Genomic DNA, 57,671 nt, shown 5'->3' with positions numbered 1-57,671 from the left:
CGTCGACAATCAGATGCGGGCCGATGACCACAGGCGTAAAAATCCCCGGCAACGAACAACTTCCCCGCACGACTCGTGCCACATCGTCAATTGGCTGGACTGCACGCACTCCCAACATAGTGGGTAATTCAGGCTCAGGACCCTCTTTTCGGTCAAATGGATGCGCATAGACAATTGGGAAACCTGTGAAAAGGTCTGTCGCAATTGCGTAGTAGGGAATCTGGTAGGCCCGCCCTTTCAACGCCTTGCGAAAATAACGCTCCAAGCGACGTCCCTGCAGAAGTCCAGATGGAAGGCTAAACGCTTTGCTCGGCCACTTAGGCCACAAGCGGTGGCGTGTCAACGTGATCATGGAAGACACGAGGGGAAAACCGTAATCCAGCAGGCGGGGTCCTGGAAAATCGTCAACCAATCTGACCATATCTTGCGGCTGGAACCCGTGTGCGTAAAGTGCGCCTACAAAGGAGCCGGCACTCGTTCCCGCCACACAGTCAAACTGAATGCCCATCTTATGCAAAGCATCGAGAACCCCCACATGTGCGGCTGCTTTTAATGTCCCTCCACTTAAAGCAAGACCCAGTTTGCATGGTTTAGGCGCGTCCATCAAGGCTTCCCTCCTCAGCTCTCTGACCTCACGTCAGTCCTAACCATCATCATATTCGAGGGAAGCGTGGAGTGTTTTTCATAGACAGCAAAAAGGCGCGCAGACATTGTCTGCAGCACCTTTTTCGCCTTCAAAACCAGGTTGCATTAGTACCCTGCGGCAGCACCGTAACCCGGAACCAACAGGAAGAACAGCACAAAGATAATCAGAAATACAACAGCCCAACGAGTATATCCACCGAATACGCCCATGATAGGACACCTCCAGATATTCAAAGAATGTTCAGCTGCACCACAAGAATGGAATTGCGGCCGCAATCTCAATCCTTGTTGCCGTCGGTGCGATGCGCCATCACTTGTTTTGCGTTTATCTGTTGACGCGGCGCACAGTTGTATCTCATGATCGAAGCAACGAAACTGTTTAGGGCAAATGTCACGACTGCCCCCAATGTTGGGCCGACGGGCGAAGGGTTGCCTCCTTCGTGGTTCTTGGTCCCAGGTGCCTTGCAGGTTTTTATTCTTCGAGACGACGGTGAGGTGTAGTGATGATTGCATTCCTTGGCCCGGCTGGAACCTTTACAGAAACTGCAGCCAAAAACGCGTTTGCCGATTTGAGCCCTGAGACCTTCCAACCGATGGCATCGATTCCAGCAGTGCTGGAAGCCGTCGCACAAGGACATGTTTCCGCGGGTGTCGTTCCAATGGAGAATTCGATTCAAGGAACCGTCCACGTAACGATTGACGGTTTGCTCAGCCATCCGCGATTAGAGATTGTGGAAGAAGTCCTGCTGCGCATCGAGCAACATCTCATGGTTACCGAACAAACTCGCACAGACCAAGTTACGGAAGTCTGGTCTCATCCACAGGCACTGGCTCAGTGCCGCGCTTTCATTCTCGACCGAGGCCTGTGTGAAGTGCAATTTGACAGTACTGCAGCGGCGGCAGCAGAGCTTGCCAAACAGCAGAGAACAGACGTAGCCGTGATTGGACCAAAGTCAGCAGCCACCGAGCACGGTTTAAGCGTGGTTCAATCCGATATCGCTGATGTATCGGAAAACTGGACTCGATTCGCTGTCGTACGCATCAACCGGACAGAAGCTGCTTTACCCGGTGTTGCACCTACCGAGAAAAATGCGACACACGAAGCGAGCCGTTTTGCTCAACAAGACAAAAAAACAATGCTTGTCGTCATCCCTTACGGAAACTTTCCAGGCGTCCTTGCAAGTATTCTGAACGTGTTTGCAACCCTGGGACTTAACCTGTGCTGGATTGAGTCGAGACCAACGCGGCTACGCCTCGGCACATATCAGTTTTTCGTTGAAATTCAAACGGGAACAGAAAACGATTCCTTGCAGACCGCGATTTCGGTGCTTGAAGCGTATGGACACGGGACACGAGTGCTTGGAAGCTATGAACGCTCGGTCGTTTCCTCATGAACCGAAGAACTAGACATCGAGCCGCGATGTGCACTTTGGGCAACGCACAGCTCGAACGGGAATCTGAGACGTACAATAGGGACATTCCTTCGTGGGCTCGGAGTACCACTTTGTCATCTGAGTCACCGTGATGTAGACCACAAAGGCCACTACGAGAAAGTCTACAATCGTAGACAAAAAGATTCCGTAGTTGATAGTTGGCGCACCAGCTTGCCGTGCTTGAGGAAGGGAAGCGTAGTGCGTGTGAGTGAGGTTGATAAACAGGTCGCGAAAATCAACCTTGCCGAGAAGTAAACCAATGGGCGGCATGACAATGTCGTTGATAAACGAATACACAATCTTCCCGAACGCCGTGCCGACGACGATACCGATGGCCCAATCGAGAACATTGCTGCTCACGATGAACTTTTTAAAGTTGTCCAGCATGGAAGATTCGCCTCACTTTGACATGCGGCTGCAGGATACACAAACAACCCATTCATAGGAGCATATGCAATCTGCCGTGGACGAGAGTACACCAATATGTGAGTTTGTCCGACAAATCCGAATTCCCGAGAGATTGAAGCAATAGGTGAAAGTACATATACTAGAAGTGGAAGGCAGGGGAGGGATACGTCGTGGCTGCACCCATTTACTTGTGGTTACCAACACTGATTTTACTCGTTGTCTTTGCGAGTTGGGGTCTGTGGATGTGGAAGGGGAACCACTAAAAGTATCTGCATGGCAATGATTTATTTCATAAACATCTTCGTACAACCCATCGGACGAAAAAGCCCAGGCTTGAACGCCCTGGGCTTTTTGCAATAAAATGAATGAGTGCAGTTTGACAGGTTTTTGAACCCATAAACAGTTTTGAACCCATGACAATAGAGATTCGAATCAGAAAAAAACTCAATTTGCCAAACTCAGTGATGCGTTGGCGCGGACGGCTTTTGCATGTCCGTGAACACTGCTGCGCCAATGCCAAGTACGATGACGATGATACCGAGAAACTGCACCAGTGCCTGCGCAAATAAGACAATCATCAGAAACCCTACAACGACAACGAGCGCAGAGAAAAGCAACTTTCCCAACTGCATCGCCAGGCAACCTCCATTCGCATTTTTGTATTTATGAGCGTCCCTAAAAAAGAACGCTACACCTCGAAATTGTACCATGTTTTAACGCATTAGGCATGCATCTCGAACAGCGGGTGTAAAAACTCCCGAAGAGGATGATCCTATCAACTTTATAGCAAACATGATAGAAAAGTGAGATAGTACAAGACGCCAGGCTGTGCCAAGTTTGACGACTTGAAAAAAATGTTTGACAGTCGAAAATGAACCAACAAACAAAACCCCGGTCAGAAGACCGGGGTTCTACAAACGATGGAGCGGATGACGGGGCTCGAACCCGCAACATTCAGCTTGGGAAGCTGACGCTCTGCCAATTGAACTACATCCGCGCGATGGTGTTCAAATTCGCCGCAAGGTGACAACGATACCTGACAACCTTTTATGACTTTGATAATACTGCATCTTCCGATGTATAGCAAGGTCCATCGCATGCCTTCTCTAACTGTCTTCTGTTATGATACGAGGATAGGAGGAGAGCAACTTGTCCAGTCACGATGCAGGGCGAACCATAGCTTATGAAATCCCCGTTGGTGCAGATTTGGAAGGGCGTACAGTCCGTTCGGTTGTCCAACAACATTTGCATCTGTCACGGCGAATGCTGCGACAACTGGTTGCCAACAACCAAATCCAGTCCAATGATCAGACTGCCTACTTGAGCTCACGCGTGCAACAAGGGGACATAATAAATGTTATGTTGCCTGTTGAAGAGACGAATCTCTCTCCAGAGCCAGTGCCGCTCGACGTCCGCTACGAGGATCGCGAGTCGATGATCGTAAATAAACCACCCGGCATGCTCACGCACCCGACGGCACGCGAGCGGGAAGGCTCTTTGTTGTCTGCTGCGTATGCTCACATTTTCCCCCAGGTGCCGCACTGCGTGCATCGGCTCGATCGCGAAACCTCGGGTCTTGTTCTGTTGGCCAAACACGGTCATTTTCATCACCTGTATGACGAATCGTTGCAAATGGGAGAGATCCACCGCGTCTATGCAGCACTGGTTTACACGTCAGAAGACGCCAGTGAGGATCAAGACTGGGAAACGATTGATTTACCCATAGCACAAGACCCAAACGCCCCGTCAAGGCGAATTATCTCTGCAAGCGGGCAGCGTGCCATTACACATTACCGGATGCTTGAAGTGCAGAACGGGGTGGGGCTTGCGATTATCGTCCTTGAAACCGGTCGAACACACCAGATTCGATTGCACTTTACATCGATTGGACAACCTTTGGTTGGCGATCCGGTCTACGGCCGACGAGCAGGCACAAGCGAGCAGGCTAAGACGACTTCAAGAGCAAATTTATTGGTGACAAATCCTTCGAAGGAAATCACAAGACAGGCATTGCACGCGCTTGGCATGTGGTTTGTACACCCTGTAACCCGGACGGAACACCGCATCTTTGCGGATTTACCGCAGGACTTTCAGAATGAATGGGCTCGACGGGGCGGGGACACAGAACGGATCAACGAGCGACTGCGAACTGCATTCCTCGAGACCGAAATCTTTGCTAACATAGATACGCGAGAGGAGTTGACATAGTGGAAAGGGAAAATCACAAAGAAACACTGCTTCATCTGCTGTCCGGACATGGTGGTCCAGGTTTCGAAGAAGCCGTGGCGAGTAAAGTCCGCACGGCGTTTTCGGAATATACAAGCGAAATACGCACGGACACGCTCGGGAATGTCATTGCAACAGTTCATGGCTTTGGTGGAAAATCAGCTCCAAGTATCATGCTCTCTGCCCACATGGATGAAATCGCACTCGTTGTCACGAAAATCGAAGCGGGTGGCTTTTTACGCGTTGCACAGTCCGGAGGGTTTGACCCGAGAACCCTGGTTGGCCAAGAGGTGGTTGTACATAGTCGGGAGACCCTGCGCGGGGTCATTGGTTCTAAACCGCCTCACCTCACCTCACCAGAAGAACGAAAAAAGGCTGCTCCGCTCGAAGACTTGTATATTGATGTCGCCATGGCCGAGGAACGGGTTCGCAGTCTGGTGCGGGTTGGCGACCGTGTGACCTTGCACCGGGAGACAATGGAGCTCTTAAATCATCGTGTCAGCGGCAAGGCTCTCGACAACCGTACAAGCATTGCTATCATTCTGGAAACCCTGAAATACCTGCAGGGACTCAAGCACCAGGCGGATGTCATCGCTGTTGCGTCTGTACAAGAAGAGGTTGGCATGCGTGGCGCGGCAACGGCTGCATACGGGGTCAACCCTGACATCGCCATTGCCATTGACGTGACCTTTGCTGACATGCCAGGGCAAGATCCGGACGAAAGCTTCAAACTTGGCGCTGGCCCAGCGGTTTCGTTCGGTCCAAACATTCACCCAAAAGTGTTTCGCGGCTTGCGGGATACGGCGGACAAGAACGGCATTCCATATCAACTCGAGCTGTCACAGGGGCCGACCGGCACGGACGGGGCCGCATTCCAGATTGCTCGCCGCGGACTGGCGACCGGTGTCATCGGGATCGCCATTCGATACATGCATTGTTCTGTGGAAACCGGTTCATACGATGATATCGTCTCCTGCGGACGCCTGCTCGCCCATTACATTGCGAGTATCACAACAGAAGATGTGGAGGGACTGTCATGCTATTAAAGACTTTGACGGAAGCGATGGGCCCCTCTGGGTTTGAAGATGAGATCCGTAATCTGATCCGTGAAGAAGTGTCACCTCACGTTGCCAAGATGTACACGGATGTGCTCGGTTCGCTCTATTGCGAGAACACGGTCCAGACCGGACCTCGCATCATGCTGGACGCACATATGGATGAAGTCGGACTCATGATTGTACATATTGAGGAGAATGGACTGCTTCGTTTCAAGCCGATTGGCGGTATTGACCCGCGCGTACTCGTGTCGAAGCCCGTACAAATTGGCACCGAAAAGCGCTTTGGGGTCATTGGGGCAAAGCCTATCCACCTGCAATCCCCAGACGAACGGACCAAACCACTCGGCATCAACCAGTTGTACATTGATATCGGCGCAAAAGACAAGAAGGATGCCGAACAGGTCGTCAAGCTTGGGGATGTGTGTGTGTTTGCAACCCGGTACGAAGAGTTGGGTGACAACTGCGCAAAAGCCAAATCGTTTGACGATAGAGTCGGTTGCGCCATCCTCATTGAAACATTGAAAAAACAGTTTCAGGTGCCGCTCGTCGGGGCGTTTACCGTGCAAGAGGAAGTGGGCCTTCGAGGAGCAACGGCAGCGGGCTACCGTGTTCAGCCGGACATTGCGATAGCGCTTGAGGGGACGGTTTGTTTTGACGTCGTCGGAGCTCCGTCACACGGCCAATCCACCGTTCTTGGCGGCGGACCAGCACTCACCGTACAAGATAGTCAGACCATCGCCGACCGCGCATTCCTCGAGTTTATGATCTCGGTAGCAGAGAAGCACAACATTCCCTATCAACTGCGACGAGTCAAAGGCGGCTCCAACGACTTCGGGGCCATTCACAAGACGAGAGACGGCGTCATCGGCGGGGGAATCTCCGTCCCGGTTCGCTATATTCACGCGCCTGCACAGATCATCTCGCTCGAAGACTATCAAAACGCCATTTTGTTGACAGAAGCTATTGTTCGGGCTATCTCGGAGGGAGGATTCACAATATGAAAGACCTGATTACCCAACTCGCACAAGCCGTTGCTCCGTCCGGTTCGGAACGGCAGTTCCAGGAAACCTTGCTAAGCTACGTTAAGGACCTGGCGGATGAAGTGAAGATTGACCGGCTCGGAAACGGGATCGCACGGAAACACGGCGATGGCCCGCACATTGTTCTCGCAGCACATGCGGACGAACAAGGTGTCATGGTGATTGATATCGATGACCATGGATTTCTGCGCATCATTGGAATTGGCGAGCAAACACCGAGTCTGCTCGTAGGTCGCAGTGTTCGCTTCACGAACGACGAGATTGGCGTCGTTGGTGCTGAAGACGATGTAAAAGTGCAAGACCTGACGCTTGATCACCTGTACATCGACATCGGGGCTGCCACGAAAGAGGAAGCACAAAAGCGGGTTCACATTGGACTGTCCGGGGTTGTTGTTGAGCCAGTTGTCTCATTGACAGACCATCTGCTCACGGGTCGAGCCCTTGATAACCGTGTCGGATGCGCAATCGCCATTGAAGCATTTCGCGAGGCAGCACAGAAGGGCTTGAACGTGTCCGTCGTCTTCACCGCGCAAAATGCAGTCGGGGCACGGGGGGCAAAAACCGCCGCGTACCAACTTGAACCCGACTTTGCCATTGTGATTGATGCAACACCAGCAGGTGACACGCCAGAAGCATCGCGAAACGATATTCAACTCGGTGCTGGTCCAGCCGTGAAAATCATGGACAGTTCCACGATTGTGCCCATCGCCGTGAAGGACCATTTGATAGAGAGTGCAGAGCGGGCGGGCGTGCAGATTCAATATGAAGTTTGGACGAAAGGTCGATCCGATGCAGGAAATATTCAGTTATCTGTTGACGGGATCCTCGTAGGCGGGGTATCGTATCCTGCAAGATACACAGGACGTACTTCAACCGTCGTTGACCTCCGCGATGCCAAAGCGGCGCTCGACTTGGTTTTGGAAGCAGTCCGCAGTTTTGGGCAGTAATCACGAAGGATCAATACAGGGGGAGGCATGGCCGTGTTGAGGTATCTGTCCAGCGGGGAATCTCATGGTCCACAGTTGACCATCGTTATCGAGGGATTTCCAAGCAATCTGAAGGTGTCTCGGTCAGCCATTGATGCGGCGTTGCGCCAAAGACAGATGGGGTATGGCCGAGGCTATCGACAAAAAATTGAAACCGATACGGTTGAAGTGACGAGTGGACTCCGATTCGGAAAAACACTCGGCTCTCCGATTACCATGCATGTCGTGAACCGGGATTTTGCGCACTGGACAGATCGGATGTCGGTGTGGGATGAAGAGCCGGAGAACAACAAGCATGTCGTGCGACCGCGACCCGGTCATGCCGATCTCGCTGGGGCGATTAAGTACGACCACGAAGATGTGCGCAACGTGCTTGAGCGGGCGAGTGCCCGGAACACAGCGACAATGGTTGCAGCGGGAGCCCTCGCAAAGCAGCTGCTTCTGCACTTTGGCATCCGGTTGCACGCCCATGTGGTGGAGATTGGCGGCGAAGCTGTGGCTGACGACCGCGTACCGCGAGACTGGGATGAGTGGGTGCAAGCGACTGAGACATCAGACGTACGCGCTGCTGACCCTGATGCCGCCGTCCGTATGAAGCAAAAAATTGACGAAGCCAAAGAGTGTGGAGACACCGTTGGGGGTGTCTTCGAAGTGGTGGTTGTCGGATGTCCCATCGGCCTCGGCAGTTATGTCCACCCAGACCGAAAACTTGACGGGCGGTTAGCTGGAGCCCTGATGAGCATTCAGGCCATCAAAGGTGTGGAGATTGGACTTGGTTTTGAAGCAGCTCGCAGGTTCGGGTCTGAGGTACACGATCCCATCCATTATGAGAACGGGCAATACACGCGTCCTTCCAACGGTGCAGGCGGGCTGGAAGGCGGTGTGACGAACGGACAGCCGATTGTCATTCGCGCCGCCATGAAGCCCATTTCAACACTTTATAAGCCACTTTCCAGTGTCAACATGGAAACAAAGGCCCTTGAACCGGCCAGTGTGGAGCGGTCTGACTACTGCGCAGTACCTGCAGCCTCGGTTGTCGGTGAGAATGTCGTCGCTTGGATCATTGCCGACGCACTCCTCGAAAAGTTCGGCGGAGATTCTGTGGAGCAGATTGAAGAGCGGATTTTGCTCTATCAAGACAGGGTGAACAAACGATGAGTGGAAGCACGGTCATTGAAGTCAAAACAGCCTCAAAGACCTATCCCTTTGTCATTGGTCCGGCAGCCCGCGAAGAGCTCACAGCATTTTTGGCCCAGTGCGGGGTAACGCCTGAGACGGCCATCTTTATAATCACGGATCAAAACGTCATCGAGACGGATTATCCACAGGAACTGAAAGCGCGCTTGGAGTCAGCCGGGTACACCGTCTACCTGGCTGTCGCAGCGGCGGGCGACGCCAGCAAGTCTCTTGCAACTGCAGAGCAGCTCTATCGGACTATGCTGCAGATGCACATCCGGCGATCCGACGTCGTGATGGCGGTTGGCGGTGGGATGGTGGGCGATCTTGCCGGTTTCGTAGCTGCGACCTACTTGCGTGGGATAAGGTTTATTCAGGTTCCCACGACGCTGCTCGCGCACGACAGCAGCATTGGTGGGAAGGTAGGTGTCAACCTGGCGGAGGGGAAGAACCTGGTCGGTGCATTTCATCAGCCGATCTTGGTCCTCTATGACACCTCAGTCCTTTCCACGTTGCCTTCGCGTGAGTGGACGGGTGGACTCTCCGAACTGATTAAACACGCAGTCATCGGGGATCCCGCGTTGTTCCACGACTTACTTTCACAACCAGCAAGCGATTACCCTGGGCCAGAGCGTACTGCAGAACTCGTCGCTAGAGCTGCCAGAGTCAAGATACAGATTGTTGAACAAGACGAGCAAGAGTCTGGTCTTCGTATGCTCCTCAATGTTGGCCACACTGTCGGGCACGCGATTGAGCAGAAGTCGGATTACTCTATTCACCACGGTGAAGCGGTCGCAATGGGGCTGATTGTGGAAGCTGAGTTGGCCGTGAACAAAGGATGGTTATCGAGTTCCGATAGAGATCTGATCATCCAAGCGTTATGTCTCCACGGACTGCCGACCGGTCGACCGGATCAGCCGATCTCACCAATCCTTGAAATCATGAATCTAGACAAGAAACATCAGAGGCAATCGTGGACGTTTGCGGTTCCCTTCGGGATTGGCGATGTTCGCGTCGTTCGTGACGTCTCCCGTGAAGACGTGATACGGGCATGGGAAGCGACGAACATTTGGAGAGAGGGTGGAGTCGAGTGATGAAAGTTCGGGGAATCAGAGGAGCCACAACTGTCAACGAGAACTCTGCCGAGGCCATTTTTGAAGCGACGCAAGAACTAATGAGAGAGATTGTGCGTCAAAACGACATCGATATCGATAACGTCGCGAGCGTGTTCCTCACGATGACCCAAGACCTGAATGCTGACTTTCCAGCCAAGGCGGTACGGAGTTTGCCAGGATGGCAATGGGTGCCTCTGATGTGTGCGCCGGAACTGAGTATCGAAAACGCCATGAAGCACTGTGTACGCGTGTTAATTCACGCCAATACCACTCGGTCACAAAAGGAACTCATCCACGTCTATCTGAGAGAAGCAGTGGCACTTCGACCTGACGTCGTGGAACGGCAAACACAAAGCACAGGCTCGGATAAGGGTTGACGAAATGATGCACAACCCTTATCATCGACCATAAGTTAGATTGTACAGTACGTGTTGCACTAGTACCGAAGTTGAGCCGAGTTTTAGAGCAGAAACACCGAGAATCGTCAGATGTTGAGCTGAGTTGAGCGGAGACGGGCCTGGTCCGTAATGTGTGTTACTGGATTGCCACCATCCGCACGTTGGATATTTTTCCAATGCTGTGGATATTTTTGTTTATCGGTGGTTGGCCGTCAACCCCTCGACTCAGAGTGAGCCGAGAGGAGAGATTGATGATGCAGAGTTTTGTTTCAGATGTATTGCACCAGGTATCTCGTGGAGAAACCCTCTCCGTCGAAACCGCAGAATCCTTTATGAACCGCCTGATGGCTGGCGAAATCTCCGCTGTACAGACTGCAGGTCTGTTAGCGGCAATGGCTGTACGCGGGGAGTCCGTTGAGGAAATTATCGGATTTGCGAGGGCCATGCGTGCCAACAGTCTCCGTGTGGACACGGGACTTGACGTGGTGGATACGTGCGGCACCGGCGGTGACGGAGCCAACACCTTTAATATTTCAACTGCAGCCGCTCTAGTGGCATCTGCTGTTTCAGTCCCCATTGCAAAACACGGCAACCGTGCAGTCTCGAGTAAGAGCGGCAGCGCTGACATTTTGTCAGCTCTTGGAGCCCGCATTGACCTTGATGACATGGAAGCGGTCGCTTGCCTCAATCAAACAAACCTGTGCTTCCTGTTCGCCCAGACCTTTCATCCCGCAATGAAACACGCCGCGGAGCCTCGCAAACAGCTTGGTTTCCGAACCATCTTCAATATCCTTGGACCGCTCACCAACCCCGCTGGTGCCACCAAACAGGTTCTCGGGGTTTATCGGCCCGAGCTCGTGGATAAAGTCGCGGAGGCCCTCGGCGCGCTCGGAACCAAACACGCCCTCGTCGTACATGGCAGCGGCGGTATCGATGAACTCTCGATTCAGGGTGCGACCAAAATTGCTGAAGTCAGAGACGGCCAGGTGCGCATCACTGAGATCACACCCGAAGATGTCGGTTTACGGCGGGCGCCCATCTCAGAAGTCGTGGGCGGAAATGCCGAACAGAACGCGCAAATCCTGCGTGAGGTATTTGCAGGTTCACCTGGTCCGAAGCGAGACATCGTACTCTTGAACGCGGGCGCAGTCTTGTACGTGGGCGGAAAGGCCGAAAGCATTCGAGAAGGCGTCGCGCTGTCCGGGCAGGCCATTGATTCGGGGCGTGTCCTTAGACAACTTGACTCCTTTGTTCGCACAACACACGCAGTCCACCATGAAGAAGCAGAGGTAGCCCAATGAGCTCAAACTTTCTGGAACGCATTCTGGCAACAAAACGAAACGAGATCGCCGTGTTAAAAGACCGGGTCCCGCAGATAACTGCCCAACGGGCGCTGCCGCCAAGCGGTTTCGCGACCCAGATACAATCCGCAAAAACGCTTGCAGTTGTGGCGGAGGTTAAGAAAGCAAGCCCGTCGAAGGGACTTATCCAGCCGAACTTTCAACCGGTGGAAACTGGACTTACGTACGAACGTGCAGGGGCCTCTTGCATCTCTGTGTTGACGGACGCACAGTACTTTATGGGTTCTACTGAGATTTTAGAGCGTGTTCGACAGTCTGTAACGATACCGGTGCTGCGCAAGGACTTCATTATTGACGAGGTTCAAGTGGACGAAGCGTATCACGCGGGAGCAGATGCACTCTTACTCATCTGTGCAGCTCTCTCACCATCGAGGCTGCGTGAGCTGTCGACGTACACTAGAGGTCTTGGCATGGATGTACTGATTGAGATCCACTCGGAAGCCGAGCTTGACGCAGCACTCGCTGCAGATGCGTCCGTGATTGGGGTAAACAACCGTGACCTGACCACCTTTGAAGTCCGACTTGAGACGTCAGAACACCTCATACCCCTAGTCCCGGCAGGGATTCCTACACTTGCAGAAAGCGGAATAGGCGGTGCGGCGGATGCAATGCGGATGGCCGCCTGCGGTGCTTCCGGAATCCTCGTCGGAGAATCGCTGATGAGGGCCGGCACAGGGAACTCGATTGCGGAGGCACTCCAAAGCCTTCAAGTTGCAAAGTCACATGTTGGTATTGGGGAAAGCTGATGGTACAGTTGAAGATTTGCGGGATGCGACCGGGTGATGACCTGTCATTCACCCGGCACCCTGAAATTACACATGTCGGATTCATTTTTGTCCCAGAGAGCAGGCGTTGTGTCACAGCGGCGGACGCCGCAGAGATGGGAAAACATATCGATGACAGTTGCAAAAAAGTCGGTGTATTCGTGAACGAACTGCTCGAGCGCGTGATCGATACCGCACGAACTGCTAGGCTCGACGTGATACAGTTACATGGAAATGAATCGATAGAAACTTGCGAGACCCTGAAAGACATGGGCTGGACTGTGTGGAAATCCCTATCTGTCCACAGAGAAGAAAACACAGACGGTCTTGTCCAGACCATAGAGACTTATGCACCTCACGTGGATGCCATTCTGCTCGATGCGGCGCCGCCGAAGGACGCTGGCAAGTCAGTCACAGGGGGACACGGCGTCTCATTTGATTGGTCCAAGCTTTCAGAGCTCAATGAACAGATGAAGTCTAATCTTGTAGTTCCCATCTGGGTTGCTGGTGGAATCCGCCCGGACAACGCAGCGACATTACTTGACACCTATCAGCCGTTCGGTCTCGACGTCTCTTCTGGCGTAGAGGAAAACGGGCGCAAATCCAACCAACAAATAGAAGCTATGCGTGAGGCGGTGAGGCACTATGAAAACAACCACACAGCTGCCCGATAAGAATGGGCGATTTGGAGATTTTGGAGGCCGTTATGTACCGGAGACTTTAATGTCTGCATTGGCCGAACTCGAACAGGCATATGAACGTTTCACCGCCAACAAGTCGTTTCAAGATGAACTGGCCTACTACCTGAAAAGCTACTCTGGACGACCAACGCCGCTCTACTTCGCCGAGCGGTTCACCGAGCATGTCGGCGGGGCCAAGGTGTATCTCAAACGGGAAGACCTGAATCACACAGGAGCACATAAAATCAACAACACCATCGGTCAAGCGCTGCTCGCGATGCGCATGGGCAAAAAACGTGTCATTGCGGAAACGGGAGCAGGCCAACACGGGGTTGCCACGGCTACGGTGGCGGCGAGGTTTGGGCTGGAGTGCACTGTCTTTATGGGCGAAGAGGATATGGAACGGCAAGCTTTGAACGTGTTTCGCATGCGTATGCTCGGCGCTGAGGTTGTGCCGGCTACGTCAGGGACGAAAACCTTGAAGGATGCAACAAACGAAGCCATCCGCCACTGGGTCGAGCACGTCGAAGACACCTACTACATCATCGGCTCTGTTGTTGGACCGCATCCGTATCCGCGGATTGTGCGCGATTTTCAAAGGATTATTGGAGATGAAACAAGACAGCAGATGCTGGATTTGGAAGGTCGATTGCCACACACTGTGATCGCGTGCGTTGGTGGTGGCAGCAATGCAATGGGAATGTTCTACCCGTTTGTGGCTGACGAATCCGTACGCCTGATTGGTGTAGAGGCAGCTGGTAAGGGGTTGGAATCTGGACTCCATGCAGCCAGTATCGGAAAGGGCACGCCTGGCGTCCTGCACGGATCCATGATGTACCTATTGCAAGATGAGTTCGGGCAAGTTACACCTGCGCACTCCATTTCTGCAGGCCTCGACTATCCGGGGATTGGACCTGAGCACAGTTATCTCCATGCAAGCGGACGGGCACAATACGTGCCAATTACGGACGATGAAGCACTTGAAGCGTTTTATCTCCTGTCGAAAACAGAAGGAATTATTCCGGCACTTGAAAGCGCACATGCCGTAGCACAGGCACAGAAGACAGCACGTGAGATGTCACCGGATGAATCTCTGGTCATCTGCCTATCGGGTCGCGGAGATAAAGATGTGGAGCAGATTGCGCGAATGACAGGAGGGGTCGTCGATGACGAGAATTAAATCTGCATTTGAGAGGCAAACCGCCAGAGCTGCTGCACTGATTCCGTTTCTCAATACGGGCGATCCCGATTTCGACACCTCTCTGGAGTTGTTTCGGACAGTCCTCAGGACAGGTGCCGACATCGTCGAGATAGGGGCCCCATACTCTGATCCATTAGCAGATGGGCCTGTGATTCAAGCCTCTGCAGTGCGCAGCCTGCGCGCTGGCTTTCAGTTTCCCCACGTTTTCGAGATGACAAGTCGCTTACGCCGAGACACCGATAAGGGACTCGTACTTTTCTCGTATTTCAATCCACTCCTGCAGTACGGCATCGACCGTTTCTTTGCCGACGCAGTGAGTTCTGGGGCGGACGGCGTGATTATACCGGACCTCCCGTTTGAAGAGAGTGCACTGGTGCGGCAAGTTGCTGACCGACAAGGCATTGAATTGATCCCGCTCGTTGCGCCAACGAGTTCAGAGGAGCGGATCGCCAAAATCTGTGAGGAAGCCAGAGGATTTGTGTACTGCGTCTCGTCACTCGGGGTCACAGGCGAGCGAGCGAAAATGTCCGAGCGGGTCCAGGATCTTGTGAGGCTCGCCCGGTCGTACACTCGTCTTCCCATTGCGGTAGGGTTCGGCGTCAGCGGTGCTCCTCAGGCTCGGTTCATCGCAGGGTTTGCAGATGGTGTCATTGTTGGAAGCGCCTATGTGCGGCGGATCGAAGAATCACTCGAAGCGCCAGACCAGACAGAGAGATACGCACTTGCCATAGATGGTGTGAGCCAGTTTACGAAGGAATTGACAGATGCAATTTCAGACGTAAGTGCTAAATCATGAGAGAAGGAGTGGGGAGACGTGATTGTAGTCATGAAAGAGGGAGCAACCGTGGAAGAGGTGCAGGGCGTCGTGGAACTACTGGAGAGTAAAGGCTTAAGCGCACACGTTTCAGAGGGTGCCGAAAAGACGATTGTTGGTGTCATTGGCCCAAAAGACCGTGTCCGCGAACTCCCGCTCGAAGCGCTTGCTGGTGTAGAAAAAGTGGTTGTGGTCAGTAATCCGTTCAAGCTCGCGAGCAGGGCATTCCACCCACAAGATACGCTCGTTCAAGTCGGAAACAGCATCATTGGCGGCGGTGCCCCTGTTGTTATTGCGGGTCCGTGCTCCGTCGAATCCCGTGAGCAGATCATCGAGGCTGCGCACATGGTGAAACGCGCCGGTGGACAATTGTTACGCGGCGGCGCTTTCAAGCCGCGGACATCGCCGTACTCCTTCCAAGGTCTCGGCGAGGAAGGGCTGAAATACCTCGCGATGGCCAGAGAGGAAACCGGTCTGCCTGTTGTGACCGAGATTATGGATGCCGAACTGTTGCCGATGATGGAATCGTATGTGGACGTTTTGCAGATTGGTGCCCGTAATATGCAGAACTACACATTGTTAAAAGCAGTTGGCCGCTCAACCAAACCGGTTCTTTTAAAACGTGGCCTGTCCGCTACCATTGAGGAATGGTTGATGGCTGCAGAGTACGTCCTTGCAGGCGGCAATCCGAATGTCATTCTGTGTGAGCGCGGAATCCGTACGTTTGAGACATATACCCGAAACACCCTTGACCTGAATGCAGTTCCCGTTGTGCAGTACTTGTCACATTTGCCCGTGCTTGTAGACCCCAGTCATGGTGTCGGCAACTGGCGGTATGTTACGGCGATGGCCAGGGCAGGAATCGCGGCAGGCGCCAACGGTCTCATTGTCGAAGTGCATCAAAACCCGAAAGAAGCACTCTCAGATGGCGACCAGTCGCTGACGATGGAGAACTTCGAGCAACTGATGTCTGAGATTCGCCGGATTTCAGCTGCCATGGAGCCGGAGACTGCTGGAGCGCTGTCGAGACACTCGTAAATGACAACACCTGTGCATCCGAGACGCGTACTGATCATTGGTTGTGGTCTGATTGGGACTTCGATGGCACTCGCTATCACAGATCACTATCCCGACACGGTGGTGGACGGCGTGGATACTTCACGCCGTCACCGCGACCTTGCAGTTGAAACCAAGACCTTTCACCAGGTGTTTGCAGAACTCCCGAACGAGCAATACGACTTGGCGGTTTTGGCCATTCCAGTCCAAGCAGCTTGCGCACTACTTGTACCCGCATCAGAGCATGCGGCATTGGTGATGGATGTATGCAGCGTGAAAGTCCCCATCTGCGACGAAGCCTTGCAAAGAGGATTAACAGATACGTTTGTGCCAACACATCCCATGGCGGGAACAGCGGGGCAGGGACCGATGGCTGGCATCCGTTCACTGTTTGAACAGCAACCCTGGATTCTGCTTCGGGACTGGGACACCTCTGGACTTCTGACAGAATGGCTGGCTGGTCTCAGTGCAAAAATCGAATGGGCAGACAACGCAGCAGAACATGACGCAGCGATGGCGGCGGTAAGTCATGGTAACCATCTGATGTCTGTCGCAGCTATGCTGGCGGCGGACGGGGGACTTCAGGAGACTGGCGGTCAAACGTGGCCCGGGTTCACAGGACCAGGGTTTCGCGATGTAACAAGACTCAGTGCGTCTGGCCACGCGTTTTGGGTGCCAACCCTGATGGCCAATCGAGAATCGGTGCTCTCCTACTTGGAGCGAGCACAAGAAACGCTCGAAGTCCTTCAAAAGGTACTCCACCAAAGAGACGAACAAGGACTCGCAAGCATACTGGAACAGGCAAAACAGGCGAAGGACCGATGGACAAAGCGTCAAGTGTAACGACGTGTTGCACTTGACATTTTGCGGTCTATAGAATCTGAAAATTTCGTCTTGACAGCGCTTCCATCAACGGTTATTCTTCATGTTGAAGGGTGTTATGTCTGATTTCTCTCCACTCCTAGCAAAACACTTCGGAATCTGTCTCTGACAGGTTCCCTTTTTTTTCCTCGACCAGATCCACAATTCGCCAATCTCTCTATTGCATAAGATGAATACCCCTTGCGAAATTAACTCATACTGAGAATTAATAGAGGCACCAACGACAGACCTGAATCTAGCGATGTGTGAGGGATCCAGCATGCTTTCAACACTGGTTGTTCAATCAGACGGCACGATTGTAGCTGACTCCCTTGCTCCTCATTATGAGCAAACGCGGGAACAGCTGCTTCACTTCTCAGATCTTGTATTCCGCGCCGATCCGCTTCACATGTACCGGATCACCAGTCTCACGCTGTGGCAAGCTGCAGCCCGAGGATGGTCTCCTCGTGCCGTTCTTGATGTCCTGCGCACACACTCGGACCACGGTATCCCATTTGATGTCCAGGAGCGAATTGTTTCCGACATGGGACGCTGGGGACGAATCCGTTTGGTAGCACATGATGAATCGCACTTTCGACTGCAGGCCGAACAGGAGGACCTGGATGCCATTGTTGCATCTTGCGATTTGCCAAAACCCGCCAAACGGACAAAAGCCTGGCGATGGGTTTTTCCCCATGCTGTTCGCGCCTCGCTCAAACAGACGCTTGCGCATAAAGGCTTCCCCTGTGTGGACGAGCTTGGTTACCAACAAGCTTCTGCGATATCACTTGCATGGAACGAAGGCGTCTCATTGCGCCCCTACCAGCAAGCAGCCGTAGAGAGCTTTCTGTCGGACGAGACAGGGCAGAGCGGGGTCGTCGTATTGCCATGCGGTGCTGGAAAAACACTGGTTGGAATTGCTGCGATGGTAGAACTTGCTGTAGACACACTCATCTTGACACCGTCGGATACTGCCGGGAGTCAGTGGCGGCAAGAACTACTTGGAAAAACAACCATTTGCACGGGAGACGTATCCGTGTACCGCGAGACGGGGCGCCTTGGGCCGGTGACCATTGCAACGTATCCGCGCGTTGCCTCATCCAGTCAGTCTGGAACGAGACGCCATCTCGAGGCACTCTCGAGCCATCCGTGGGGACTCGTGATTTACGATGAGGTCCACATGCTCCCAGCACCATTGTTTCGCCTTGCTGCGGATATGCAGAGCGCGCGGCGACTGGGGCTGACTGCAACGCTAGTGCGTGAAGATGGTGCCGAGACGGATGTTTTTAGTCTGATTGGACCAAAGTGCTATGAAGCAGAGTGGAAAGAGCTCGAACGTCAAGGGTATTTGGCACACGTTCGCTGTGTTGAGGTACGGGTTTCGATGTCGGAGAGTGAGCGCGGGGAATACGAGCAAGCAGACAAAAAAAGCAGGCATCGGGTTGCGGCACAAAGCCGTACCAAGTTGAGTGCACTTACTGATTTAGTGGACCTCCATCCCAAGGATCCGATACTCGTCATCGGACACTATCTCGAGCAACTGGATGAGGCCGCACAACTGCTAAACTGTCCGGTTATCACTGGAAAGACACCGTTGTCTGAACGCGAACGCTTATTTTCGGCGTTTCGAAGCGGCGCGATTCGGCGGCTCGTCCTGTCCCGCGTCGCGAACATGTCAGTCGACATACCCTGTGCCTCGGTGATTGTGCAGTTATCAGGACTGTACGGTTCGCGTCAGGAGGAAGCACAGCGGCTCGGACGACTGCTTCGTCCCGATTCGGGGCCGGGAGTTTTCTACAGTCTTGTCGCAAGCGATTCTGTTGAAACTGAAATGTCTCGCCACCGAAGTCTGTTTCTGGTTGAACAAGGCTATCACTACGAAGTTGTCGATGGTCCGTCCATCTCTGAAAACCACACCGCCTGAGAGGATGATTTCCCATGAACCTAGCCGAATGCCTCAGCAACGCAGATATTGCGACACTGAGGTCCATAGCCGACACGTATGAACTAACCTGCTCGAGACACTCCAAGCTTGCATTGATGCAGGAACTCCTGTACCTGTTTCGGTCGAAGAAATTCCTTCGGGATGAACTGAAACGATGGAAAGAAGGCAATCCGGAAGGATTCCTGCGTCTTGGGCTGGAAACGCGCGGATTATACTCCGCAGAAGAGCTCACAGGGATGTTTCGACGGAGTTCGAGTGATGGTCGGCCTGGGGTAGACGATGGGGTCATTCGCGGCTTTATCTTCCCGACGACACGGGAGTCTGGCAGACTACAATACTGCCTGCCGAAGGAAATACATGAGGTCATGCAAGAAGAAACCGTTCAGGTGTTCTATGCTGTCATGGAGCAGTCCGACTCGGGACCGCTCACGTATCAAGAGGCTGACTATGCCTTGCAACGCGATCTCGATCTGTTCCTGCAGTACCTCTCACGCCACGATGTCCAGTTGACGACGGGGGGGAGCATGTACAAGCGACACCTGGAGAGAATCCTCCAGATCTTTGAGGTTTCCGAAACTCCACTTGAAGGTGGATGGAGATTTGGCTATGGTCGGCGCTTTTACGACTATCCAGACCGGTTTGCGCTCATCTACGATTACGCCTACGCAAACCATCTCATCGAAGAAGGCCGGGATGGGCTCTTGCGCACGACGGACAGAGCGGAAGAGTGGCAGATGCAAACCCAAGCGGCGCGGCAGAAATCGTTGGTCCAGTTTTACATTAGTTCCTATCGCCGTCCAATCCCTCGGCTCCCGCAGATTGTTCGCATGATGTTACTCGCGCCCCAAAACCGGTGGCTGGCTTCCGACAGTTTTCTTGATACCTGTGGTGAACTTGTGTGCGAATACTACTACGACACAAGAGAGAGCGTATGGAGACTGAGAATCCTGAATATGCTCTGTTACCTGGGTATCATTCGACTCGGAGAAGATGAAAACCAAAAGCTATGGTTTCAAACGACAAAACTTGGTCAACAATTGCTAACAAAAGGAGCTGTTGCAGCAGCATCCGAGTCACAACCCGACCCGCGGAGAGTCGTCATTGTACAGCCGAACTTCGAAATCTTCGCCGCAAGTGCCGAGCCTGCCATTATCGCAGAAATCGCTGCGCTGTCAGAACTCAAACAAGGTGGACCTTTACAAGTCTATCGTTTGACAAGGGACAGTGTCATACATGCACTCGGCGTTGGGAAATCGGTGACGAAGTGGTTGCAGTACATGCAGTCCTGCAGTCAAACACCCATCCCAGGCAACGTCGAACGGACACTGATGGAATGGGAGTCCCAGTTCCATGACACAAGTGGTACCGCAACAGACACCATGTCAAGCTGAGGATGCAAGAGGGGTGAGATGAAAAGAAACAAAATACCGAATTTTCCTAATGATTATGGCAGGAAAACTTCCCAGGTCGCTCGAATATGATCAATCACAATTGGTTTCAGTATTTTTTGACTTTGGCGCGAGGGGAAATACATTCGATTTGGCGACAGCCAGTCAGGGAGGAGACGGCTATGAGCGGTACGATTAATGTTGCCGAGAAGCGACACTTTCTGCGATGGTTCCTGGCCAATTACCAACTGCAAAGCCGCGAAGCCGAGATGCTCATGCGCTACATCATGACTCGTGAAAACGTCTTGCGCCGAGTGCATTTTGTAGAGAATTTCAGGCATCTGCCGCGCGTCATCGTCGTATCATCCAACTGTGTTCAGGTGGCTCCGTTCCGCTACTACCGCCGGAACAAGCCGGTTTCCACAGACGTGGAGCAAGCCTTTCTGGATCTGTACCAACATCCTGACGACGATGTCTACATTGGACTCTACTTTAAAGACCGGGCGAGCAGTTCGGCATACACGGCCGTTCTTGAAGAGACAACCTCATCAGAGCTTGAGCCTGCCGTTCGTGAAATGGTTTCGATGCAGGCAGAATGGCTGATTGATCAACTCACTCATTCCTATGAACGGTCACGGTTGATGAAGGATGTCGATGATGCACTCGACAGCCGCGATGAAGGAGCGTTCTTCGCAGCGAGCAGGAGACTGATTGAATTCGATAATCTAAACATATAGTACCTCGATGCATTTCGTTCCAACGAACTTCTCATTTGGGCCCTAATCCAGTCATGGGGCCCCTTTCTGTGCGTTTGAATTGCGCTTCTTTTTCCAGCCGTCCCGAGTCAACAACCGTCGAAAACCATCCACTAAGCGCATTGACCAGTGATTTCGCCTGTGCTAACTTTGCCTAGATTCCGCACATGTTGCTGTTGATAGGGGGTCTGCGCTATCGATCCGATGCTGCTCTCAGAACATCAGTTTGCGTCCATATCCAGATACATTGACACTGTTCTAGTGCACCTGTTTGATCCGACGCCGCTCGATATTGCAACACCGCTCTCTGCAAGTGAGTTGATTGGAGAGGAACTCTTGCAACACATCCGGCAACGGTTTCAAGGTCGCTGTACAGCCCGAGGCGGGATGGAAACGACATTTGTAAACCCCATCCGCCCGGAACATCTCGATCTTTTACAATCCGGATTACCGTATCAAGTGCACTACGGGTTGATTGTTACAGACAGGTTATTGACGGACCAATCCGTGAATATTTTGAACCATGGGGTCCAGTGGTTGGCGTTCGATTGGTGGCAGTGGCTCCGACGCCATGTCCCTGAAAGTCGATATGTGGATGCACTGATGTATCTATCCGTGTCATGCCCGCGCTATCGGACCAGCGAGGCGTTTCTGCAGGTAGGGTTTCCAGATGACGTGATGAAGCCCATGGAGCATGAAGGCGAACGATTGTTTGACGCGATGGAGGCCGCCATTACGAGCCGTCTACTCGATTTATGGACCGAGGGAGCTTTACAAGAAGAAGAACCTGCGTCAAAACCATGACATGCGTTCCGTGAAAGCTACTACGGATTCTTAAGTTGCTTGACACAGAAAATAAGGCAGGTCTAAGATGAAAGCGTGTCAATGACTAGGCCTTGTAACTCTCTTAAATCCGTTGCAAAACCCGCTTTATGCAGAGGCGGTGTGGTTTCGCAGAGTTACTTCTCGCCGTTTCTTTTTTGGCACAAAACGTCAGCGCTGAGGGCAGGTGATACAACAAGAATGTTAAAAAAAGCTTATGACTGGATCGATGAACGCTTGAATGTGACGCCATTATGGCGCGACGTGGCCGATCACGATGTTCCGGCCCACGTCAATCCGGCGGTGAAGATGTCTGCTTTCGTGTACTGTTTTGGCGGATTAACCTTCCTGGTCATTACGACACAGATTCTATCTGGTATGTTTCTCGCCATGTACTACACCCCGGATATCACGAACGCTTGGTACAGTGTCAAGTACATCACGGATGAAGTATTGCTCGGCAATGTCGTACGCGGCATGCACTTTTGGGGAGCCAGTCTAGTCATTATCATGATGTTTTTACACATGCTGCGGGTATTCTTTACCGGTGCATACAAGGCACCCCGAGAAATGAACTGGGTAGTAGGCGTACTTATCTTTTTCGTCGTTCTCGCATTTGGTTTCACTGGCTACCTGTTGCCATGGGATCAGAAGGCATATTGGGCTACCGCGGTTGGCAGTCAGATTGCTGGATCGATTCCACTGCTCGGACCGTACATCCAAACATTGTTGCTCGGCAGCCACACAGTTGGGGCTTTAACGTTGGCGCGATTCTTCGCCATTCACGTCTTTTTCTTACCTGCTGCGCTGTTGGTACTGCTTGCGCTGCACTTTATTATGATTCGCTCGCAGCACATTGCCGGGCCGCTATAAAGCTGACGGCGAGCGCGCGGTCACAAACTCTGCATATTTTCATCCGCAGCGACACTCCAGCCGTACGGAGCAAGGAGGTAAGTTATGTCTGGTGGCGAACGAATTCCCGGGACGCCTAGATATCGGCATCATCTCTTAAAGAACCCGGGCACTGAACCGTTTTTTCCAAACTTTCTCCTGAAAGAATGGATTGCTGGCGCCGTATTTTTAACCGGCTTTATGCTGTGGGTCGTTTTTAATCCGGTCGTGCTTGGAGACAAAGCGAACCCAGATGACACATCATTTATTCCAGTGCCGGATTGGTATTTTCTTTTCCTATATCAGATTTTGAAATACTACCCTGGATCCGATATCGTTTTTGGTACGGTTTTGGTCCCAATGATTGGGGCACTGTTGCTTATCTTCACTCCGTGGTTGGACACCAGCAAAGAGCGTCACCCATACAAGCGGCCGCTTGCGACGCTCTCGATGGTACTGATGACCTTCCTCACGATTTGGCTTACGAATGAAGCTGCTGTTCAGCACAAAGCAGAGGTTGCTGCGGCAAGCGGGCAGGCTTCAAGCGGTCTGCCGCAGGTACCTAAGAAGGCCCCGTCGCAGATCACGTTGGTGGATACCAACATGCCTGGGTACACGTTGTTCGAACAGACGTGTGCAACATGTCACGGCAAGAAGGGCGAAGGTGGATTCGGTCCTCCGATTTACGCCATCAGCAAGTACTGGAACGCAACCCAACTCAAACACTTTGTTGAGAACCCGCAGGGTGGCATGCCGAAGAACGGAACATTGACTTCGGACGCTCAGGTTCAACAGGTTGTAGATTGGCTGGAAAAACAGACAGGCTGATTGATGTGACCACGTTTCGTTGCCAGGAAGGTAACCCATGGTCAAACATAAAGGAGCACATCCTCGTTCAAGAGGGTGTGCTCCTTCTATTATGACTGATGATAGGAATCGATGGCTCGGACCTGATGACGGAGATGGCCGAGAGTTGGGTGAGCATGATTGTCCAGAGATTGTTACAGGGTAGACGGGGAGTCGTAGGTAAAGCCTTCTCCCAGTACTTCGTGGACAGAGCTGACAACAACAAATGCTCGTGGATCTATCCGGGCGACAATAGACTGCACCCTTGGCACCTCTGTTCGAGGCACAACACAGTAGATGACGCGTTTTTCGGAACCGGTGTAACCACCGCTTGCCTTGAGTAAGGTTGTTCCTCGCTCCAATTGGTCGTGGATGGCTGCAACGATTTTTTCGTGCTCGTCCGAGATAATCGTCAGTGCCCGGCCTGACTGAACGCCTTCAAGTACGAAATCCACAACGCGACTGGCAACGAACAATGCAACCAAGGAGTACATCGCTGTCTCACGGCCGACAATCACTGCCACGAGCGTGATGACGCACAAATCTATGGCAAACAGCGTCCGACCCATGCTGAATTTAAAGAAGTGACGAAGCAGGCGAGCGATGATGTCTGAACCGCCTGTCGTGGCTCCAGAGCGGAAGATAATGCCGAGTCCAAAACCAGTCACAACGCCGGCGTAGAGGGCAGCCAGCAACGGATCGTGCGTTGGAACCCGGAAGTGACTGGTCACCGAACTGAACACAGAAACTGCAATCACTCCAACTGCTGTTTTGAGGATAAACCTGTACCCGAAAACCAACCACCCCGGAATCAATACAGGGATGTTGAGCACCAAAAAAGTAATCCCAAGCGGCCACCCAGCTTTGTATAAAAGAAGCAGAGAGATACCCACAAATCCGCCTTCAGCCAAATGGTTGGCGACTAAAAACCCATTCAGCCCAATCGAGTAGATGAACGCACCGACGACAATTGCCATCCAATTCCATACTTTTACCCACATTTAGAGGCCCCATTTCCGCACAATTCGTCCATGTCGCCTCATTATACGGAAGGGACTATTTCTGGAGCAAGTTTTGCCTCGGCCACAAGAGTCCCATGAGCAACAGCATGCAAACCCAACCAAAAATGGTGTAGGCGTAAGTGACAATGTTTGTGAACCCGACTTGACTGACCGCATAGGCAAGCAACAGGATGACCAGAAAGACGAGTGCCCGGCGCCTCATCAGCCCATCTTCAAACTGCGTTCCGATGGCAAAGACATTCCCAACCAATGTCGAGTAGATTTCGCCCCATAAAACAATCACAAACAGCCATTGAACAGATGGTCCAAGTCGTGATGCAACGTATCCCATCGGCACCGCGAAGGACAAAACATTCGGATAGTGGGCGAGCAGAGTAAACATCACCGCTACTAACATCAGCCCGAGGCCAAATGCACCGATTTCTGCCCCTCTGCGGAGGTTTGCCCGCTCTTCGACGCTTGCACCCAGCGGAATCAGGACACCTGCTGCGAGGCCAATGTTAAGTGCGGAGTAGACAATCGCTGAGATACCCGCCACTATCGGGTGGCTGTGCTGACCCGCACGACCAATCTCCCATACGGCCACAACCCCATGTGTATACAGTGCATGGGATGCAGCAAACACGACGAAGCTCACCATAATTGGGACGATGATGGTGTTGGCTCTCATGATACCGTTAATCCCCCGCAAAATGGTAACAAACGTAACAGCCATGGTGATAAGCGCACCCAGTTGAAACGGAAGGTGAGCACGCTCGCGAAACAGCTCACCGGCCCCCGCAATCATCGCCACCGTCACGCCAAACAGCATGACCATCATCACAACATCAATTACAGCCCCAACCCGCCGCCCAAACAGATACTCGTTGACTTGCCGGTATGTATTGGCCTTCAGGTCGTGTCCGAGCTGCATCAAGCGGTATCCGAGCCATGCAAAGAGAAAGGTGGTAAACAAAATGGCGCAGTATCCCCAGTTCCCGAACCGTCCGAAAAATTGAAACACTTCTTGTCCAGATGCAAATCCGGCACCGACTACGGTACCGATATACGTACAGCCGATTTGAAACGAAACCCAGTATCGGTGTTTGCCTGCAGTCACAGAACATCCCTCCATTTAGAACATATGGCCAAGTCCATCAAATCATGAAACAAGTCTTCCTCTGAGGTGGACATGTTTGGTGCGAAAGGCCCGTATATATACACAGAAAGCCTGTCCTTGTCCTTTGTGACAACGGACGGGTGACACCGCACAGGGGCGGGGCAGAGAGGAGGTTGTAATGACTACATTACAGGCGTTGGTGCTCGGTATTGTTCAGGGCATCACCGAGTTTTTGCCTATCAGCAGCTCAGGCCATCTAGTTCTGCTTGAGCGGATCTGGCACATCCAGGGAAGCGGACTCTTATTTGTCACTCTCTTGCACGTTGGTACGCTTGCCGCTGTACTGTTTGCAATGAAAGACGACGTGATGACGCTCTTGCGAAATCCGTTTTCATGGACCGGTCGTATGATTCTCGTTGCGCTCATTCCAACGGCGATTGTTGGGGCTGTGTTCGAAGAGTTCTTTGAACACCTGTTTCAAAACCCAGTTACGGTCGGCTTTGAGTTCGTCATCACTGGGGTTGTCCTTTGGTGGATTGACACCATCACGACAGGGCACAAAGAACTCGAAGACGTGAAACCGACGGACGCGCTCTGGATTGGCACTCTGCAAGGCGCAGCCATCATCCCAGCCCTGTCGAGATCGGGCTTGACGATTGCCGCAGGCCTCTGGCGAGGACTCGACCGGGACACTGCAGGCCGCTTTTCGTTTCTGCTGTCGATCCCGGCGATTATCGGCGCAACGCTGGTTCAGTTGGATGACGTGTTTGAGGCTCCGCGTCAGGCGCTGGGCGGTCTCACTGCAACCACTGCCATTGTCGGAACGCTTGCTGCACTAGTCGCAGGATATATTGCCGTGAAATGGACCTTGTGGCTCATTAAACGAGCAAAAATGCGATACTTTGCGATCTACGTATGGGCTCTTGCGTTATTCGTCTTTTTCGACCAGCTGTTCTACCATCACTGGTTTCCGCCCCTTTGGTAACCCCCCGTCGACAGACCGGGGGGTTTCCCCTGTCTGGAGACCATTCTCAGACTCTACGTGACCGAAGCAGCAAAACAGGATTGCTCCAAGCAGTCCATGCTCGGATGCAATCCCGCTGTCTAACGTCAAGTCAATTTCCATTTTAGGCAGCTACCCTGAATAAGCAGGCACTTAAAGGCATTCCAATCAGAAGGCATGTTGATGAGAAGCAACCTCAGTGAATAGGCACCTTGGGAAAAGGGTACCTCAGACGCGCCAAGCAATCACTCGGGTCTGACGGAGTACCCCGACTACAATACCGATGACAAGGAGTGCGCCGAGAACCCAAAACCAGGTCGAAAATCCACTCCACATGACATGCCACCACGGCGCGCCGCTTGCGGCCTCCTGGAAGCTCTTGAATGCTGGCACAGCCGCCATGGCCTTTGCTGCAACGCGTCCTACGCCAAGCATGTATAGAAAGACCGTAATGGCAGCAGCTAGCGCAGCGTGCAAGAACCGAGCAAGGAAATAGGGAGCCATGCGAATGTCGGTGCTGGTGATAACTGCGGCAACCTGTGCATGGACTGCCAGACCGCTCCAGGCAATGATGGCGCTGACCAAAGCGAGCTTTTGAATCATCGGGGCAGCATGGATAGCAGCAACCTGCGCTGTGCCAATGTCCAGCTCAAGCACACCCGCGAGAGTGGGGTTGACCAAACCTGTGTGGATCCCAAAGACTTTGTACACAACTAACAGCGGGTACCCAAGGACTTTCATAATCCCTGAGATGTCGAGAATCTGAATCAATACGGCAAAGAACACGATGAATCCGCAGATCATCAAAAGCGTCATCATCGATTCCGTGACCGCTTCGCGCAACAGCGTTCCAAACGGACGTCCATCTTCGTTTCTTGCTTTGACGATTTCGCGGACAGCCCGAACCAGGATGTTGCCGCGGGTCTCACTGAGATTCGACGGGGTAATCTGACCGTTCTTCCGTCCCCAGAACTTAAACGAGACGCCGACAAGAAATGCAGAGATGTAATGCGCAATGGCAATCAGGCCGCCGACGGCAGGAGACTTAAACATGCCAACCGCTACTGCGCCAATCATAAACAACGGATCGGCCGTATTCGTGAATGCCAGCAAACGCTCTCCTTCTACTCTTGAACAGAGACCCTGCTCCCGAAATCGCGAGGTGATGACCGCGTCCATTGGATAACCTGCAGCGAGTCCCATCGAGAGAGCGAATGCTCCGATGCCAGGTACGCCAAAGAGCGGACGCATCAAGGGTTCGAGCAGGACGCCGAGTCCCCGCACCACACCTAAACCGAGCATCAACTCTGCCAAAATGAAAAATGGCAGAAGAGACGGAAATACGATGTCCCAAAACACTTTTAATCCCTCTATACCGGCCTTAAACCCTTGTTGCGGGTAGACCACCAGAGCAATCGTAAAGACCACGACCATTAAGCCGAGCAGAAATGTTGACCATTTACTTTTACGCTGCTGCGTCACCGAAACTTCCACCCCTTCACACTTAGTCCTGTTGGGCAAACTCAGAAAAGTTGTCCGATTCCGTCCATACATCCTATGTACGAGCCTCGCGTTTATGTTTGCAACCAATCGTTGCTTGATCTACCTTAGAGAGTAATAAGAGGCCAAATCGTGCTTTGTAAGGAGGGGCATTCCTTGTCCTTGACCATTCCCCTTATGCAACAACGCGTGGACGAATATATCTCTCAGTTTCAGGAAGGGTACTTTACGCCGATGACGCTTGTTGTGCGGCTTACGGAAGAACTCGGTGAACTTGCACGGGAAGTGAACCATCACTACGGGGAAAAGCCGAAAAAGGCAACCGAAGCAGAGGGGAGTATTGCACTGGAACTGGGCGATCTCATGTTCGTCATTACCTGTCTTGCCAATCGCCTCGACATCGATCTGGAAGACTCCTTCCTGGCCGTCATGCGAAAATTCGAAACCCGCGATGCCAACCGCTGGACGAGGAAAGAGCCGCCGCTTTGAGTCTCGCGTAAGGGGAATTGCTTGTTTACTCTGTCACAATGTATGCGGTCTCTGCTGTATAGGCTGACACCAATAGGCTCTGGTACAAACCATCTGGACTCCATCCCCATAGCATGCACTAAGGGGGAAATCGCCGATGCCGAGAGAACGCTGGTTAAAAACCGCCTACGCCTACCTGTACATCCGTGACTTTGACGCAGCACGTCGTGCGTTTGAACAGGCGATTGCGGAGGACCCAGACAATCCTGAAACGTATTTTCATGCGTCCGTGACCGCTTTGCGCAACGGAGAAATCGCTTATGCTGAAGAAGCTGCAGCGAAAGCTGCAGAGCTTGCCCCTGATAATTCGCTGTACGTTGCTCATCTCGGTGCAGTGAGGGCAGAAGTCCTCGTGCTAAAAGCAGAGAAGGCACTCGGTGAAGGACTCATTTTGGAGAGCAAGCAATTGCTTGAGGATGCTTTGACTGCTGATCCGCTCTGTGAACGGGCATACGAGTTGCAGCAGGCACTCGAGCAGAGCGGTTAATCCGTTGCGTCTGCGGACGCAACCCTGTCGTATTGAAAAATCGTCTGCTGTAGAAACGGAGGACCGCTTGTTGATGAATTCATCTAAAATCCGCGTGGCCATTGCCGGTGCAGCTGGCAAAATGGGCCGCGAAGCAGTAACGACGTTCACCGGAAACGATCAATTTGAAGTCGTTGGTTTGCTCGTCCGCGAGAATGGACAAGCCGACGCTCTGCTGTTGTCTGCAGGTTGTCCTATCTTTACGAACAGTGACCAGTTGCTGACCGAAGTCCATCCTGACATCTGGATTGACTTTACCGATGCAGAAAGTGTTCAGAGACACGTTGACGCGTGTATCACGTTTGGCGTGCGCCCTGTCATTGGTGCGACGGGTTATGGAGAAGACGATCTCAAGCGCTGGGATGAGGCGTGCAGAACACAGGAAATCGGCGCGATTGCCGCACCAAACTTTGCTCTTGGGGCTCTGCTCATGATTCGATTCGCGAAAGAAGCGGCTCGACTCTTTGACAGTGTGGAGATTATTGAACTTCATCACGATGGAAAGAAAGACGCTCCGTCCGGAACAGCAAAGCGAACAGCTGCGGCTATCATGCAGGAACGTGTCGAAGCAGCGGCAGAACTTGGTTCACGGCAACAACTCGCATCTTTTGCCACGGGACAAGCCCATGAAGAGGATGGAGCGCGCGGCTACCAACTGAGCGGAGTTCCGATACATAGCATTCGTTTGCCAGGCCTCGTTGCTCATCAAGAGGTGATTTTTGGCGGCAGCGGAGAAACATTGACAATTCGACACGATTCTGTCTCGCGAACAAGCTTCATGCAGGGACTGCAAATCGCCTGCCAGCGCGTGATGGAAATCAAGGGCCTCGTATACGGCTTAGAGAACCTGCTCTGGTAGGATAAAGGTGCAGGATAAGGGAGGATAATCGAATGCACATCGCGCTGATTGCCCATGACAACAAGAAAGACGCGCTCGTGAATTTTGTGGTGGCTTACCAAGCCATCTTTAAGCAGCATACACTCTACGCTACGGGGACGACGGGTTCTCGCATCATCTCCGCTACCGGCCTTAAAGTGGAGCGTGTACAATCAGGTCCGCTCGGCGGAGACCAGCAGATTGGTGCCCGTATTGCCGAGGACAAAATGGATCTCGTGATTTTCCTGCGCGATCCGTTGACCGCCCAACCTCACGACCCGGACATCAACGCATTGTTGCGGCTGTGCGACGTGCACAATGTCCCAGTCGCAACCAACCTCGCGACAGCTGAAGCCATCATCCGAGCCATGGATAACGGAGATCTGAACTGGCGCAGTGTCGTTCACCCAGACAGTGGACAAAAGGAAGAAGGGACGTCGTTGTGAGAATCGGTATCAGCTGCTATCCAACCATCGGAGGCTCAGGAGCAGTCGCGACCGAACTCGGGAAAGCACTGGCCCACCGCGGACACGAGGTACATTTCATCGTCACAGACGTACCTTTCCGCCTTGGAGGGTTCCATCCGAACATCTACGTTCATGAACTCGATACCACGACGTATCCGGTTCTTCGTACGCCTCCCTACGACTTGTCTTTGGCAGCCTTGATGGCAAAGACGGTGGAACGTTATGACCTTGACATTCTCCATGTGCACTACGCACTCCCGTTTGCGGTCTGTGCCTTCCTGGCGAAGGAGATGGTCAACGACCATCGGGTAAAAGTGGTCACGACACTGCACGGGACAGATATCACTGTTCTGGCCCAGGAGGACACCCTCGTCGATGTAATTCGGCTCGGAATCACAAAGAGCGATGCTGTCACAGCAGTCAGTCAGAGTCTGAGCAGACAAACTCATGAACTGTTCCATGTTGAGAAGCAGATCGAATGCATCTACAACTTTGTCGATCCGGACGTATTTCGGCCTAAAGCAGTCCAGGAAGTGAAACGGTGTCTCGCAAAGCCTGGGGAAAAAGTGCTCTTACACACGTCGAATTTCCGAAAGGTGAAACGGGTTCCTGACGTCATCCGAATCTTTGCAAACGTGCAAGCTGTAGTTCCTTCACGATTGGCCTTGGTCGGGGAGGGGCCGGAATTAAACGAAGCACGGAATCTTGTCCGCCAACTTGGTCTCACTGAGAAAGTGGAGTTCCTTGGCAAGCAGGACGAGGTTGCAGAACTGTTTGCGGCTGCAGACCTCTTTCTGCTCCCTTCGGAAAAAGAGAGTTTTGGCCTCGTTGCGCTGGAGGCGATGGCCGCAGGCGTACCCGTAGTGGGCACCGTTGCAGGCGGTATTCCTGAGGTCGTGTTGCACGGCAAGACCGGGTTCTTGGCAGAAGTCGGTGACATTACCTCAATGTCTGAGTACGCCATCCGGCTTCTGACAGATGATGGACTGTATCAGTCGTTTTCAGAAGCAGGCAGAATGCGTGCGGAAAACGAGTTCTCCTTGGACGTTCAGGTTGCGGAGTACGAGCGGCTCTATCAACGACTGGTGGAGAGTGAAGCGGTTGCACTCTGAGAAGTACAGCTTTGCGGCGGCAAACCCAGCTCTCACCGCTGATCTGCCGACCTACGTTCATCACGTCTTGTCGACACTCGAAGAACATGGGTTCGAAGCGTTTCTTGTCGGCGGGTGTGTGCGCGACGCCTTGCTTGGCACGCCCGTTCACGATTACGACGTTGCGACAAATGCGCGTCCAGAACAGGTCATTCGCCTGTTTCCCCATTCGGTGCCATCTGGTCTCGCTCATGGGACGGTGACTGTTCTCCTCGAGCATCAACCAGTTGAGGTGACGACCTATCGAACCGAGGCTGCATACTCCGATGGACGACATCCTGATTGCGTGATGTACGCCGATTCGCTCTACGAAGACCTCGAGCGCAGGGACTTCACCGTCAACGCGGTGGCAATGGACCGCTTGGGGCGAGTTGTCGATCCGATGGGCGGCAGGTTCGACTTAACGCGCCGAAATCTGCGTGCAGTCGGTCAACCACGGCTTCGCTTCGCAGAAGATGGACTGCGCATTGTACGTGCCTTACGGTTCAGTGCGCAGCTTGGCTTCACCCTGGATGATGAGACACACGGTGCCATGCTCGAACAGGCAGGACTTCTTCGCGCTGTTTCGATGGAACGGGTGGGGCAGGAGTTGAAACGGATCGCCGAAAAGAATTGGTTTTTGGTCCTCGAGAACTTGGCAGACGGTCCATACCTGGAATCGATGCGAACAGACTTGACACCGGTCAAGCGAGCCCTGCAAAAACTGTCTCGGCTGGTCAGATTGTTTCCCGAGCTCGGATGGAAACGGTGGCAAACGCACTTTGGTCCCAGAGCTTGCGGATCGGACACTTTGGATCCCTGGTTGGCAGCGACGGCACTTTGGGTGTCTTATATCCCGGATCATACCGACGTACGCACAGTTTTACGTAGCTTGGCGTGGAATAAGTCTCTGCTCAAGGGAAGCGTATCAACGGCAGCCATAGTACGAAGCCGCCCGTGGACTTGGTCGATGGAGCGGTGGTTTTATGCGATTTACGAACAGGACATGCTGGCGATTCGGACAGCCTGTGCGTTGTGCGACTTTCTCAACGCCGAGAACACCCGACTCTCCTGCCAGAGTCTCTTTCAAACTGCCCTGACAAGGACGCCGTTGCGACGAGCAAAGGATTTGGCCGTTGATGGACGAGACTTAACGGCCCTCGGTTTACGGGGCTCTGAAGTCGGGGCGGCCATACGCACGTTGGTTCATGCAGTGCTGAGCGGCAAATCCACCAACAATAAAGATGAGCTGATTCCAATTGCACTCAAAACCGAGAGGATTATTGACAATGAAAACTGATACACAGACGCTCCGCGATCAGATTCTTTATCAGTTCCTGCAGGCAGGCGGTGAACCGATTTCAGGAACCAAGTTAAGTGAACAAACAGGGGTTACGCGGACAGCCATCTGGAAACACATACATCAGCTCGAGGAAATCGGCTTTACGTTTGACTCCGCACCGAAAGTGGGCCATCGCCTGACGCACGCCCCGGACGTGCTGATGGAGCCCCTGTTACCCGATGTGTTTCAGCATACCGGACTTGGACACCCCGTGGTCTTTTCTCCTGAAGTAGACTCCACCAACCGCCTGGCATCGGAATTAGCGAGCCAGGGAGCCCCTCACGGAACACTAGTTACAGCCCAAGAGCAGACGAGCGGTCGGGGCAGGCGCGGGCGCGTTTGGTTCTCACACCCTGGTGGAGCTTGGTTCTCCCTCATCTTACGCCGTCCTTTTGCTCTATCGAGAGCCTTCGAACTGACCCTCCTTGCGAGCGTTGCCTTACAAAGGGTCATCTCACAACTCACAAAGCTCGACGTCCAAATCAAATGGCCCAACGACCTGTTCGTAAATGACCGTAAGGTCGGCGGTATTCTTGCCGAGATCCGCAGCGATGGGGAACAGGTGCACCAAGCTGTCGTTGGAATCGGCATCAACTGTAATATCCCAATCGAGGCATTCCCAGCAGAGGTCTCGCAGGTTGCAACGTCATTATTGGCCGAGTCAGGTCAGAGGATCGATCGGACGCAACTCGTCGGCCGATTCCTCGCTCTGTACGGAGAAATGTTAGACTTCCTGTTTCGAGGAGAGCCAGCCTTTGAGAGGGTCCATGAAGAGTGGTGTGCTCACAGCCATACACTCGGCAGACAAGTACGCGTGCAAACGAACCGTGATGTCATTGAAGGTCGCGCCGTACAGCTCGACAAAGATGGGACCCTCATGATTCGAACTCAGAACGGCGAGGATATCGCTGTTCACAGCGGCGAAGTGCTATTCTAAAGCTCGTCTCGAACCGTCTGTCCGATTTCAGTCTCTTATCCGGCTCCCCCGCATAAAAGGTGTCACTCCTGGCTCATCATAAGGAGAAATGGGGGGATGGGCGTGTTTGAACCAGCTTTTGCACAACTTTTTCGAGCTGTAGACAGGGTACGTGTCCAATTGGAGAACGCCTCTCCAGAGTTGCGTCCGTATCTTGCCCAGGAACTCCGAAGTCTGCGTCAACTCAGTGAACAGTACATCGACTATTGGATGGAACTCGAAGAACAGATCATTGAATTGACCGAGACGTTCGAGTTGCAAGTACCAGTCGAAGACCCTGCACCGTTCAAGCCAGAGAGTTCAATAGAACCAATGTGGGGACGCGCACAGAACGCGGAATCTCTGTCGCTCGAGTACGATCCAATTGCAGACGAGCAGGACACCTCCGAATTTGACCTCGCCCAAGCTGTGTTCTCGTGGCCGGAAGAGGCCACAACACAATTTCGCCGTGGTCTCGCCTATTACGACTTATTGATGTTTGAACCGGCAAGAAAGGCGCTCGAGGAAGCACTGAAAAGTGTTGACTCTGTGATTGTGCATCTCTACCTTGGCGCCGTTCTGGCTGTTGAAGGACAGGCAGTCACAGCACGGGGCCATCTCGAAAAGGTGTTTGAGGGCACAGAGGATGAGTCACTCGTCACGGCTGCACTTGAAGTCGACGCACAACTCTTACTCCAACATGGTGATCTAGGGCAAGCCTGCCGGTCTTATCAGGTCATCACGGAGCGCATGCCCGAGTACTTGGACGCATGGTTCAACCTTGGGTTGTGTCAGGCAAGGCTTGGCAATTACAAAGCCGCAGAGCAGGCGTTCTCGCAGATCCTTGTGACTGACCCGAGAGATATTGAGGCCTGCCTCCTCCTGTCATCTGTCCAGCAGTACAGTCAATGTCCAGAAGCGGCGTATCAAACTTGCCGCTTTGCCCTCGATCAGAATCCGAGTCATCCAGGACTGCGGCTTCAACAGTCTCGACTTCTGTATCAGTTGGGCGAACACGAGGCAAGCCTTGAGGTTGCCCTGAGGCTGTCTGATGAAGACCTTCACGACCAACGCGTCCTCTCGTGGGCCGTGTGGCTGCAATTAAAAGCCGGTGACAGCGACGCTGCCATCGGTCGGTTAAAGCGCTTCCTCTCCTTACACAAAAACGAGCCAACCGTACTGTTGCAACTCGGAGTAGCCCACCTGCTGGCAGGTAATCCAGACATGGCAGAACCCATTCTTTGGTGCGCTCTGCCGCATTCTCGGGATAAGTCCATTTTATGGCTTGCCCTCGGTGCAGTGAGTGCCGCTCGGCACCAACATTTAGAGGCGCAAAAGCGGTTTTTGCGAGCGGTTCGCGACACGCGTGCGCCAGTGCGACGTCTTGCGCTCTATCAGTACGCCATGTCTTTGCAGGCACTTGAACAGTTTGAAGAGGCTGATAAATACCTGCATGCAGCCCATATCCTCGGCTCCCCGAACGCCGCTATTCTCGGCGCTTTAGCGGACAACGCCTTGCAACTCGGCCGTACCGAAGAGGCGCAAAAGCGACGAATACAGGCACAAAATCTCACTGCAGTAACAAGCTTTTCCGAACTGACAGACGCCGGGCGTGACCGCTAGGCTATTTGTTTCTGGTAGAATAGGCTTACTATCGGCGCAGACACTGTGTCCGTTTCAGGAGGCCTTGGCACGTGCCCTTCTTCTTGATGAACGTTACCTACACAGGACAAAAAGAACTCCCAGAGGGGAGTCAGCGTCCTTCAACTCTGACCGAGATTGACAGCATCAAAGCTGCTCGATGGCAGCGCGGCATTCTCGGCACCACCATCGAGCTGACAAACCTCTATCAAAAATCGACGGACGAACTGACTGCGCTCATATTGCCGTTGCTTGAACTCGCGGATAGCTGCACCCTCGTGGCTGAAGCGGGAGCAACGGACGTCGACGTCGTCAATGACGTCTGCGAGGCTCTCGGCTACCACTTGCCTCTCGCAGAAACGGCACTCGAACTTTCGCAGCTTACCGACATCCTGAACGTAAGTGATACGCCTGTTTCGCTCGTCGACGTGACGTCAGCAGACGAGGATGGCTCGTCAGCGGGTGCGAGCGGTCCATCTGCAGCAACCACAATCACAGACCTGACTGACTGGCTCAACACGTTGTTTTCACATACATCAGCACTTCCATACGTGACCCTGCAGCACCTGGCGAGTCTCGCTCATTTGTTTAACCACGCGATGGGTACGTGGTTTGACGAGTCAGCCGAATATAAAATGTTGACGTCTCTTCAAATGGTTCCGGATGGCTGTGACGTTATCGATCAGCTTGCCTTTTCGAAACCCGCGTCAAAAGAAAAGAATGCGCTGAAGGCAGAAGACGAGGTTGTGGCATCTACTGGGGCGGCAAAAGACACGCACAGCGAATTGGAAGCGAACACAACCGCCCTGCTGGGAGCTGACAGCCCGTTCGCGCACGTGTTGCCAGGCTTTCAGGTGCGCCCCGGTCAGTTGCAGATGCTTGATGCTGTGGCAGACGCTCTGACTGACGGGCACCATCTCCTCGTGGAGGCTGGTACCGGGACAGGGAAGTCGTTAGCTTACCTGATTCCGGCAGCCTTACACGCAAAAGGAAATCAAGACAAGGTCATTGTTTCAACGCATACCATCGCGCTTCAGGACCAAGTCAGTCACCGTGACTTTCCACTCTTACAGCGGTCTCTGGGCACGCCAGTCTCACTCTCCGTGTTCAAAGGACGGACGCACTATCTTTGTATGCGTAAGCTGCACCAGGAATTAAGGTCCGTGACACTCGTCACACCACCAGAAGAGGTAGTGACCTACATGCAGCTCTTAGTCTGGTTAACACAAACTCCGGAAGGAAACCGGGAAGAATTGGCCGGCAAGCCTGCATTGTCATCGGTTTGGCCACGCATCCAGAGTGAGACTGAAACCTGCATTAACAAGCGCTGCCCTTTCTTCAAACCGTGCTACTATTTTCGGGCCCGTGCACGAGCACAGGAAGCGGATGTCGTTGTGACGAACCATTCACTCATCTTCACGGACCTGAAAGCCAACCACAGGGTTCTGCCGCACTACAACCGATTGATCTTTGACGAAGCACATCACATTGAACAAGAGGCTACGCGTCATCTTGGTACGGAAGTGCAGCGGTTTCAGTGTCTGTCACTCACGTCACGTCTGACGCGTGATAATGGCAAACACGGCGTTCTGGCAGACTTGATGTCACGGCTTGCGGGCAGTGACGCTGCCAGCGTTAAGGCGCTGCCGACCCTTGAACAGCTCTCAGACGAAGTGCTTGGACTCAGAACGCTCATCGAGCATACCTTTGCGGGGCTCGCCATGCTTGTCGCACAAGGTCAGAGTGACTTTCGAATTACAGACAAAACGACACAGTCTCCTGCTTTCTCAGGAATTGCGAAGAACGGAGAGGTCCTGCTCGAACGTACAGCCGTTGTGGAAGACCTTGCCGGCCAGCTGAGTGAAACTGCTGAATCAGAAGCGGATGAGGACTTAAGCGGCCGTCTGTTTGACGCCGTCGGGTTCCTCTCTGAGTTGGTCGGTCAGGCCCAACTGTTGGCTAGTGCCGGGAGCGCATCCGCAGACTGGGTTGAGTGGGTTGAGGTATCCGGAAACCACGACCGCCGGCAAATCGTCTATCACCGTGCACCGATTGACGTTTCTAAAATTTTGCGTGAGAGGTTATTCGAGGCAAAAGACTCTGTTGTCCTGACTTCTGCGACGCTTTCAGTCGCAGGGGACTTTTCCTTCCTGAAGCAAAAACTCGGGCTCACTGCGATATCCAAGCAAAGCGAGCCTACGTTTGAAGTTACCAGTCTGACTGTACCATCTCCATTCGATTACTCGCGCCAAGCGCTCTTGTGTGTTCCAACAGACGTCCCAGACCTCTCTAAAATGAGCGCCGAAGATGCCTCCGTTTGGCTGAGCGATTCTATTTATCAACTGGCACGGATTTCTCAAGGCCGGCTGTTGACGCTGTTTACGAGCCACGCGATGTTGCGTGCTACGGCGGAGTACCTTCGCCGGCCGCTTGCCGACCGGGGCCTTCGCTTGCTCGCACAAGGCATGGACGGAAACCGGACGCAGTTGTTGCGGCTGTTTCAGGAGGAACCGCGGTCCGTCTTACTTGGCGCACAGTCGTTCTGGGAAGGGATCGACCTGCCGGGAGACCAATTGACAACCCTGTGCATCGTTCGATTGCCCTTTTCACCTCCGACACACCCGGTAACAGAAGCCCGCAACGAGCGGCTCGAAGCCCAGGGAAAGAGCGCCTTTTGGCATAACAGCCTGCCCGAGGCCGTTGTGCGCTTTCGTCAGGGATTCGGCCGACTGATTCGAACCGTAGACGACAAAGGGGTGGTCGTCGTATTTGACAAACGTGTCGTGACAGCCCGCTACGGCCAGCAATTCATTCAATCAGTTCCGAACCTGCGAACCTTTGTGGGTAGCGAACTTGACGTGTTGCGTACCGTCAAAAGCTTCTTGGCATGAACTTTCACCCAGGTGCAAGACTAATGCCAAAGCCGGCGTACCAGATGACGGTATGTCCGGAGGAGGTGACGTACTTGCAAACGATGTGGAAGGGGTCTCTCAGCTTTGGACTTGTAAACGTGCCTGTCAAGATGTTTGCGGCGACTGAGAATAAAGACGTTTCTTTTAAATACCTGCACAAGGCTTGCCAAACACCTATCAAGTACACCCGAACATGTCCGCATTGCGATGTGACAGTTGGGTGGGAAGACATCGTGCGAGGGTACGAATATGAACCAGACCGCTTCGTGGTGTTTTCAGATGAAGAGATGAAAGAACTCCAGAAACAACGTGCTCAAACCATCGATATCCTGGAGTTTGTCGAACTCGCTGAGGTCGACCCGATATACTACGACAAGACTTACTACCTGGCCCCAGAAACATCTGGGGTAAAAGCCTATCGACTGCTCCAGGAAGCGATGGACAAGACAGGCAAAGTAGCTGTAGCGAAGACTGTGATTCGCACCAAGGAGGTACTCGCCTGCGTTCGGGTTGGAAAAGGTGCCATTATCCTCGAAACCTTGTTTTGGCCGGACGAAGTGAGAGCGACGGCGGAGCTGCCGAACATCCATGCTGCGTCCGAGCCAAGTGAAAAGGAACTCGACATGGCCATGACTTTGATCAACCAACTGCATACGACGTTTGACGCCGAAAAATACACCGATACGCACCGCGAGGAAACGCTTGCGGCGATTCAACAGAAGATTGAACATGACGAAATCACGACTGCACCTGCTGCTGCCAAACCGGCCGGCAACATTGTCGACCTCATGGCGGCACTTCAAGAAAGCATCCGACAGACTACACCGTCTGCGGCAGACAAGCCAAAACGAGCGAAGCGAGCGCCAACAACACGACGTTCTACTGCAAAGAAAACCTCTTAAAGACCCCGCGACGACCGCGGGGTCTTCGCCTGTTTTCGTCTCTGTAGTGAGCAATACTGTAATGAGCCATATGGCTGAAATTATTTAAAATCCAGGGACTCAATCACTGGTGCTCGGAGCTGTCCTTGATGCGTCCACTCGAGGAAGCGCACGGTAACCTGAATTCCTGGCCGGAGTGGGACCAACTCATTGTTGTGATCTGCCGCTGCACTGTCAACATAGGCCAAAATGTCCGGCCAACTCGCCTGTGAGAGTCCGCTTGCGACGCGCCCAATTACCGTCGGTGCGACACTTTGTGGTTCTGATGTTGAAACAATTTCGGTGAGAACCAGGGAGGCTGGACGGCCGTCTTTGACTTTGATAGCTGCAGCACTTGCTTCAACGTAACGCCAGCATTTGACTTTTTGCCAGGAGGTGTGTTTTTGTCCGGGGTAATAGAACCCGTCCTTTCGTTTCGCTACGATGCCCTCAAGCTCGAGCTGCTGCATCCGGGAAAGCAGTGCGGTTCCGGACTCGTAATCCTCAGTCACCTGTACATGCGCGCTCGTCGAAACCTCTTCCCGCAGAGTTGCCAGCCTCTCTTGCAGCGGAATTCGAAAGACGGCTGGTGGTTTCTTGTCAGGGTCCGGCAGGTGAAGATAATCAAAGATGACAAAGCACACTTCAACAGCGGGATTTGGGGCAGAGGCGAGGTCACGGCGGAGAACGCGTCGAAACTCAGGACGACCATGGCTCCCAAAGCTCACCATTTCACCGTCGAGCACGGTCCCCACAGGCAAGTTCAGAAGGGCGATCTCAGCGCACACTTCTGGATATAACCGAGTCCTCAGACGCAGTTTCCGATTCCAGAGGACGACCCCTTCTGGCGATTGAACCGCCAGTATGCGCACACCGTCCCACTTCACTTGATATAGGAACTCCGGATCATCAAATGGCTCAGATACCAGTGCAGGCTCCATCGGCGCCAATAATTCGCGCATCATCGCATGTCCTCCCTTGCAAATGTCTACCCTAGCCGTAGGCGTCCAAAGGGGGAAAGACCGTGGAGCTTGCGGCGGAACATGTAGTAAAGATCTCCAGACCAGAGAAGGTCTTGTGGCCTGAATCCGGCTTGCGAAAAATTGACCTCATTCAGTATTACGTCAAAGCAGCGCCATATTTGCTGCGGTATGTGAAAGACCGGCCACTTACGGTCATCAGGTGCCCGGATGGGGTGGACAAGCATCATTTTTACCAGAAGAACGCACCGCTACCCACACCAAATTGGGTCAAAACCGTCGACTTGCCGTCAGACGGTAAAACAGACATGCTCCACTGTGTCCTAATTGATTCTGTTGCCACCCTAATCTGGCTTGGTAATCTCGGGTGTGTTGAACTCCACGTTGGGTTTCATTCATACCTCGCCGAAGACACACCTGAGTGGCTTGCTTTTGACCTCGATCCGAGCGTACCCGGGTTTGACCGGGTCGTTCGCGTGGCGATGGCCCTCCACGGCCTTCTGGAACAACTCTCGGTTCCACATATAGCCAAAACCTCCGGGGCAACTGGGTTACAGGTGTTTGTCCCGCTTACTCCAGGGCAAACCTATGCTGAAACACGCGTGTTCAGTGAAGCAGTTGCAATGTATATGGCAACCATCATCCCTGAGGACGTGACACTCGAGCGTCTCACCCGGAACCGTGGACACAAAGTGTACTTTGATTACATGCAGCATGGTCAGGGCCGAACGCTGATTGCCCCCTACAGTCCGCGAGCCACACGTAAGGCGACCGTGTCTGTGCCCGTCACGTGGGATGAACTTGCAAAGGGAGCTGTGCCAGAGGACTTCACGCTCCACAATGTCAAATCAAGACTCGACCACATGGGCGACTTATTCAACTTTTCACAGCGTATTGACCTGCGACCGACGATCCGCTTTCTTCGCCGCCACGGTGGATTTTAGTCCAAGTTTGACGGCAAAAACGACGCATCGTGAATCTCCGGCACAAACATATCGCGCAGAATTGCTCATTTGATAGATTCAGAGAACCATTTCTCGTATAATCTTTCCAAAGCGGGGGTGCAGTTTGTTTTCGCCGCGTGGAATGGGAAGGGAAGGTGACCGCTTGTGAGTCAAATTAGAGCTGACTACGCCATTATTGGCGGGACAGGTGTCTATGACCCAGCAATGCTTGAATCATCGATTGAACAAACGCTATCAACGCCATTTGGATTGGCGAAGGCCACCATTGGCACCTATAAAGGAAAACGGATCGCATTTATGCCTCGTCACGGTGTCGGCCACAGCATCCCGCCTCACCTGATTAACTACCGGGCGAACATCTGGGCACTGAAAGAACTTGGCGTTCAACAGGTGCTCGCAACAGCCGCGGTGGGATCGCTGCAACTTCCATACAAGCCAGGCTCTCTGGTGTTGATTGACTCCTTCCTGGATTACACGAAGGCTCGTCCATCCACCTTCTTCGAAGAAGGCCGGGTAGTTCATGTCGATATGACGGATCCGTATTGCGGCCGGTTGCGTTCCATTGTCAAGGGAGCGGCTGATGAACTGGACATCCCGATTTTTGACGGGGGTACATATGTCTGTGCAGAAGGTCCCAGATTTGAATCCACGGCAGAGATTCGGTTGTATCAGTCATTCGGAGCTGCCGTCGTTGGAATGACAACGATTCCGGAGGTCGTACTCGCCAAAGAGGCAGAACTTTGCTACGCGACTGTCTGCATGGTGACCAACTATGGAGCAGGTATCAGCCCACATCCCCTGACGCATGAGGAAGTGGTGGAATCGATGCAAGAAAACGTGCACCGGATCCGAAACCTGTTTTTCCATACCATTGAACGCCTTGATACAACGCGCGACTGTCGCTGCCCACATGCGGTCGGCGGTCAACAGCCACTGGTTGGCAACCGTGATGAGGCACAAGAGATGGACGCCAATGGAAACGCCTTGGCGCAGGTTCCAAGCAGCGAGGGGAGTGACCGGGTTTGACGGGTCTTCAGTGGAACGGCGATGAGCTCTTGGTGCTCGACCAAACCCTGCTGCCTGGAAAGTCTGAATGGGTCCGCTGTACTACAGCTGATGCAGTGGCTGACTGCATCGTGTCCATGAAAGTCCGCGGCGCGCCGGCGATTGGCGCGGCTGCAGCGTTTGGCGTCGCAGTCGAAGCCAGACGCCTGATTACGGAACATGCGGATCTGAAGCCCTCGGAACTGACCGCCAAACTGAAAGACACCGTTGAGCGTCTCGGCAAAACACGGCCAACCGCGGTGAATCTGTTCTGGGCACTCGATAGAATGGCGAAATCTCTGCAGGAATGTACGGCAACAGGGTGTACGAACGCACAGATTGCAGCTGCCCTGCGCGAGATTGCCGAAGCCATTGCTAGAGACGATGTCGCTGTCAACCGCGCGATAGGAAGGTACGGTATGTCACTTTTTCACGGTCCGGTGTCGCTGCTGACGCACTGTAACACCGGATCACTCGCAACAGTGGAGTACGGGACAGCCCTTGGTGTTATTCGTGCACTGCACGAACAAGGGTGGGTCAAACAGGTATGGGTGGATGAGACCCGGCCGTTTCTGCAGGGAGCCCGATTGACCGCATACGAACTCGGCGAGGAAGGGATTACGCATACCCTGATTACAGACAGCATGGCGGGGCACTTCATGAAGATGGGTGAGGTCGATGCAGTCATTGTTGGAGCGGATCGCATTGCGGCAAACGGAGACACCGCGAACAAGATTGGTACCTATTCGCTCGCAGTGCTCTGTCAGCACCACGGCATTCCCTTCTATGTAGCCGCACCGCTCAGTACGTTTGACCTCCAGACCCGTTTTGGAGGAGACATTCCCATCGAATATCGAAACGAGCGAGAAGTTCTTGAGTGGATGGGGCAGCGCACAGCACCGGAAGGAACCGCGGGCATGAACCCTGCCTTTGATGTCACCCCTGCGGAACTCATTTCGGCCATCATCACTGAACAAGGCGTCATTCACGTGCCAGACCGGGAGCGCATTGAACGGTTTTGGGCGGAGCAGGGGGGTACGAAATAAATGGCAAACGAGCATCGAGTCTTGTTGGAAGTGGGCGGACTCATTCGATCCGCTGCAGATGTCATCGACGGACCGTCTTACGTTCTCTGGAACGGATCGACCATCGAAGCATCCGGTGGGGGAGTGTATGATGGTGATCGAACCGGTCTTCACGTGGTCCGAAAAATGAGCTCAGTCGCCATGCCCGGTTTGGTGAATACGCACGGCCACGCGGCCATGACACTGTTTCGCAGCGCCGGGGACGATGTACCCCTGCAAACCTGGCTGACGGAGAAGATGTTTCCACTCGAACAACAGCTGACAGCCGAAGCTGTGTATTGGGGCACACAACTGGCGTGTTGGGAGATGGCGGTGAGCGGTACCACTTGCTTTACGGACATGTATTTCTACATGGAAGAATCCGCTCGGGCAACACTCGACAGTGGACTTCGAGGCATCCTTTCCGTTGGGCTCTTGGGATTCACGGAAGAGATGCAAAAACAGGGGATCGCAGATTCAAGGTCCTTCAAAGCAGGTTGGCATCAACGAGGGGACGGACGGATTCAGGTCACTCTCGGCCCGCACGCCCCCTACACCTGTCCACCTGCGTTTTTGGAGCAAGTCACTGACTTGTCAGCTGAGCTTGACCTGCCAATACAGATTCACCTCTCTGAAACCGCGTATGAAGTGGAAGAGTCACATCGACAGCACGGTAAGTCACCGATTGCCCACGTGCGAGACTGTGGACTTTTCACGCGCCCAGTGCTTGCCGCGCACTGCGTGCATGTGAACGCAGAGGACATCAAAATTATGGCAGAGCATGATGTACGCGCGGCACATAACCCGCAGAGCAACTTGAAATTGGGGTCTGGTATCGCACCCGCCGTTGCGCTCCGAAATGCAGGGATCACTGTCGGTCTTGGCACAGACGGCGCAGCGAGCAACAACAACCTGGACATGTTCGAAGAACTGCGGCTCGCCGCGCTGCTTCATAAAGGTGTATTACAGGACGCCACGGCTGTGACCGCGTCCGAAGCATTTCAGATGGCAACCGCCGACGGGGCCCGAGCCGTGTTTCAACCCGCGGGAACGGGGACTTTAACCCCTGGAGCCAATGCGGACGTCGTCTTGCTGAACCTCGATAACCCAAGCTTTATTCCGACCTACAATTTATTGTCAAACGTGGTTTATGCTGCATCTGCATCAGACGTGACGGATGTCTACGTTGCAGGGCAACCGATTGTCGTGAACGGCGAGCCTGTCACGATGGATACCGAACAGATAAGGTGGCAAGTCAGACGCATTGTCGGTAAGTTCTCGCGCTGAAGAAATTGTAAGCTGAAAAAGCCTTTGACGACGTTTAGGTCAACCGCGCAAAAGTGAATTGCGATAGCGACCCGGTTCGCGCCAGGGTGGCTTGGCCACTGCAGAGCGCAGGGCAGACATCCATAAATCCCGTTCAGTAGGCACCCGGTGATGAGACGCTTCGACAGGCCTTGGCGGTTCTTTTGAGCGTGGCATATGACGTGCACCTCCCCGCGTAATACTCGTAGTATGGGCGCACGGGAGACCGGTATGACAAGTGTTTGATGGTACGAGAGGAGACAATCCATGCGCATACTCGTCAGCAACGACGACGGCATTTTTGCAGAAGGCATTCTGGCACTGATTCGAGCCGTGGCGGACCTCGGTGAAATCGTTGTGGTCGCACCGGACCAACAGGGTAGTGCTTCGAGTCACGGCATCTCTCTCCACCGACGCTTGGTTCCCAAGCCAGTTGACCTTCAGATCCAAAACGTAGAAGCCTGGAGTTTCAGTGGAACACCTGTAGATTGTGTCAAATTTGGTGTAACGCAGTTCGGCGAGCAGCATCCGTTTGATCTCATGCTGTCCGGTATTAATGAAGGCCGTAACTTGGCGACGGATGTTCTGTATTCCGGCACGATTGCGGCGGCGGGGGAGGCAGCCTTGCAGGGGATTCCGGCACTGGCTGTATCCCTCGACGGCCCGCCGTTTCCTTTCGACGAGGCTGCCCAAGTCGTCCGAAAGATGGTTGACCGCCTCCAGTTCAAGACGCTTGACGCGGATACGTTTCTGAGCGTCAATATCCCTGCTGAGTCCGTGGACGGTCCCTGGGTTGTTACCCGAATCGGTGCTGAAGGGTACCGCGACCGGTTCATCCGCCATACCGATGATGACGGACAGGCTTATTACCGGTACGTGGGAGACGTTGTTCGGAACATTGAAGATGATGACTCCGACATCACAGTGGTCAACAAAGGGTGTATCAGCATTACACCACTTCGGTACAGATTTACAAATGAGCCCGCAATGGATACGCTAAAGACATGGTTCTGATGTCTGTGTACGAAGTTGCACAACGGCTATTTCAAGTCGGCGCAACCCTGATTACAACATTGACTAGGTACGTTGATTACGACATTGATTACGACATGATGAACAGGTGGATCAAACAAACATGGATGACAAACTGACTGTACTCGCAACACACCTCTTAACAGCAACTGATGATCTGTACCAACTCGTTGACTTCCTGAACCGCAATCTGAAAGACAAGGACGTGATTTTTGGTCTCTCTAAGTCCCAGGACGAAGAAGGCAAGATGGTCCTGACGTTGTATCGGGCGTAAAATGAAAGCATGGCAGATTTGGACATTTACAACCGTTCTGATTCTCATCGCAGTCGTCAGCGTTGGCTGGGCGGCATTGTGGAAAAACCTTGCAAGCGAATGGTCGGTGGAAGCCAGTGCCGCACAGTACGCTTTGAATCACAGTCCACTGCAAAGCATCACAAAGCATGATGTCTTCACAGGTGACGGAGCAGAAGAGGTGTTTGAAGGCAAAGATGCCTTCGGACGAGGGTGGTATGTGATGGTCTCTGGCACTCCGCCGCAGGCACATTCCGTACAAGTGCAGGCGCTGAAGGCCAGTAACGTGATTCGTGCTGAAGCAAGTCACAGCGGCCTGCAGGTGATATCCACACACCTTGGTTACCTCGACAGCCAAGGGCAGTCACAACTCGGAACCAACGCCAGTTTTATCTGGGAAGTGTACGGCAAGACCAAGACAGGGACGTACCAATATGCATATTACAACGCAGAAAATGGAAAATTGGTACAGGTGTATTGACAAAATGGCCCATGGATGGACTTTCGACGCGAGGAAATATGTACTGTGACGTTTTCACCCAGCAAGTGTTATACTAGATTTACAGAATCACCAACCTAGAGCCGCAAAGGAGGCGTACGTCGTTGTCCCGGATTCGCCTCGTTCCAATGCTTTTAATTTTGCTCGTGAGTCTCGCAGTGTTTTTTGCAGGCTGGCAGGTTTACAAGAGATACAATTTGGTCGATCCCGTGAAAACAGACCTGCAGTCTGTATCCGGGGTGCAAAACGTCGACGTTCTCGTTGGCAATCCTACCGTGATTCGTGTAAAGCTCGGTCCAGTTCAAGATCTGCAGACGACGTATGACTCTATTGCAGAAGCTGTAACAGGTTCAGTCAATGCAGGAAGCACCATTGTTATTGTCGACAACAAGAACAAGGCGCTCCAGCAGGAGTATGAGAACCTCTTCCCGAGCATCATGCAGGGGGTCTCTCACGGCGACTACAAGCAGATGATTACCGACGTTGAGAAAGAAGCAACAATAGACGGGTTTAAGTCGAAAATCACGATGGATCATCATAATATATACCTCCAACTCGAACAGGGTACGCATTATTTGTACGACGTGTGGAACTACAACCCGACAACGACCACCTTGCAACAGGCCCAGCAAGCACAAGGAGGTGCGACATCTTGATTAAAGAGTGGATCCTCGGGGTGGGCGTAGCCTTTTTAATTTTCCTGGCGATGTTGCACGTCAACGTTGTCCCTTTGCTGTTCCTCGCGGGGCTCGGCGTCGTTTTATGGATGATGATGGACAGACGATCCGCTGCATCCATGGGCAATCGAGAAACACCTGCCCGTCATTCGGTTTCTTTTGACGAGATTGGTGGACAGGAGCACGCGAAGAAGGAATTGATGGAAGCCCTTGATTTCTTGCGTTATCGCGATCGAATCAAAAATTTAGGCATCCGCCCGTTAAAAGGTATCCTGCTCACAGGACCTCCGGGCACAGGTAAGACACTGATGGCGAAAGCAGCCGCGACTTATACTGACTCTGTCTTTTTATCAACTTCAGGTAGCGAGTTTGTTGAAATGTACGTCGGCGTCGGAGCGCAACGCGTCCGCGACTTGTTCCGCCGTGCACGGCAAACGGCGAAGAAGGAAAACAAAGACAGTGCCATTATCTTTATTGACGAGATCGACGTGCTCGGCGGACGTCGGGGTAACCTCAGTCACCAAGAGTACGACCAGACGCTCAATCAACTGTTGACAGAGATGGATGGTATGTCGACGACACAGTCTCCGCTCGTGCTCGTCGTTGCAGCGACCAACCGTCCTGATATTCTCGACCCTGCCCTGTTACGGCCAGGCCGTTTCGACCGCCAGATTAAGGTTGATTTGCCTGACAAAGAAGGACGCTTACACATCCTTAAGATCCAGACGAAGGGGAAACCTTTGGCAAAGTCGGTTGACCTCGAGCATATTGCTCGGGAAACCTACGGTTTTTCCGGTGCACAGTTAGAGTCTCTGGTGAATGAAGCTGCCATCATCGCACTGCGGCAGGAGAAAGAAGAAGTCACGCAACAGATGTTTCGAGATGCGGTTGACAAGGTGCTGATGGGAGAGAAAACCGGACGCAAGCCGACCGATGACGACTTGGAGCGGGTTGCAGTTCACGAACTTGGGCATGCCATTGTCAGCGAATTGATGCGACCAGGGACGGTTTCGCACATTACAATTGCACCGCGCGGTAATGCCCTTGGTTTCGTTCGTCAGATTCCTGAAACGGACCGCTACTTGTACACGCTCGACCATCTGAAGCAACAGATTAACGTTGCACTGGCGGGCAGCCTCGCAGAAGAGCTGCATTACGGAAACCGCAGCACAGGAGCACAGAATGACTTTATGCAAGCTTCAGGCTTGGCCCGTACAATGGTCAAATGCGGCTTGTCCAGAATCGGCATTGTTGACGAGGAAAATCTGCCGGATGCTGTGCTTGATACCGAAGTGAGACACATTCTTTCCGAGCAAGACCGGGTGACACGCGAACTTCTGACACCTTACAAGGACGAGGTTGCTGCGTTCGCCGACCTGGTTGTGCAAGAGGAAAGCATAGACGGCCGGCAGTTCCGCGATTGGCTGGACAGCGTGGGACACAATGCACCAACCGGCTTAAAAAACCCGGTATCTGGTGTCGTCGCGATGGAGTCTGACGTATCTGCCAGTTTTTGAGATGGTGCTTCACTTGATGTCTCGCGTAAACACAACTGCATTTGTGTGAACGTGCGCCAACGCTCTCGCAACAGAGGGGAGGGTTGGCGCTTTCCGATCCCAAAGCGGGTCTTTTCCCTCTATGGTGGAAAGCGTGTTGTATCCATAATCTGAACATGGGTGACAACGCACAATTCTCTCTGCAGACAGGGCCGAGCATGGTATACTAGGGAGAGTAGATAGAAGGGGAGATGTGCAGTTGAAACCGTCCGACCGAGAAAATGCAAACGCGGATTTCCTGGGCGGATCATTCGTTGCCATCCCGTATCAGTGGATTACACGAACTGGGTCGCTAGGACTGAAGCCGATACATACGGTTGTACTATTACAGATTATCGCAGCCATGCAGGTAGAACATGAAGATTTTTTAACACCGTTTGAACTGGCAGAACGGACGGGTCAAAATCTCATGGACGTCACGGATGCAATCAGCGAACTAGTGACGACAGGGTTTCTGGCCATGGGCGAGCGCCTTGATGAACAGGGGACGGTCAGTACCTACTTTGACCTAAAACCACTCTGGGCTCGACTCCGTGGGAAGGACCCGACTGCCTCTCCCGTCCGTGAATGGAGCCGAAATCCAGTCCAGTTGTTTGAGGAAGAGTTCGGCAGACCCCTGTCCGGGCTGGAGTGTGAACAGATTCGCCAATGGCTTGAGCGTGACGGTCATCCTGAATGGATGATTAACGAGGCACTTCGTGAAGCCGTCCTCGCAAACAAGTTTAGTTTTAAGTATATCGATCGGATTTTGTTCGATTGGCAGCGGAACCGGATTCGGACGAAAGCCGAACTGGAGACGTACCGTGAAGGATATCGTGAAAGGTTAAAATCGCGCAGTGAAACGGCAGTTTCGAAAAACGGGAATGCATCAACAGGGGCGGATCGTGCCCGAACGACCAAAGCCAAACCGCGCGATGAGCGTTACAGTGCGTTTTACGAGTTGTTTCCAGACGCGTGAAGTCCCCGGGTGGGGTGAACGAGACTGCTTTTCGCAAATTCCCGTAAATGGGTTGCTGGCAAGCTTCAATCAAAGATCAAGGCGACATAACAAATGTTATGTCGCCTTTTGACCAGAAATTACATATGATTTTCGCACACAGATAAGTTGAAGTTGTGATTTGAGTTGAGTCAGGACTCTCTGAGAAAACGCTGAACAGCCATCCGAATCACATCACCACGGCTGATAATCCCGACGAGACGATCGTTTCGCACAACAGGGACCTTTTTAAACTTCTTTTGGCCAAGAATGCGCGCAACCTCTTGGATCTCCTCGTCGTCCGTAACGCAGACGGCTCTTTTGACACCAACGTCCAACACAGACTGCTTACTCACCTCTTGGAAATTTCGTCGAAAGTCGTCAAGGTCTCTTTGCTGACCTTCGTCCGGTTCGACGTAGAACACGTAGTCGGCGGTCAAGCTCAGAAAAGTCTGGGTGTAACCTGTTCGTTTGCCCAAAAACCGCATGATATCTCCGTCACTGATGTAGCCGATCACTTTGTTATTCGAATCAATGATGGGCATACCGCCGATCCGATGTGTTGCGAACTTGTGCAACACATCTTCCACCGTATCATCCTTGTGCGCCACGTAAACATCAGAAATCATGACATCCCGCGCTTTCATCCCCATGCCCCCTGTAATTTGCCTGCCCGTGGTTCGTCATAGAGTGATTCGTCACAGAAAGGTTTTTACAACTTTATTATAACGCTTACAATGCACAGGACGATGGACAAAGGGTGAACAACAGGGGGGCTTACATCGCAACTCCTCTAACGAGATTCTCGGATGTGCTCGATAGCAGCCGTCACCTCAACCCCCAGCAACAGAATGATACTCACGATGTAAATCCAAAACGTCAACAACATGACAAACGTGAGCGCTCCGTAGATGATCTGATAATTTCCGAGATGATGCGTGTAGATCATAAATACACCTCGGGATACGTAGATGGCAACAGTGGCAAACATGGCGCCGACGAGAGTCGGCAATAGCTTCGGCGTGTGCGAAGGCAGTACACGGTAGATAAAAAAGCACGTGACAAACAAAATCACGGGCAAAGAGAGTCCGGCAACAAAATGCAGCAGACCTAACCAAGGCAATTGCAACAACTGTCCGACCCCGGAGATCAACGCTGGAGAAATAGCTGTGAAAATCGACGCAACGACAGTCACCGCAAGCAAAATCGCCAACATGACAAACCCGACCAAATACTGTCGCCAGAAGGACCGTCGGTGGTGGACTTCCCAGATCTCGTCCACGATCTGCTGCAGTAACACGAATCCACCGATGGTTGTCCATAAGAAACCCAGGATACCGATAATTCGAATGGCAGAATGCAGCATCGCCAGCCGCCTGATGGTTGCCGGCACCAGCGACTCTTCCGGCATCTGGGGGACGTAGGATTTCAATAGTCGGTCGATCAGGTGCTCGACAGTCGGTTCAGGGACCAGAAACGAAGCGCCATAAATCATCAGGATCAGCATCGGAATCATGGCGGAGAAGATGAAGTAGGAGATAGCCGATGCCCGGCCTCCTGTATTGTGCTTCATAACACCTCGAAAGACGGCAACAACAAATGTTTTCGATACTCTGTAATAATGTATCCACATAGCTGTATCATCCCCATTACTGCGGAAAAGTAGCCGCTCACGGGGAAGAGTGTTACACTAAATGCAACAGAATATGAACCTTCGGGGCAGGGTGAAATTCCCGACCGGCGGTAAAGAAAGCAGTCTGCTCGGATGAACTGTTTTCAAAGCCCGCGACTCGTTCCAAGGTAAACTTTTGGAGCGACTGACTTGGTGAGATTCCAAGGCCGACGGTATAGTCCGGATGGGAGAAGGTCTAAACAGAGTATGGTCGCGAAATTCCATGGCGATCATGCTTAGTTTCACGTACCCGCCTCGAGACAATTTTCTCTCGAGGCTTTTTATGTGCGTGTTCCTTCTGGAAGGTTCAATTCGAATCCTCATTTCGCTGGAGGTTTTTGAGTTGACGAAAAGTGCTGATGGACGTGAAGCAACAAGAAGTTTGTGGTGGATTGCGCTTGGAGCAGGTCTTTGGGGGCTGGATGGAGTCTTTATTGTTTCCCTGCTGCATCACTTTACATCTACGCAAATCGTGTTTCTAGAGCATTTGGTATTGGCTGTTTTCGCCATCCCTATATTAGTGATCCATCGACATGAACTTCGCCTCCTGAATAAAGGGGACTGGCTTGCCGTAGTGTTTGTTGCATGGGGAGGGTCTGCACTCGCCTCGATTTTCTTTACTCTGGCCTTCGTGTATGGAAATGTGAACGTCGTGTTGATTTTACAGAAGATGCAGCCCTTATTCGCCGTCCTTCTGGCAGCATGGATTTTAAAGGAGCGACTGCGGCGCGAATACTGGATCCTATTTGTGGCGGCTGTCATCGGAGCTTATTTCCTTACCTTTGGCTTTCACTTCTCGATCTCCAAAGGCGGGCTGGGAAGTTTGGTTGGCGGAATATTTGCGCTCGCCGCTGCGGCCCTTTGGGGTGGGTCTACTGTAATGGGAAAGCGCCTCGTCGGAAAAGTCTCGTTCACGACGGTGACGGCACTTCGATTTGCCGTAGCATTACCACTGTTGTTTGTGATTGTAGTTGTCGAGCATCCACACCCATCACGTATGCTCGGTGCATTCCATGTCACCTCAGTATGGTTTAATTTGCTCTACCAGACACTTGTTCCAAGCCTCGTCAGTTTACTGATCTACTATCGTGGTCTCGGAAAGGTTCGGGCTTCGCAAGCCACACTAGCTGAACTCGCGTTCCCCGCGACTGGGCTCCTTGTCAACTATCTATTCCTTCACCAAACCTTTACGCCAGGGCAGTGGGTTGGGTTTATCATCGTCTGGCTAGCCATCGCACAGCTGTCCCGCATGCCGAGCAGCGTAACCGAGAAGGAAGAGGTGGCAACATCGACGCCGCCGATAACTTTTGCAACCAATCAGGTTCTTGAGAAACAGTGACCTTACACAAAGTGACATGATACAAAAATGACGTTACACAAAAAGGGATGTCGCGCACTGACCTAACGACACAAATTCATCGAAACATTATCTGTCTCAGACCGAAACATCTGTGTTGCTCTGATGTATGATAAGGACGGACAATGAGACAATCAGACAGGGTGATTGAAATGACAAAACAACATGTCGTCGTGATTGGCGGCGGTATTTCCGGACTTACAGCCGCTTATCGCCTGATGCAAGCAAACAAGTCTGCAGAAGACATGATTTCGTGCACAGTACTTGAACAAGATGCCCGGTTTGGCGGGAAAATCAGTACATTTATAAACGAAGATTATCTGCTTGAACTCGGACCGGACTCCATCTACACCCGGAAGCAGGGTGGAGTAGAGCTGATTCAGGAACTCGGTCTAGAAGGTGATATTGTACCGGTTACATCGGGTGGGGGAACACTCATCTTAAAACGTGGCGAACTCGTTCCGCTTCCAGCCGGGTTTGGCATGGGGGTTCCATCCGATCTGAACACTTTTGCAAAAACCGAGTTACTCAGCGAGGAAGGAAAGCGTCGCGCGCTGGAAGATCTGTTGATGAGGGCGCAGCCACTGGTGGCAGATGTATCGCTTGGGCTTTTCTTGCGCGAACGTCTGGGAGACGAACTCGTAGATACCATTTCCTCCTCTTTGCTGGCCGGGATTCATGCCGGAGACCTCAACAGAATGAGTCTCGACGCAACCATGCCGGCTCTCAAACGCCTGTACAATGAACACGGAAGTCTGATCCTCGGCGCGTTGGCCATGATGAAAAACATCCCCGTCAGCAGCGGACCAGCCAAACCGATGTTCATTAATCTCAACGGTGGTCTGGAGCAGTTGGTTTCACATCTCGTTAACACTGTATCCGAGTATGCTGACCTCCGCCTTGAAACAAAAGCAACGCGCATAGAGAAAGCAGAGGGCAGGGGGTACCGAATCACGTTGACTCGCAGTGGCGAGACGCAGTCCCTGTTTGCCGACGGGATTATCTTGGTGACTCCATCCTATGTGACCGCGGAATTGCTTCAAGGGACAGGCACGAATACAACTGCCCTGGAGTCAATTCGTTACGCTTCCACGGCAACTGTGTCCTTTGGATTCTCGAATGACCCAGGTCTCCACGGGCTGAACAGCTCCGGATACCTTGTACCGCGCAATCAAGCTACTCCAATCACTGCTTGTACCATCGTATCGAAGAAATGGAGTCACGCTGCAAAGACAGGAAAGACGCTTGTACGTTGTTACGTTGGGTATGACGGTGCAGATGAGATTGTCGATCTCGATGACCATGCCCTGATAAGTGAAGTCCAAAGCCATCTGCGAGATACGCTCGGTGTCAAAGATGCTCCTGACTTTGTGAAAGTCAAGCGCTGGTATCAAGCGATGCCGCAATACGACGTGGGACATCTGAGCCGTATGCTGGATATCGAACAGTCTCTACATGCATCACCTGGCATCGCGATTGGCGGGGCAGCATATTACGGAGCTGGGATTCCGGATTGTATTCGCAGTGCAACCCGTGCTGTAGAGCAAGTCACAGCATATCTCAGTGAACGACGAGCTAACGTTCACGCATGATGACTTTCATTTCTTCCCGGGGCAAGGGCGCAGTGCTCACCCCGGTGCTCAACTCATCCGGTTTCACTGGTCACTAAATTTGTACGCGAATAATCGCTTAATTCGTACGCGGAAGCCCCAAAGCGGTTTCCGCGTTCTCAATGTCCATTTGCATTTGTCTAGTGAATTGACGCGGCTCATACCAACCATGATTCACTAGGTAAGTCGTTACCTGCTCATGTAGTACAATCGCATCTTCGAGGTGACGGCGGAGCACTTTTCTGACGTCCGGCGATGCGCTCTCGGTCAAAGCGAGTGTGTAATTGCGCACAGCGGACTTAGCTGCAATCAGTAAATCTGAAGCGATAATTTGATCCGTCATGGCGGCTGTGCCTGTCAGACTTTCAAGAATCGGATTCACATGTTTCACCCTTTCTCCGTTTTTCACCTCTTAGCTGATGATAGACGTCGTTGTTCCTCTTGCGAGGAGACCCTTTAGATCTTCAACATGTTTTCGATCCGCGGCAGCTGCGGTCGATAGTAGTCCTTTCAGTTCTTCATCCGCTACAAGCACCCGAATGGTGGTTGCTTTGGTCATACAGACGTTCTTAAATGCCAGCAGTTCATGAATCTCCAAGGCCTCGTGCAAGGCCAATTCATTTCCCATCATCCATGATTCCTCCCGAGGCTCGCTCATTCAACCATCCTATGAAAACCATTTAGTTCATACCGCTTAAAAAGCTTAAAAAGCGTGCCTGCTGAGCCTGTTTTAAACAGATAGATGTTCAGGGTGTAGATATGCTTTGATATCAGTGTCAGTCGCTTCAATACACGCGTTAGGTACAGTTTGCCGATAAGATGTCTCCTTATGCACCACGCAGTCCACGAATACACCACGATTTTCTAACGTCATTTCGGTGTGAAAGCTTGTGACTTCGGCCATACTCAACGAGCACATCGCACAAGCGTACAGGGCAACTGCGTTTGGGAGGATAGACACATGGAGAACGTCATTTTGAATGTGTACAGGGGAAACGTAGTTGAAAATATCCACAATGGGCACATCGCGATCGTGAATCACAAAGGAGAACTTCTATACTTCTTTGGCAATCCATATCGGATTACCCATGGCCGCTCAGCCCTCAAGCCCTTTCAGGTCCTGCCGTTAATAGAGACTGGGGCAGCCGACTACTTTCAACTCACTGACGCTGATATTGCACTGTGCGCCAGTTCTCATTCGGGCGAAGAAATGCACCGCAGAAGAGTTCGGGAGATACTTCAGTCCATAGGCGTTGTTCCTCAGATAATGTGCTGCGGCGTAACGCCTCCATTGGATCGAAAGAGTTATGAAACAATGATTCGCCAAGGTGAACCACTGACAGAGGTGTGTCATGAGTGCTCCGGTGTACACGCAGGGTTGTTAGCAACCGCAGCATTTAAAGGTGAAGAGGTCGACTCTTACGCGGAGCCGAACAGCCTTGTGCAACAACGGGTCTTGAAAGCCGTGCTGGACGTCACAGACGCAACGCCGACGGAGGTTCAACTCGCGACAGATGGCTGCGGGATCCCCACATTTTGTTTGCCGTTGGATAAGATCGCTTATGGATTTGCTCGTTTGGCGGCCCCAGAAACTGTGAAGACCGAGCATCGTGAGGCATTACGAAGAATAAGGGACGCTTATCTGAGCCATCCGGAGATGGTTACCGGTGAAAACACGTACAGTACCAAAGTCATGCGTGTCTTGCATGATCGAATCATCCTAAAGGAAGGTTCACAGGGTATTTTCGGCATGTCGGATTTAGATAATGGCATTGGAGTAGCCATCAAAATCGAAGATGGTCGTAAAAATGATTTGCCGCCGGTCCTGAACGAGTTGTTCCTTCAATTACATATCGGCACTGGCGAACAACTGCACGAACTGTTTAAAGCCCAGAAGGAAAAACTCCAAAACACGTCCAAGCAAGTGGTAGGCGAGTTCCGAGTCGAGTTCAAGCTGCGAAAGCACGAAATCGGACGGCACGAAGCTCATTAAGTACAGCGGATCGTCCCTCTTCTTTTTCGTTTGTTAACATAATATATATTATCGGACGTTGTTCAGACAGCCGCTCTGGTCACCGCAACAGGCCATCTGTCGGACTAATGTCGAACTACAAGAATTTCATATCATGAATGACAAGATTGTAGAGCCATAACTCCGTTTGGATCTTCTCCAAAGGGTTTCGTGAAAGGGTTTCGTGGCAGAAATTCGAATCCATGAGGAACGTCGTTGTGTTACAAGTCCACAGATGGTGCGACGCAAAATTATACAATTCAATAGAGAGGCTAAGAGCCTCGGTGGTTCCTCCTCCCCCTGCGTCTCTCCGGTGAACTTCCAATTCGTATCTGACTAGAGAGAAGGTCCATCACTTGTGAGGCAGGTTGATGATTTCTATTAAGACCTACTCAGTAAAGCTTGCGAGATTGCTCTCATTTGCCCCAGCTATTAATCGTTGGTGGCACAGACTCTGTCATGAGTTTCGCATGGTTTGATTCACACTTGGGCTCGCCAGGATACAGCCGAACAAAGGTTACGTGATGGTTCATGAAGCCTCACAATTGTACGATTACTCAGAATATAGTGTTGAAATTCCGCGTTAAATATTCGCTCCACAGTGAGATAATCTGTATAATTATACAGATATAACAGGGCATCAAGTAAAACCGTTATTCAGTTAACGCCCCCTTCGTATTATGAGGTCAGCCAGTTATTGCTGGTTGACCTCATTTGTGCGCCCGGCATGGGCGTTGTCTATACGGTGGAAGTCCGGAGTGGTGAAGGTAGCAGTAGCCATTAGCTCAAGCCAAGGGTGTCCACCGCGAGGTGGAATCTGAAGGAAGGCGGCGGCAAACC

Annotated in this window: 57 protein-coding genes, 1 tRNA gene and 1 riboswitch (1 of these 59 running past the window's edge); of the genes, 45 read left to right on the top strand and 13 right to left on the bottom strand. The window is 52.6% G+C overall.

What is annotated here, in order from left to right; all coding sequences use genetic code 11:
* Window positions 1-604, bottom strand: partial view of a patatin-like phospholipase family protein gene (locus AN477_RS05220; protein WP_054968114.1) — the 5' portion only. The gene continues 410 nt to the left of window position 1, outside the view; only the first 604 of its 1,014 coding nucleotides appear in the window; it begins with the start codon at window positions 602-604; its stop codon lies off the left edge, out of view.
* Window positions 605-1,148: 544 nt separating this feature from the next.
* Here AN477_RS05220 and pheA point away from each other — a divergent pair.
* Window positions 1,149-2,039, top strand: coding sequence for a prephenate dehydratase (gene pheA / locus AN477_RS05215; protein WP_054968113.1), 891 nt, complete (start codon window positions 1,149-1,151; stop codon window positions 2,037-2,039).
* A 9-nt stretch (window positions 2,040-2,048) separates the two neighbouring features.
* On the opposite strand, the gene mscL is transcribed toward pheA, so the two are convergent.
* The 3 genes from mscL to AN477_RS05205 form a co-directional block, all read right to left on the bottom strand.
* Window positions 2,049-2,465 carry a large conductance mechanosensitive channel protein MscL gene (mscL, locus tag AN477_RS05210; RefSeq protein WP_054968112.1) on the bottom strand — a complete coding sequence of 139 codons (417 nt, stop codon included), beginning with the start codon at window positions 2,463-2,465 and terminating at the stop codon, window positions 2,049-2,051.
* Between the two features lie 479 nt (window positions 2,466-2,944).
* Entirely contained in the window at window positions 2,945-3,118 is a 174-nt protein-coding gene (locus tag AN477_RS24300; RefSeq protein WP_157061822.1) for a hypothetical protein, read from the bottom strand.
* Between the two features lie 289 nt (window positions 3,119-3,407).
* Window positions 3,408-3,483: transfer RNA gene (locus AN477_RS05205), tRNA-Gly, on the bottom strand.
* Between the two features lie 152 nt (window positions 3,484-3,635).
* Between AN477_RS05205 and AN477_RS05200 the strand changes: the two genes are divergently transcribed.
* The 20 genes from AN477_RS05200 (at window position 3,636) to AN477_RS05105 (ending at window position 23,851) form a co-directional block, all read left to right on the top strand.
* A complete protein-coding gene (locus AN477_RS05200) occupies window positions 3,636-4,694 on the top strand; it encodes an RluA family pseudouridine synthase (protein ID WP_054968111.1) in 1,059 nt (352 codons plus the stop codon).
* Window positions 4,694-5,758: a M42 family metallopeptidase gene (locus AN477_RS05195; RefSeq protein ID WP_211265958.1), complete on the top strand. Its 1,065-nt coding sequence runs from the start codon at window positions 4,694-4,696 to the stop codon at window positions 5,756-5,758. The genes AN477_RS05200 and AN477_RS05195 overlap by 1 nt, the downstream gene beginning before the upstream one ends.
* Window positions 5,749-6,771, top strand: a complete 1,023-nt coding sequence (locus tag AN477_RS05190; RefSeq protein WP_054968110.1) for a M42 family metallopeptidase — start codon at window positions 5,749-5,751, stop codon at window positions 6,769-6,771. The genes AN477_RS05195 and AN477_RS05190 overlap by 10 nt, the downstream gene beginning before the upstream one ends.
* On the top strand, window positions 6,768-7,757 hold the full coding sequence (locus tag AN477_RS05185; protein ID WP_054968109.1) for a zinc-binding metallopeptidase family protein: 990 nt from the start codon (window positions 6,768-6,770) through the stop codon (window positions 7,755-7,757). Before AN477_RS05190 ends, AN477_RS05185 begins: the two co-directional genes overlap by 4 nt.
* A gap of 36 nt (window positions 7,758-7,793) precedes the next feature.
* Window positions 7,794-8,954 (top strand): chorismate synthase, encoded by a 1,161-nt coding sequence (gene aroC / locus AN477_RS05180; RefSeq protein WP_054968127.1) that lies wholly within the window; start codon window positions 7,794-7,796, stop codon window positions 8,952-8,954.
* Window positions 8,951-10,066: a 3-dehydroquinate synthase gene (gene aroB / locus AN477_RS05175; protein WP_054968108.1), complete on the top strand. Its 1,116-nt coding sequence runs from the start codon at window positions 8,951-8,953 to the stop codon at window positions 10,064-10,066. Before aroC ends, aroB begins: the two co-directional genes overlap by 4 nt.
* Complete coding sequence (gene aroH, locus AN477_RS05170) at window positions 10,066-10,464, top strand: chorismate mutase (RefSeq protein ID WP_054968107.1); 399 nt, start codon at window positions 10,066-10,068, stop codon at window positions 10,462-10,464. The genes aroB and aroH overlap by 1 nt, the downstream gene beginning before the upstream one ends.
* A gap of 275 nt (window positions 10,465-10,739) precedes the next feature.
* Window positions 10,740-11,786 carry an anthranilate phosphoribosyltransferase gene (gene trpD / locus AN477_RS05165; protein WP_054968106.1) on the top strand — a complete coding sequence of 349 codons (1,047 nt, stop codon included), beginning with the start codon at window positions 10,740-10,742 and terminating at the stop codon, window positions 11,784-11,786.
* Window positions 11,783-12,592 (top strand): indole-3-glycerol phosphate synthase TrpC, encoded by an 810-nt coding sequence (trpC, locus tag AN477_RS05160; RefSeq protein WP_054968105.1) that lies wholly within the window; start codon window positions 11,783-11,785, stop codon window positions 12,590-12,592. The genes trpD and trpC overlap by 4 nt, the downstream gene beginning before the upstream one ends.
* Window positions 12,592-13,284, top strand: a complete 693-nt coding sequence (locus AN477_RS05155) for a phosphoribosylanthranilate isomerase (protein WP_054968104.1) — start codon at window positions 12,592-12,594, stop codon at window positions 13,282-13,284. Before trpC ends, AN477_RS05155 begins: the two co-directional genes overlap by 1 nt.
* Window positions 13,256-14,470: a tryptophan synthase subunit beta gene (gene trpB / locus AN477_RS05150; protein ID WP_054968103.1), complete on the top strand. Its 1,215-nt coding sequence runs from the start codon at window positions 13,256-13,258 to the stop codon at window positions 14,468-14,470. The genes AN477_RS05155 and trpB overlap by 29 nt, the downstream gene beginning before the upstream one ends.
* On the top strand, window positions 14,457-15,287 hold the full coding sequence (gene trpA, locus AN477_RS05145) for a tryptophan synthase subunit alpha (RefSeq protein ID WP_054968102.1): 831 nt from the start codon (window positions 14,457-14,459) through the stop codon (window positions 15,285-15,287). Before trpB ends, trpA begins: the two co-directional genes overlap by 14 nt.
* Window positions 15,288-15,305: 18 nt before the next feature.
* Window positions 15,306-16,343 carry a 3-deoxy-7-phosphoheptulonate synthase gene (gene aroF / locus AN477_RS05140; protein ID WP_054968101.1) on the top strand — a complete coding sequence of 346 codons (1,038 nt, stop codon included), beginning with the start codon at window positions 15,306-15,308 and terminating at the stop codon, window positions 16,341-16,343.
* Complete coding sequence (locus AN477_RS05135; protein ID WP_054968100.1) at window positions 16,344-17,204, top strand: prephenate dehydrogenase; 861 nt, start codon at window positions 16,344-16,346, stop codon at window positions 17,202-17,204.
* A gap of 298 nt (window positions 17,205-17,502) precedes the next feature.
* Complete coding sequence (locus tag AN477_RS05130; RefSeq protein WP_054968099.1) at window positions 17,503-19,146, top strand: DNA repair helicase XPB; 1,644 nt, start codon at window positions 17,503-17,505, stop codon at window positions 19,144-19,146.
* Window positions 19,147-19,160: 14 nt separating this feature from the next.
* Entirely contained in the window at window positions 19,161-20,558 is a 1,398-nt protein-coding gene (locus tag AN477_RS05125; protein ID WP_054968098.1) for a helicase-associated domain-containing protein, read from the top strand.
* A gap of 179 nt (window positions 20,559-20,737) precedes the next feature.
* Window positions 20,738-21,292, top strand: coding sequence for a YpiB family protein (locus AN477_RS05120; RefSeq protein ID WP_054968097.1), 555 nt, complete (start codon window positions 20,738-20,740; stop codon window positions 21,290-21,292).
* 222 nt (window positions 21,293-21,514) lie between these two features.
* A complete protein-coding gene (locus tag AN477_RS05115; protein ID WP_054968096.1) occupies window positions 21,515-22,114 on the top strand; it encodes a hypothetical protein in 600 nt (199 codons plus the stop codon).
* A 219-nt stretch (window positions 22,115-22,333) separates the two neighbouring features.
* The gene (qcrB, locus tag AN477_RS05110) at window positions 22,334-23,005 is read left to right on the top strand and encodes a menaquinol-cytochrome c reductase cytochrome b subunit (RefSeq protein ID WP_054968095.1); all 672 of its coding nucleotides are present in this window, start codon (window positions 22,334-22,336) and stop codon (window positions 23,003-23,005) included.
* Window positions 23,006-23,089: 84 nt separating this feature from the next.
* The gene (locus tag AN477_RS05105; protein WP_054968094.1) at window positions 23,090-23,851 is read left to right on the top strand and encodes a menaquinol-cytochrome c reductase cytochrome b/c subunit; all 762 of its coding nucleotides are present in this window, start codon (window positions 23,090-23,092) and stop codon (window positions 23,849-23,851) included.
* 173 nt (window positions 23,852-24,024) lie between these two features.
* Here the strand turns inward: AN477_RS05105 and AN477_RS05100 are convergent, their stop codons facing one another.
* Both AN477_RS05100 and AN477_RS05095 read right to left on the bottom strand, forming a co-directional pair.
* Window positions 24,025-24,870: a YitT family protein gene (locus AN477_RS05100; protein WP_054968093.1), complete on the bottom strand. Its 846-nt coding sequence runs from the start codon at window positions 24,868-24,870 to the stop codon at window positions 24,025-24,027.
* 55 nt (window positions 24,871-24,925) lie between these two features.
* Window positions 24,926-25,990 carry a YkvI family membrane protein gene (locus AN477_RS05095; RefSeq protein ID WP_054968092.1) on the bottom strand — a complete coding sequence of 355 codons (1,065 nt, stop codon included), beginning with the start codon at window positions 25,988-25,990 and terminating at the stop codon, window positions 24,926-24,928.
* Between the two features lie 178 nt (window positions 25,991-26,168).
* Here AN477_RS05095 and AN477_RS05090 point away from each other — a divergent pair, with 178 nt between their 5' ends.
* A complete protein-coding gene (locus AN477_RS05090; RefSeq protein ID WP_054968091.1) occupies window positions 26,169-26,975 on the top strand; it encodes an undecaprenyl-diphosphate phosphatase in 807 nt (268 codons plus the stop codon).
* A 246-nt stretch (window positions 26,976-27,221) separates the two neighbouring features.
* Here AN477_RS05090 and ylbJ read toward each other — a convergent pair whose 3' ends face one another.
* Window positions 27,222-28,475 carry a sporulation integral membrane protein YlbJ gene (ylbJ, locus tag AN477_RS05085; RefSeq protein WP_083485982.1) on the bottom strand — a complete coding sequence of 418 codons (1,254 nt, stop codon included), beginning with the start codon at window positions 28,473-28,475 and terminating at the stop codon, window positions 27,222-27,224.
* Between the two features lie 195 nt (window positions 28,476-28,670).
* Between ylbJ and AN477_RS05080 the strand changes: the two genes are divergently transcribed.
* The 10 genes from AN477_RS05080 (at window position 28,671) to ku (ending at window position 39,773) form a co-directional block, all read left to right on the top strand.
* Window positions 28,671-28,982: a nucleotide pyrophosphohydrolase gene (locus tag AN477_RS05080; protein WP_054968125.1), complete on the top strand. Its 312-nt coding sequence runs from the start codon at window positions 28,671-28,673 to the stop codon at window positions 28,980-28,982.
* A 136-nt stretch (window positions 28,983-29,118) separates the two neighbouring features.
* Complete coding sequence (locus AN477_RS05075) at window positions 29,119-29,508, top strand: tetratricopeptide repeat protein (protein WP_054968090.1); 390 nt, start codon at window positions 29,119-29,121, stop codon at window positions 29,506-29,508.
* A 73-nt stretch (window positions 29,509-29,581) separates the two neighbouring features.
* The gene (dapB, locus tag AN477_RS05070; RefSeq protein ID WP_083485985.1) at window positions 29,582-30,406 is read left to right on the top strand and encodes a 4-hydroxy-tetrahydrodipicolinate reductase; all 825 of its coding nucleotides are present in this window, start codon (window positions 29,582-29,584) and stop codon (window positions 30,404-30,406) included.
* A gap of 32 nt (window positions 30,407-30,438) precedes the next feature.
* Window positions 30,439-30,870 (top strand): methylglyoxal synthase, encoded by a 432-nt coding sequence (gene mgsA / locus AN477_RS05065; RefSeq protein ID WP_054968088.1) that lies wholly within the window; start codon window positions 30,439-30,441, stop codon window positions 30,868-30,870.
* Window positions 30,867-32,003, top strand: a complete 1,137-nt coding sequence (bshA, locus tag AN477_RS05060; protein ID WP_054968087.1) for an N-acetyl-alpha-D-glucosaminyl L-malate synthase BshA — start codon at window positions 30,867-30,869, stop codon at window positions 32,001-32,003. Before mgsA ends, bshA begins: the two co-directional genes overlap by 4 nt.
* Window positions 31,993-33,321: a CCA tRNA nucleotidyltransferase gene (locus tag AN477_RS05055; protein WP_054968086.1), complete on the top strand. Its 1,329-nt coding sequence runs from the start codon at window positions 31,993-31,995 to the stop codon at window positions 33,319-33,321. Before bshA ends, AN477_RS05055 begins: the two co-directional genes overlap by 11 nt.
* A complete protein-coding gene (locus AN477_RS05050; RefSeq protein ID WP_083485980.1) occupies window positions 33,311-34,300 on the top strand; it encodes a biotin--[acetyl-CoA-carboxylase] ligase in 990 nt (329 codons plus the stop codon). The genes AN477_RS05055 and AN477_RS05050 overlap by 11 nt, the downstream gene beginning before the upstream one ends.
* A gap of 102 nt (window positions 34,301-34,402) precedes the next feature.
* Window positions 34,403-35,941 carry a tetratricopeptide repeat protein gene (locus AN477_RS05045; RefSeq protein WP_169787843.1) on the top strand — a complete coding sequence of 513 codons (1,539 nt, stop codon included), beginning with the start codon at window positions 34,403-34,405 and terminating at the stop codon, window positions 35,939-35,941.
* A 71-nt stretch (window positions 35,942-36,012) separates the two neighbouring features.
* Entirely contained in the window at window positions 36,013-38,850 is a 2,838-nt protein-coding gene (locus tag AN477_RS05040) for a helicase C-terminal domain-containing protein (protein WP_054968084.1), read from the top strand.
* A gap of 83 nt (window positions 38,851-38,933) precedes the next feature.
* The gene (gene ku, locus AN477_RS05035; RefSeq protein ID WP_245631726.1) at window positions 38,934-39,773 is read left to right on the top strand and encodes a non-homologous end joining protein Ku; all 840 of its coding nucleotides are present in this window, start codon (window positions 38,934-38,936) and stop codon (window positions 39,771-39,773) included.
* An 80-nt stretch (window positions 39,774-39,853) separates the two neighbouring features.
* Here ku and AN477_RS05030 read toward each other — a convergent pair whose 3' ends face one another.
* Window positions 39,854-40,756 carry an ATP-dependent DNA ligase gene (locus AN477_RS05030; protein ID WP_054968082.1) on the bottom strand — a complete coding sequence of 301 codons (903 nt, stop codon included), beginning with the start codon at window positions 40,754-40,756 and terminating at the stop codon, window positions 39,854-39,856.
* A gap of 59 nt (window positions 40,757-40,815) precedes the next feature.
* Between AN477_RS05030 and ligD the strand changes: the two genes are divergently transcribed.
* The 4 genes from ligD to AN477_RS05010 all read left to right on the top strand — a co-directional run bounded on the left by ligD (window position 40,816) and on the right by AN477_RS05010 (window position 45,131).
* Window positions 40,816-41,715 carry a non-homologous end-joining DNA ligase gene (gene ligD / locus AN477_RS05025; RefSeq protein ID WP_054968081.1) on the top strand — a complete coding sequence of 300 codons (900 nt, stop codon included), beginning with the start codon at window positions 40,816-40,818 and terminating at the stop codon, window positions 41,713-41,715.
* Window positions 41,716-41,880: 165 nt separating this feature from the next.
* Window positions 41,881-42,762: an S-methyl-5'-thioadenosine phosphorylase gene (gene mtnP, locus AN477_RS05020; RefSeq protein ID WP_083485978.1), complete on the top strand. Its 882-nt coding sequence runs from the start codon at window positions 41,881-41,883 to the stop codon at window positions 42,760-42,762.
* On the top strand, window positions 42,759-43,826 hold the full coding sequence (gene mtnA / locus AN477_RS05015) for an S-methyl-5-thioribose-1-phosphate isomerase (RefSeq protein ID WP_054968080.1): 1,068 nt from the start codon (window positions 42,759-42,761) through the stop codon (window positions 43,824-43,826). The genes mtnP and mtnA overlap by 4 nt, the downstream gene beginning before the upstream one ends.
* Window positions 43,827-45,131: an amidohydrolase gene (locus tag AN477_RS05010; RefSeq protein WP_054968079.1), complete on the top strand. Its 1,305-nt coding sequence runs from the start codon at window positions 43,827-43,829 to the stop codon at window positions 45,129-45,131.
* Window positions 45,132-45,170: 39 nt separating this feature from the next.
* On the opposite strand, the gene AN477_RS24295 is transcribed toward AN477_RS05010, so the two are convergent.
* Window positions 45,171-45,326, bottom strand: a complete 156-nt coding sequence (locus AN477_RS24295; RefSeq protein WP_157061819.1) for a hypothetical protein — start codon at window positions 45,324-45,326, stop codon at window positions 45,171-45,173.
* A gap of 90 nt (window positions 45,327-45,416) precedes the next feature.
* Here AN477_RS24295 and surE point away from each other — a divergent pair, with 90 nt between their 5' ends.
* The 6 genes from surE (at window position 45,417) to AN477_RS04985 (ending at window position 50,163) form a co-directional block, all read left to right on the top strand.
* Window positions 45,417-46,163, top strand: a complete 747-nt coding sequence (gene surE, locus AN477_RS05005; protein WP_054968078.1) for a 5'/3'-nucleotidase SurE — start codon at window positions 45,417-45,419, stop codon at window positions 46,161-46,163.
* A 121-nt stretch (window positions 46,164-46,284) separates the two neighbouring features.
* Window positions 46,285-46,455, top strand: a complete 171-nt coding sequence (locus AN477_RS23665) for a YpmA family protein (RefSeq protein WP_083485977.1) — start codon at window positions 46,285-46,287, stop codon at window positions 46,453-46,455.
* Between the two features lies 1 nt (window position 46,456).
* Window positions 46,457-46,954, top strand: coding sequence for a hypothetical protein (locus tag AN477_RS05000; protein WP_054968077.1), 498 nt, complete (start codon window positions 46,457-46,459; stop codon window positions 46,952-46,954).
* Between the two features lie 122 nt (window positions 46,955-47,076).
* Entirely contained in the window at window positions 47,077-47,628 is a 552-nt protein-coding gene (locus tag AN477_RS04995) for a hypothetical protein (protein WP_054968076.1), read from the top strand.
* Window positions 47,629-47,678: 50 nt separating this feature from the next.
* Entirely contained in the window at window positions 47,679-49,166 is a 1,488-nt protein-coding gene (locus AN477_RS04990; protein ID WP_425388126.1) for an ATP-dependent metallopeptidase FtsH/Yme1/Tma family protein, read from the top strand.
* 238 nt (window positions 49,167-49,404) lie between these two features.
* Window positions 49,405-50,163, top strand: a complete 759-nt coding sequence (locus AN477_RS04985; protein WP_054968075.1) for a DnaD domain-containing protein — start codon at window positions 49,405-49,407, stop codon at window positions 50,161-50,163.
* Window positions 50,164-50,333: 170 nt separating this feature from the next.
* Here the strand turns inward: AN477_RS04985 and AN477_RS04980 are convergent, their stop codons facing one another.
* A complete protein-coding gene (locus tag AN477_RS04980; RefSeq protein WP_054968074.1) occupies window positions 50,334-50,828 on the bottom strand; it encodes a CBS domain-containing protein in 495 nt (164 codons plus the stop codon).
* Window positions 50,829-50,974: 146 nt separating this feature from the next.
* The gene (locus tag AN477_RS04975) at window positions 50,975-51,814 is read right to left on the bottom strand and encodes a YihY/virulence factor BrkB family protein (RefSeq protein WP_054968073.1); all 840 of its coding nucleotides are present in this window, start codon (window positions 51,812-51,814) and stop codon (window positions 50,975-50,977) included.
* A 73-nt stretch (window positions 51,815-51,887) separates the two neighbouring features.
* A riboswitch (FMN riboswitch) is annotated at window positions 51,888-52,053 on the top strand.
* Window positions 52,054-52,196: 143 nt separating this feature from the next.
* On the opposite strand from AN477_RS04975, the gene AN477_RS04970 reads away from it, so the two are divergent.
* Both AN477_RS04970 and hemG read left to right on the top strand, forming a co-directional pair.
* A complete protein-coding gene (locus tag AN477_RS04970) occupies window positions 52,197-53,192 on the top strand; it encodes a DMT family transporter (protein WP_054968121.1) in 996 nt (331 codons plus the stop codon).
* A gap of 170 nt (window positions 53,193-53,362) precedes the next feature.
* Window positions 53,363-54,802 carry a protoporphyrinogen oxidase gene (gene hemG, locus AN477_RS04965; RefSeq protein WP_169787842.1) on the top strand — a complete coding sequence of 480 codons (1,440 nt, stop codon included), beginning with the start codon at window positions 53,363-53,365 and terminating at the stop codon, window positions 54,800-54,802.
* Window positions 54,803-54,899: 97 nt separating this feature from the next.
* Here hemG and AN477_RS04960 read toward each other — a convergent pair whose 3' ends face one another.
* Both AN477_RS04960 and AN477_RS04955 read right to left on the bottom strand, forming a co-directional pair.
* Window positions 54,900-55,202, bottom strand: coding sequence for a spore coat protein (locus tag AN477_RS04960; RefSeq protein ID WP_054968120.1), 303 nt, complete (start codon window positions 55,200-55,202; stop codon window positions 54,900-54,902).
* Between the two features lie 30 nt (window positions 55,203-55,232).
* Window positions 55,233-55,451 (bottom strand): hypothetical protein, encoded by a 219-nt coding sequence (locus AN477_RS04955; protein ID WP_245631725.1) that lies wholly within the window; start codon window positions 55,449-55,451, stop codon window positions 55,233-55,235.
* Between the two features lie 330 nt (window positions 55,452-55,781).
* Between AN477_RS04955 and AN477_RS04950 the strand changes: the two genes are divergently transcribed.
* Window positions 55,782-56,813, top strand: a complete 1,032-nt coding sequence (locus AN477_RS04950) for an asparaginase (RefSeq protein WP_054968071.1) — start codon at window positions 55,782-55,784, stop codon at window positions 56,811-56,813.
* Window positions 56,814-57,671 lie beyond the last annotated feature (858 nt).

This window comes from Paenalicyclobacillus ferrooxydans, from assembly GCF_001399675.1.
Taxonomy (GTDB): domain Bacteria; phylum Bacillota; class Bacilli; order Alicyclobacillales; family Alicyclobacillaceae; genus Alicyclobacillus_B; species Alicyclobacillus_B ferrooxydans.
Note: the sequence above shows the minus strand (reverse complement) of the source record. Positions and strands in the feature narration are given on the sequence as shown.

Excerpts from the sequence above, each read along its gene's own strand:
- aroH (WP_054968107.1), top strand. The coding sequence starts at position 10,066 with ATGAAAGTTCGGGGAATCAGAGGAGCCACAACTGTCAACGAGAACTCT.
- AN477_RS05010 (WP_054968079.1), top strand. The coding sequence starts at position 43,827 with ATGGCAAACGAGCATCGAGTCTTGTTGGAAGTGGGCGGACTCATTCGA.
- surE (WP_054968078.1), top strand. The coding sequence starts at position 45,417 with ATGCGCATACTCGTCAGCAACGACGACGGCATTTTTGCAGAAGGCATT.
- aroB (WP_054968108.1), top strand. The coding sequence starts at position 8,951 with ATGAGTGGAAGCACGGTCATTGAAGTCAAAACAGCCTCAAAGACCTAT.
- AN477_RS05075 (WP_054968090.1), top strand. The coding sequence starts at position 29,119 with ATGCCGAGAGAACGCTGGTTAAAAACCGCCTACGCCTACCTGTACATC.
- trpA (WP_054968102.1), top strand. The coding sequence starts at position 14,457 with ATGACGAGAATTAAATCTGCATTTGAGAGGCAAACCGCCAGAGCTGCT.
- AN477_RS04980 (WP_054968074.1), bottom strand. The coding sequence starts at position 50,828 with ATGAAAGCGCGGGATGTCATGATTTCTGATGTTTACGTGGCGCACAAG.
- qcrB (WP_054968095.1), top strand. The coding sequence starts at position 22,334 with ATGTTAAAAAAAGCTTATGACTGGATCGATGAACGCTTGAATGTGACG.
- AN477_RS05185 (WP_054968109.1), top strand. The coding sequence starts at position 6,768 with ATGAAAGACCTGATTACCCAACTCGCACAAGCCGTTGCTCCGTCCGGT.
- AN477_RS05125 (WP_054968098.1), top strand. The coding sequence starts at position 19,161 with ATGAACCTAGCCGAATGCCTCAGCAACGCAGATATTGCGACACTGAGG.
- AN477_RS05155 (WP_054968104.1), top strand. The coding sequence starts at position 12,592 with ATGGTACAGTTGAAGATTTGCGGGATGCGACCGGGTGATGACCTGTCA.
- trpB (WP_054968103.1), top strand. The coding sequence starts at position 13,256 with ATGAAAACAACCACACAGCTGCCCGATAAGAATGGGCGATTTGGAGAT.
- AN477_RS05050 (WP_083485980.1), top strand. The coding sequence starts at position 33,311 with ATGAAAACTGATACACAGACGCTCCGCGATCAGATTCTTTATCAGTTC.
- mscL (WP_054968112.1), bottom strand. The coding sequence starts at position 2,465 with ATGCTGGACAACTTTAAAAAGTTCATCGTGAGCAGCAATGTTCTCGAT.
- AN477_RS05130 (WP_054968099.1), top strand. The coding sequence starts at position 17,503 with ATGCTTTCAACACTGGTTGTTCAATCAGACGGCACGATTGTAGCTGAC.
- AN477_RS05105 (WP_054968094.1), top strand. The coding sequence starts at position 23,090 with ATGTCTGGTGGCGAACGAATTCCCGGGACGCCTAGATATCGGCATCAT.
- AN477_RS05080 (WP_054968125.1), top strand. The coding sequence starts at position 28,671 with ATGCAACAACGCGTGGACGAATATATCTCTCAGTTTCAGGAAGGGTAC.
- pheA (WP_054968113.1), top strand. The coding sequence starts at position 1,149 with ATGATTGCATTCCTTGGCCCGGCTGGAACCTTTACAGAAACTGCAGCC.
- AN477_RS05100 (WP_054968093.1), bottom strand. The coding sequence starts at position 24,870 with ATGTGGGTAAAAGTATGGAATTGGATGGCAATTGTCGTCGGTGCGTTC.
- AN477_RS04950 (WP_054968071.1), top strand. The coding sequence starts at position 55,782 with ATGGAGAACGTCATTTTGAATGTGTACAGGGGAAACGTAGTTGAAAAT.
- AN477_RS05000 (WP_054968077.1), top strand. The coding sequence starts at position 46,457 with ATGAAAGCATGGCAGATTTGGACATTTACAACCGTTCTGATTCTCATC.
- dapB (WP_083485985.1), top strand. The coding sequence starts at position 29,582 with ATGAATTCATCTAAAATCCGCGTGGCCATTGCCGGTGCAGCTGGCAAA.
- hemG (WP_169787842.1), top strand. The coding sequence starts at position 53,363 with ATGACAAAACAACATGTCGTCGTGATTGGCGGCGGTATTTCCGGACTT.
- mgsA (WP_054968088.1), top strand. The coding sequence starts at position 30,439 with ATGCACATCGCGCTGATTGCCCATGACAACAAGAAAGACGCGCTCGTG.
- AN477_RS05090 (WP_054968091.1), top strand. The coding sequence starts at position 26,169 with ATGACTACATTACAGGCGTTGGTGCTCGGTATTGTTCAGGGCATCACC.
- AN477_RS24295 (WP_157061819.1), bottom strand. The coding sequence starts at position 45,326 with ATGCCACGCTCAAAAGAACCGCCAAGGCCTGTCGAAGCGTCTCATCAC.
- AN477_RS24300 (WP_157061822.1), bottom strand. The coding sequence starts at position 3,118 with ATGCAGTTGGGAAAGTTGCTTTTCTCTGCGCTCGTTGTCGTTGTAGGG.
- trpC (WP_054968105.1), top strand. The coding sequence starts at position 11,783 with ATGAGCTCAAACTTTCTGGAACGCATTCTGGCAACAAAACGAAACGAG.
- trpD (WP_054968106.1), top strand. The coding sequence starts at position 10,740 with ATGCAGAGTTTTGTTTCAGATGTATTGCACCAGGTATCTCGTGGAGAA.
- AN477_RS05120 (WP_054968097.1), top strand. The coding sequence starts at position 20,738 with ATGAGCGGTACGATTAATGTTGCCGAGAAGCGACACTTTCTGCGATGG.
- AN477_RS23665 (WP_083485977.1), top strand. The coding sequence starts at position 46,285 with ATGGATGACAAACTGACTGTACTCGCAACACACCTCTTAACAGCAACT.
- AN477_RS04990 (WP_425388126.1), top strand. The coding sequence starts at position 47,679 with ATGTTGCACGTCAACGTTGTCCCTTTGCTGTTCCTCGCGGGGCTCGGC.
- AN477_RS05115 (WP_054968096.1), top strand. The coding sequence starts at position 21,515 with ATGCTGCTCTCAGAACATCAGTTTGCGTCCATATCCAGATACATTGAC.
- AN477_RS05135 (WP_054968100.1), top strand. The coding sequence starts at position 16,344 with ATGACAACACCTGTGCATCCGAGACGCGTACTGATCATTGGTTGTGGT.
- AN477_RS04955 (WP_245631725.1), bottom strand. The coding sequence starts at position 55,451 with ATGATGGGAAATGAATTGGCCTTGCACGAGGCCTTGGAGATTCATGAA.
- AN477_RS05190 (WP_054968110.1), top strand. The coding sequence starts at position 5,749 with ATGCTATTAAAGACTTTGACGGAAGCGATGGGCCCCTCTGGGTTTGAA.
- ku (WP_245631726.1), top strand. The coding sequence starts at position 38,934 with ATGTGGAAGGGGTCTCTCAGCTTTGGACTTGTAAACGTGCCTGTCAAG.
- AN477_RS04975 (WP_054968073.1), bottom strand. The coding sequence starts at position 51,814 with ATGTGGATACATTATTACAGAGTATCGAAAACATTTGTTGTTGCCGTC.
- AN477_RS05030 (WP_054968082.1), bottom strand. The coding sequence starts at position 40,756 with ATGATGCGCGAATTATTGGCGCCGATGGAGCCTGCACTGGTATCTGAG.